Origin of the sequence: Pseudoalteromonas sp. NJ631, assembly GCF_000276645.1 — a bacterium.
GTDB classification, from domain to species: Bacteria; Pseudomonadota; Gammaproteobacteria; order Enterobacterales; family Alteromonadaceae; genus Pseudoalteromonas; species Pseudoalteromonas piscicida.
The window spans coordinates 230,686-288,356 of the sequence record NZ_AKXJ01000006.1 but is presented as its reverse complement, the minus strand read 5'-3'; the positions used below and the strand labels follow the sequence as shown (position 1 = coordinate 288,356).

Sequence of the window (57,671 nt, the reverse complement as noted above, 5' to 3'; positions counted from 1 at the left end):
GATATAGCCAATCGCACTCGCAAGGCCAAGGCTGGTAATAAAGGCTACAGGAATATGCCAGTTGATCACTTTGGCTTTTAGCAGATAAAGACCACCTAGCAAAAAGGCGAGGTTAACATATTGCCAACCAAGTCCCGCAAGCGCTCCAAAACCTTGCTTACTCATCGCCTCATTAACGGTTAAGCCTTGTGAGACAGCGGTTTTTACCGAGTCTAATGGCGTTGCACCAGTCGAGCCGTCAATCACGCCTGCACGCCAAACGTCAAGTGTGACGCCTTGGCTGGTGGACTCGGTAAAGATCATCGCGAGTTGGTCGACAAAGTTTAGCGACTCTAGCGTGAGCGCTTGAATGGGTGACCATGAAGTCATTTGTACAGGGAAGGAGATCAGCAATAATACATAGGCCGCCATGGCCGGGTTGAAAAGGTTAAAGCCTAGGCCACCGTATAGTTGTTTTACAATTGCGATGGCAAAAAATGCACCAATGACGGTTATCCACCAAGGGGCTAGCGGCGGAATACTGATGGCCAGCAGCACAGCGGTGAGCCAAGCACTGCCGTCGCTGAGGCTGGGCCATATCGCTCGACCTCTTAGCTTTAGCACTAGCGCTTCAGCAAGGCTTGCGGTAATCAGCGCTAAAGCCAACTGGATCAGAACACCAAAACCAAAATAGTAGGTTTGGACTAAGATCCCGGGAATACAGGCTGCCATGACGGTCATCATGATTTTGTTGACCGACTTATGGCTATGATTGTGCGGGGATGAGGCCATGGTTAGTTTCATGACGGTTCATTTCCTTCTTGTTCTTTCGCTTGCTTCTTCGCTTTTGCTCTCGCAATTGCGGCTTTAACGGCGGCTTTTTTACGTGCTTCAGGGCTAAGTGCTTGCTGCTGCTCAGATATGCCCTCAGCAGCTTGCTCTGTAAGGCTTGAGCCTGCTTTTGACTCAGCCGTTGGTTCATTTGCTTCTTTGCTTTGCTCACTCAGGCTTTGGCCAGCTTTTTGTGCCTGTTTAGCGGCTTTCTTGGCCTTAGCTCTGGCAATTGCGGCGGCAACAGCGGCTTTACGTGGATCTTCCTCTGCGCTTTGTGTTGGAGCGGCTTCTGCTTGTTCGCTCACGCTTTCACCTGCTTCTTGTGCCTCTTTAGCGGCTTTCTTGGCCTTAGCTCTGGCAATTGCGGCGGCAACGGCGGCTTTACGTTGATCTTCCTCAGCGCTTTGTGTTGGAGCGGCTTCTGCTTGTTCGCTCACGCTTGCGCCTGCTTCTTGTGCCTCTTTAGCGGCTTTCTTGGCCTTAGCTCTGGCAATTGCGGCGGCAACGGCGGCTTTACGTGGATCTTCCTCAGCGTTATCGGTTTGAGCGCTTTGAACAGTCTCTGCTTGCTCGCCTGTGCTCTCGCCAGCTTCTTGTGCCTCTTTAGCCGCTTTTTTGGCTTTAGCTCTGGCGATTGCCGCAGCAACAGCGGCTTTCCGTGGATCTTCCTCAGCGCTTTCAGTTGGAGCGGCTTCCGCTTGATTACTTATGCTTTCACCTGCTTCTTGTGCCTCTTTAGCTGCTTTCTTGGCCTTAGCCCTGGCAATTGCGGCTGCAACCGCTGCCTTTTTATCGCTTGGCGCTGCATTGGCTTCAGGTTCTGCTGTTTCTTCTGCGGCTGCTTTTTTGGCTTTGGCCCGGGCGATTGCAGCAGCTACGGCTGCCTTTTTATCATCTGCTGCGGCTGGTTCAGATTCAGGCGCAGTTTGGGCCGCGGCTTTTTTCGCCTTAGCGCGAGCAATGGCGGCGGCTACTGCATCTTTTTTATCTGTGCTTTCGGGCTGGTCAGTTTTTTCTTCTTTATATTTACGCGCCTGCGCTTTGCGTTTTGCACGCTCTTCAGCAATGGCGCTGTTATCCGGCTCTAATTCGCCGTTCTCACCTCGTTTGGCTTTGGCACGTGCAATCGCAGCTTGGACAGCGGATTTATCTGACTGCTTATCTTTAACGCGTGAGAGTGCTTCTTGCACTTTTTCTTTATCTGCGGCTTTTGGTGCAGCGCCCGCCGAACGGCGTTTATGTTTATTTTGGCGTTCTTCTTGTTCGCGCTCTAAGCGCTCTTTTCTTGCCTCAAAACGCTCTTTAGCACGCTCTGCTTTGACTTGTTCAAGCTTTTGTTCGCGAATGTCGGCTTTGGCTACACGATAGTATTGCACCAAGGGGATTTCGCTCGGGCAAACATAAGAGCACGCACCACATTCGATACAGTCAAAGAGGTTGTATTCCTCTAACTTTTGGTACTCTTTGCCTTTAGCAAACCATTGTAACTGCTGTGGTAATAAGCTTTGAGGGCAGGCATCTGCACAGGCACTACAGCGAATGCATGCCTTTTCATCACCCGGGATCGCAAGTTCTTGGTTGTCTGGCGCGAGTATACAGTTGGTGGTTTTGATCACAGGGATCCTAACCGATGGCAAGGTAAAGCCCATCATTGGACCACCCATGACGACACGCTGCGCCTCTACTGGCGAAAAGCCTTGTGAGTCTAGCAGGTGCTTTATTTCAGTGCCGAGTAAAGCCCACACGTTGCTTGGCTGAGTAATGGTATTACCGGTCACGGTAACTACACGCTCAATAAGGGGTTTACCCTCAAAAATAGCTTGCCAAATTGCGAACAGTGTTCCAACGTTCTGCACCAGAACGCCGATATCCGCTGGTATTCCAGCACTTGGTACTTCTTTAGAGGTTAATAGCTTGACCAGTTGCTTTTCACCACCAGAGGGGTATTTGGTTGGCACACTACGGACTAGGATATCCTGATTATGTTGAGCCGCAGCGGTGATCGCCGCAATGGCTTCGGGTTTATTATCTTCAATGCCAAATAATACTTTTTGTGGCTTCAATATACCTTGTAACACTTCGACGCCTGCGATGATTTCTTTGGCGTGCTCACGCATCAAACGATCATCGGCTGTAATATATGGTTCGCACTCAATACCATTGACGACTAAAAACTCAATGGGCTTTGGGCTGTCTGCTTTGACATAGGTTGGGAATCCCGCACCGCCCATACCGGCAATACCAGCTTGGTGGATAATATCGATAAGCTGTTTGTTATCAAGCTTGCTAATGTCGCTAATTGGGTTCAGTGGTGTCCACTTATCTTCACCATCTGGGTGCAAAATAATACTGAGCTCAGGTAGCGCGGATGGATGCGCCGACGGCATCGGCTTTATCGCTTCAATGGTGCCAGATGTGGGGGCGTGAATAGGCAGCGACCAGTTCGTGCCGGGAGCCGTCAATGCTTGCCCTTTAAGCACGTGATCGCCAGAGTTAACTAACAGGCTACCATTGGCACCAATGTGCTGCTTTAGTGGCAGGATTAGTTTATCAGGCAAAGGTAAACGAGCAATCGGTTGTTGGTTGGATAATGTCTTTTGCTCTGGTGGATGGATGCCACCTGGGAACTGCCACAGTTTTCCGCTTTCTATTTGTTCAAGTAATGTTTCCACTTAAACCTCTTAATCAATCTGTGTCACAGGAATGGCGTCTAGCTGCCACTTCCACGTTTGCTTGGTCTGTGCAACCGGGATCATATCAATACAATCGACCGGGCAGGGCTCGACACACAGATCGCAGCCTGTGCACTCGTCGATGAGCACGGTGTGCATTTGTCTGGTTGCACCAACGATAGCATCCACGGGGCAAGCTTGAATGCATTTGGTACAGCCAATACATTCGTCTTCACGAATGTAAGCCACTTTCTTGACCGGCTCTGCGTCTTCTCCGCCAGCCAGTGGCTTTGCTTCTACGCCCATTAAGTCCGCCAGTTTTTTCACTGTAGCTTCACCGCCGGGAGGGCATTTATTTACGTCATCGCCATTCGCAATCGCTTCAGCGTAAGGTCGACAGCCGGGATAGCCACACTGGCCGCATTGAGTTTGTGGCAGAATAGCGTCTATTTGTTCAACAATTGGGTTGCTTTCAACTCGGTATTTCACTGCTGCATAGCCAAGCACAATACCAAAAATAAGCGCCAGCGCACCCAGTGCAAGTAATGCGTAAAGTAATGTCATATCTAAAACTTAACCAATCCAGAAAAGCCCATAAACGCAAGCGACATAAGTCCTGCGGTGATCATCGCTATCGATGCGCCTTTAAAGGGTGTCGGCACGTCAGCGACAGCCAAACGCTCACGCAAAGCGGCGAATAGCACCAAAACCATAGAAAAGCCAACCGCAGCGCCAAAACCATAGACTGCAGACTCTAAAAAGGTGTGGTCTTTTTTGATATTAAGTAGTGCGACGCCTAGTACAGCGCAGTTGGTGGTGATCAAAGGTAAGAAAATTCCCAGTAACCGATACAAGGTTGGACTGGTTTTACGTACCACCATCTCTGTAAATTGCACAACCACAGCGATAACCAAAATAAAGCTCATTGTTCTTAAAAAAGTGAGGTCGAGAGGCAATAAAATATACTGATTGACCAAATAGCTGGTAACTGAGGCTAGCGTGAGAACAAAGGTGGTCGCTAACGACATTCCCACTGCGGTATCCAATTTTCCAGATACCCCCATAAATGGACATAAGCCCAAAAATTGGACTAAAACGAAGTTATTCACCAGCACTGTGCCAATGAGCAACAAAATGTATTCGGTCATTCCTGCCTCTATAACTTATTCACTTTATGCGGGCTTTCCCGTCAAATCGAGGTGATAGTTAACTGTATTAAAGAACTTACTAGGTGCAAGTTTTGAATGGATTTAATTTTGCTAAAAATACTTTTTAGTAGAATTAAACCGATAGCACCGTTCCGCTTTGAATTTTTTAGGTGAAAATATTTGCCTGCTATCATTTTAGCTAGCGTCTCACATTTTATGAGGCTGTAGCTTGTCATGTAATGCTGACAGTTTTCATTCTGTTATTAGCAAGTAATCCTAATTCAGAGTTTGCTTATAAGACTAAATATATGAGCTTTTAGCAATAAAATCATGGTGATAGAGTGATGTTTATTGCTAGATCTTGGATTACCGCTAGTGCCGAAATAATCTTCAAGCTTATCTTTGTGAACTTCTTAATACACATGGATAAATTTGAATGATAATTCCTGCCAATAGTAACACAGATTGTAACTAGTGTGGCAAATGATAGTGTGCGAAAGTCAGCCCACTGGCAATGGGGAAAGGGAAGGGCACACAAGTTGCCCTTGGAACTTTCGTTAAACTTGGATAAGAGGTAAGTTATCCAAGCTCCGGCTTCCTAAATTTCCTTCGGCTTTTCGATGTAATAGCCTTGTACACCGTCCAAACAAAGCGTTTCGACTATATGTTTTTCTTCTTGGCTCTCGATACCTTCGGCAAATACGTTGACACCGATACGGTGTGCAAGGTCAACCATTAATCGCATAAAGTATTGATTATTCTTGTCTTCTTCAAGACCCCGAGTATAGCTTGCATCCATTTTGATATAGTCAGGTTTTAAGTCTCTAAAGAACTTAAACGACGTTAACCCCACACCAAAACGCTCAACGGTGATACGAGCGCCGGCACGATGAACCATATCAATAAAGCGCTTACTGGCTTTAATATTTTGCTGTAAGCCAAACTCGCTAACTTCAAATACCAGTTTAGAGGCTAGATTGGTTTCTTTTAACAAACGACGCTCTAACCAGATCACAAATTGATCGTTATGAGCGCTCGATGCGGTAACGTTGATCCCAAAATACTTTTCATTAAAGTTACGCGTTTTGATAAGTTCTAGCGAGGTGTCGATGATCAGCTGATCAATCTCGATGGCCATTTCTAGCTTTTCCGCCATGGCAAGGAAAGAGGCCGTTGGCAGCATCTGTCCTTCTTCAGTTTTGAAGCGAGACTGGATCTCAGCGTAGGCCTTAGAGTTTTTACCAATTGGCATGATATTTTGCATCATCAAGCTAACACGCTTGCTGTTGATCACATCGCGGATCACGCGACGCCAGTTTTGATTGCCAAATCCAGCACTGACATTATTCACTAAGTCAGACTCACGTTGAATATGCCAAGCATTGGCTTGCTTGCTTTGCGCCATACTCATCGCATTATCGACAACCGAGAGCAGTTCTCCAAGTGGTTTACCGTTCTCGTAAGGCACGATCCCAGTGTTTGCAACCGATGATAGCTCTTGGTTTTGCTGGAACTGAGTAAAGCGCGCTTGCAGTGTTTCACCAAACTCTTCCGCTTCTTTACTTGGCACATTGGGTAAGATCACTGCAAAATCCGAGCTATTTAAACGGAACACTTGGCTGCCGGCATAAGTACCTGTAACGTGCTTGATGATATCCGATACTGACTTAATGTATTCATCGCCTTTTTGATAGCCACGGGTTTGGTTAATGACCTGCAATTCAGAACAGCGGATCATCGCCAGTGAGCCAAATGCCTTTTTGGCAGACGACTCGATATATTGCTCGTAGTACTCAACAAACATATTACGGTTGCCAAGATCGGTGACCACATCTTTATACGCTTCTTGCTTGATAGAGTGGGCGGCATTTTTGATGTCTTCTTGCTTTGACTTTAAAAAGCTGGCTAAGCGTTTAAAAGAGGGGATTAAATCTTGGCCGAGTTCTGCAACTTTGCCATCGTTAAAGTCAAATTCAATATTGTCGGTAACTTGATTTTGCGTGATATATGAATCTACCGCATTGGCCACTGTCATACTAACGTTGCGATTGAGCTTTTTATAGACGCCTTGCATAAAGAAAACAGGAATAAAAGCCACTAACGCTGAAATAATGATAAGTAGCAGTAGGGCTTGTTGTAGTAATTGCGCCTGACTTTGTGCATTGATCAAGAATTCGATTTTGATGTCTTTGCTATCGTTAACAGCAAATTGGGGGCGAATAGCATTGATGTTTGATTCAATAATCTCAGCGATAAAGGGGAGATTGCTTGGCGTATTGACTTGTAAAACGGTTTGACCGTCAAAGTCTCGTACAATAAATGTCGAAAAAACATCTCCGCTATTTAACGCTTGGCGAATATGTTCAGGAGTCACTTCAGTGAGTTTCTTATCCTTTATATACTCTGTCACCATGGTATGGGCACTTTGTTGTGCTTTGTTGATTGCAGAGTCAAAACTTGTTGCGAAAAAAAAGCTACCAATCAAGGAGAATAATAGCCAAGAGGTGACTTGGAGTACGATAAGTTTTTTAAAACCAGCCATAGTACGCTTCTTAAAGAGGGTTATTCCATAGTATCGGGTGCATTGCCAATTTCTTTATCAAATTCATCGGTTTGATTTTGTCTGGTCGATAAATTACAGAGATGGTTGTTATTTGAGCAAATGCAGTGAGAATATTGCTTGTAGAGTAGTGTAAATGCTGGAAAAAGTCTAATGCTTTCGTGGAATTGGCTCCCCCTCCCCGACTCGAACGGGGGACCTGCGGATTAACAGTCCGTCGCTCTAACCAACTGAGCTAAGGGGGAACAATTTGGAACTCTGGGAATGCTCTTTTGAGCAATATCTTATTGATTGGCTCCCCCTCCCCGACTCGAACGGGGGACCTGCGGATTAACAGTCCGTCGCTCTAACCAACTGAGCTAAGGGGGAACTACAATAAGATGCTGACTTTCCGATAAAGGAGTGGCTCCCCCTCCCCGACTCGAACGGGGGACCTGCGGATTAACAGTCCGTCGCTCTAACCAACTGAGCTAAGGGGGAATAGTCAAGTGTGAGAATTTGGCTCCCCCTCCCCGACTCGAACGGGGGACCTGCGGATTAACAGTCCGTCGCTCTAACCAACTGAGCTAAGGGGGAAGCGTATCTCTCAACGGGGCGAAATATTAATGACGACATTGCAAGGTGTCAACCACTAAAATCACAGAAACGTAAAAAACTCTACTAAGCGATGAATTAATGCGCTATTTGTTGGCTTTTTAGCTAGTTTTGAATTCTGGATATAGGGCCTGTTGACCTTTGCTGTTTGATTTTGGTTCCCCTGAGTGGGTTTTGATCGCGGCGCTCGACTTGCCGCCTAGTAATCTAAGCAAAAGTTGAGCAATACGTAATTTATCCATCGTTCATATAATGACTCTTAGTGAGTTTTGATTTCAATATGCCTACATGATGAAGATCTGCAAAATATGAAAGATAGGGCTGTTGTATAAAATACCTAAATCATCGTGTAGGGATGTCGAATAAAATTAACATATACAGTATTTACTGTTTATCTATACAGTGCTATATTCTGCTTAATGTATTTTTTGAACGTTTTGTTTGAATTATATCCCTAACTGCTCATTTTATGATGTTTTCTTGAGATCTTTAAATCATTGCAATTATCACGTGAATGAGATCAATGAGCATAAATAGTGTGGTATTGATAATCTCTATTTAAACGCGGCGTGACAAACAGTAAGTAGTTACTATCATTAAAGCGATAATCAATGATTTAATAAAAAGTTGAATTAAAACAGTTGGATATGTGTTCCTTGTTATTTTTAGTCGTTAGATGCTTTTTACTTCCAGAAGCAAGGTTAGTCTAGAGATCTAAATTGATCCAGTTGTTGTTTTAAGAATGATCACACTAAACACGCTATTGATCAAAATTACTCCAAGCTGAAAACCTTTATTCTATTGGCTTGGAGCGACTTATCCACGGAATCTGTGGATAACATTGTTTATTATTATTTGAGAAGTATTGCAAGACTATGAAATTAGGGCGCTGCAGCCGTTTCAAGTAAAATTCGATAAATATTTAATTTCAATAATATCAATGGTTTATATTTGGTTGGTTATTTTTGTTTATTTGTTGTTCAGTGTGAAGCTTTTATGAACTTTTTACCATTTGGGCTGTGCAAAAAACATGCTACTTTGCAAGCTGGATTGTAACTTTTTTGTCAAAACTTACTGAATCGTTATTTTCAACACTAAACCTCAATCCTGCAGCGTAATACAAGCTTTTTATAGGTAACTGTTGCTAATTTAGACTTTATAACGACTCTTAACGTTTACCGCATAGCGTCAACATCTTGAATAGCATACAATGAGCCGCTTAAAGTATCAGAAATAGGTTGTTATGACTCAAGCTAAGTCAAATTCCAATGGCAACGATATCCTTTTTGGTGATATTGGGGCGACTTTAAAGCGAATGACGATCCCCATGATATTCGGGATGATCACGCTGATGATGTTTAATCTCGTTGATACTTTCTTTATTAGTATGCTTGGCACCGAGCCGCTCGCAGCAATCAGCTTCACCTTTCCTGTTACCTTTACTGTAATTAGCTTAGCCATCGGGTTAGGTATTGGCACATCCGCCGTTATCGCGAAGGCTTTAGGTAGCAATTTGCTCGATGAAGCCAAATTTGATGCCGCAGTAGCTATTATTATCTCTGCGATATTCGTTTCATTACTTTCTATTCTCGGTTTCATTTTTGTCGATGAGATCTTTATTCTCCTCGGTGCTGGTGAAGCGGTTATGCCATTTATCCACGACTACATGTCGGTGTGGTTCATTGGTTCGATTTTATTGATAACGCCGATGATTGGTAATTCAGTGCTGCGCGCCAGTGGTGATACCAAAACGCCAAGTTTAGTTATGGGGCTCGGGGGATTAGTAAATGCGGTGCTGGACCCGATATTAATCTTCGGGTTTGGGCCTATTGATGCAATGGGTGTAAAAGGCGCTGCGGTGGCCAGTGTGTTGTCTTGGAGTCTTGGGGTAACTATCATTTTATATTTGCTGATAGTTAAAAAGCGTCTTATCTCACTGTCTGCAAAATACACCAGCTTCACAAATGCGGCGAAAAAAATTCTCACCATAGGCCTGCCTGCAGCTGGCGCAAATATGCTGACGCCTTTAGCAATGGCGGTAATGACCGCACTTATTGCTAGTTATGGACCTGAAGCTGTGGCCGCATTTGGTGTTGGAAGTCGTATTGAGTCTATCGCAAGTCTGGTGGTTTTAGCGCTTTCTATGACCTTGCCTCCCTTTGTAAGTCAGAACTTTGGTGCAAAGCACTATCAGCGTGTGGCTGATGCTTATACCCAAACACTTAAATTTGTGCTTGGTTTTCAATTTGCGGTCTACTTATTACTGGTATTGAGTGCTTACTACATCAGTCATACTTTTGGTAATGAGCCAGCTGTCGTTGAGACCATACAGCTATTTATTTATATCATGCCGCTAGGATACGGACTTCAAGGTGTGATCATATTAACCAATTCGTCATTTAATGCGTTGCATAAACCGATGAATGCGCTCATTCTAAGTGTGATCCGGTTGTTTATATTTTATGTACCTATCGCTTATATAGGCTCACAGTTGGCTGGGTTGCCAGGGTTATTTACAGGCGCTGCTTTGGGGAATTTATTTACCGCAGCTATTGCCTACAATTGGTTTAAGAAAGTGATCAATGAAATTGCAGCAAGCGAGGTTCAAAAGGAGGCGTAATGGAAGATAAGTTTCAGCTAGTTTCTGAGTTTCAGCCAAACGGAGATCAACCAACAGCGATTGCTCAACTGTGCGATGGTTTAGAATCAGGCCTTGCACATCAAACCTTGCTGGGGGCTACGGGAACGGGTAAAACCTTTACCATGGCCAACATCATTAATAACCTTAACCGCCCGACAATTATTATGGCGCATAACAAAACGTTGGCGGCGCAATTGTATGGCGAAATGAAAGAATTCTTTCCTCATAATGCGGTTGAGTATTTCGTCTCTTATTATGACTATTATCAACCCGAGGCTTATGTCGTTGCCAGCGACACATTTATCGAGAAAGACGCGTCTATCAACGATCACATAGAACAAATGCGTTTATCCGCGACCAAAGCCTTGCTTGAGCGCAGAGATACGATCATCGTCGCCTCTGTTTCAGCGATTTATGGCCTTGGCGATCCCGACTCTTACATGAAAATGATGCTATTACTGAAAGTCGGTGAAACTATCGATCAGCGTGACATGTTAAGGCGCTTGGCAGAACTACAATACACGCGTAATGATATGGACTTTAGTCGTGGTACCTACCGAGTTCGCGGTGAAGTGATTGATATTTTTCCTGCAGAATCGGAAACCATTGCGGTACGGGTTGAGATGTTTGACGATGAAATAGAGCGGATCAGTTTATTTGATCCCTTGACTGGCGCCGTTGAAAAACACCTAGTACGCGCGACTATTTATCCAAAAACTCACTATGTAACGCCAAGAGAAAAGATCCTTGATGCCATTGAGCGCATTAAGGTGGAACTCAAAGAGCGTCGTAATCAATTATTGGATAAAAATCGCTTAGTCGAAGAGCAGCGCATCGCTCAACGTACACAGTACGACATTGAAATGATGACCGAGCTTGGCTATTGCTCTGGTATTGAAAATTACAGTCGATATTTATCGGGACGCGCACCAGGCGAGCCACCACCAACTTTGTTAGATTACTTGCCGGATGATGCGCTTATGATCATCGACGAGTCTCACGTTACCGTTTCGCAGGTTGGTGCAATGTACAAAGGCGATCGCAGTCGTAAAGAAAACTTAGTTGAATATGGTTTCAGATTACCGTCTGCGCTAGATAATAGACCACTAAAGTTTGAAGAGTTCGAAGCGATTTCGCCGCAGACCATTTATGTTTCGGCGACACCCGGTGATTATGAATTGAATAAATCAGCGGGTGATGTTGCCGAGCAAGTGATCCGCCCAACAGGTCTATTAGATCCAGAAGTAGAAGTGCGCCCAGTTGCGACTCAAGTTGACGATTTGCTCTCTGAGATCTACAAACGGGTGGAAGTGAATGAGCGTGTACTAGTTACTACGCTAACAAAACGCATGTCAGAAGATCTGACCGATTATCTTAACGACCATAATGTTAAGGTGCGTTACTTACACTCTGATATCGATACTGTTGAGCGTATGGAAATCATTCGAGACCTACGCAAAGGTGTTTTTGATGTACTAGTCGGCATCAACTTGTTACGAGAGGGCTTGGATATGCCTGAGGTTTCATTGGTTGCCATACTTGATGCAGATAAAGAAGGCTTCTTACGCTCGACGCGCTCTCTTATTCAGACAATTGGCCGCGCGGCACGTCACTTACATGGTAAAGCTATTTTATATGGTGATAGGGTGACCAACTCGATGCGCCAAGCTATAGATGAAACGCAAAGACGTAGAGAAAAGCAAGAGGCGTATAATGAGGCTAATGGCATTACACCAACGGCGCTCAATAAGAAGATCACGGATGTAATGGATCTCGGTGAGGAAGTGACTGATGACAAAGTGGTTGATATCGATGCCAAATTTAAACCAGGTATGCCTGCAATGGATGCGAAAGAGATCGCCAAAGAAATAGACCGACTTGAAGCACAAATGATGAAGTTTGCCAAAGAGCTTGAGTTTGAAAAAGCAGCTCAAGCGCGCGATCAAGTTCAGATCTTACAAAAGCGTTTGATTAAAGCCTAGGGCTCAAACGTCGGCTTTAAAGAATAAAAAAGCATGTGGAGACCACATGCTTTTTTACTGGTTGGGTAGGTTGCTTTAGAAACGGTAGCTGACACCTAGAGATAGGCTCGATGTATCCAAATCACCCATATCAAGGTACTTGTAGCCAAGGTTAACTGCCATACCGTTATCCCAGTCATATTGCCAACCGGCTTCAGCGACAAAGCCGATACCATCGTCGGTAATTAATTTAGTGCGGCCACGAGTGATTTCGTAATCGTAATAGTTCGCCCCTAATTTGCCGTAAAAGTAGCTATTGTCGGAAATTTGATAGTAGCCTTTTGCTGCAACGACAAAGTTATCAAATTCTAAATTGTTAGCACCAAGGCCAAACAAGGTTTTGTTGTTTTGCGTACAGGTAAACTTGCGATCATTTTCGTCTTTACACTTCCAATCATCTAAGTCTTCACCGCTGTTATAACCTAATTCAAGTGCCAAAATTGGTGTAAAGTGATAGTTGTAATACAGGTATGCTTGGCCTACACCATCGCCATCTTTACTTGAGCTTTTATAAGAAGCGCCACCGCCAGAAATGTCTAAACCAACGCGATGTGTCTCGTTATTTTGTTCTGCAAAAGACGATAAACTTGTTGTGAGTAATGCAAGAGATAAAAGCGCTTTAATTTTCATAATCAATGTCCGTTGTGGTTAACTTGAGGACAGTATAAATAGAGGGGGTGTCAAGGTCTGTTGGGGGGCTGTCATAAAGTGTAAGAAGGCGTCGAATTCAGTTTGCTTTATTTTACAAATATAAATAGTTGTATTTGCTAAGTGCTCTTAGCTGTCTTAGGTTTTGCAATGAACGTTTGGTATTTTAGTATGGTCGTCAATGTCAAAATTGCAGCAATAAGCCCACTCCATATGTGATGCATGATCAAATGGCTTGCAATGAACATAGGCACGTCTTGCCAGCCATCAATTAACAAAAGTTTACTCACTAACAGCAAATATCCGAGTAGGTGTGCAAATAGCACAAGTTTAAATGATTTAACGAACTGGTTTTTTGCGTTGGCTGAGAGAGCGGGTATGTTGAGGTGTAGCGCGAGAATAAAGACAGTTGATAGCACAATACTGACTACTCCTAACCCGAGTAATGAGGTTTTTATCAACACCATGGAGTAGATAAAAGCAAGTAACATGAGCCTGCCTAACAATTACGGAAAACGCAGTTTATATACGCTTAGGTTTTGAGTCTATTCGAATTATTCTAAGGATTAGGTAGTGATTTTCTGAGTGATCGCTCTATACTAAAAGCCGATTTTATCAATAGTTTGTAAACCGATGTAACATTGCCCTATATTTTCGCGGCATGTTTCGCTATAAATGCAATGTTATGTCGTAGTAAATTCGAATAAAACAATAATTATTATAGTAATTAAGACCAAGTTGGGAACTAGGGAAATGAAATTCGCTTTTAAGGATTTTTTGTTTGATAGCAAAGAGCTAAAGCTTTATAAAGACGACAGAAAGCTAAATTTAAAACAAAAACCTGCTCAGATATTGGAGTTATTTTTATCCGCTCCTCAAACTATCCACAGTAAAGAAGACATCTTAGAGAAAGTATGGCCAGATAGGAAAGTCACAGATCAGGTCGTATTTCAAAATATTGGCCATTTACGAGCTTTGTTCGGTGATGATGCTATCAAAACCTTTTCACGAAAAGGGTATCAATGGCAGATCCCTTGTACGGCTTTTGAAGGGACTGCGGAAGCTCAGGCTTCATCGCAGGCTTCACCTCAAACAGCGACCAATGAGTCGACTAAAGTGGATGTACAACCGGTGGAAGAAGAAACGGTAGTGACTGAATCACCTTCTGAAGTGCTCGAAAGGCCTGGATCTAGTGGTAGCAAGCTGCCTATGTTTGGGCTTGCGGGTGTACTTGTGTTGCTAGCCTTGGGTATCTACTTTACGTTATCGTGAGTCAAATTTACTTGAGTTGAGGTTGTGTCATGTTGCAAACGTTGTATATCACAGGTGCTGGGGTGAGTGCCGAAAGTGGTATCCCAACCTTTCGAGGAGAGGATGGCTTTTGGACGATAGGTTCGGCTAATTACACTCCTCAAGAAATGGCTACGCGCGCAATGTATAAATCGCAACCGGCAGAATTCTTAAAATGGTATTACCATCGTTTTGTGACTTACCGTAATCACGGTCCCAATCAAGTTCATCAATGGCTTAGTGATAAAAATGTGATCACGCAAAATATTGACGGTTTAGATGGTAAAGCGGGTAATAACCACTTTATTGCGATCCATGGACGTGTTGATCAGGTGACACCCTTTCATACCCAAGGTGAGCCCACGGAGTGCTTTACTGCCCCTTGGGATGAGGTAGACGAAAGTCGATTGGCCGAGTCGTTGTTAGCACTTTTCAAGATTGCTCAACGAGGGCCTGAAAAAGGCGTGTCACTTAAGCCATATGTATTGTTATTCGACGAATACTACACCGATCTGTATCGTATTAGCGAAGCACAGTCACGAATGTATGCCGCGGATCGAATGATTTTTATGGGCACTTCCTTTAGTGTCAATATCACTCAAATGGCCTTGGAAATAGCAAGGCACAAAGCAATTCCGATAGAAGTGGTTGATCCAAACCCTGCGCACTTACTTTACGAACAAGTCACCTATCACCGCATGACGGCAAGTGAATACATCGCCAGTTTGCCAACCTCTTAATTTAAAGCCTGAGGAAAGTTAGCCTGCATTACTTTGATAGTAAGTGGCTAGCAGAAATTGTTTATATTCACTGAGCCGATGTTGTTGTAGGAGGTGTGATTCAATTACTTTGGCGTTGTGGTTTTCCACTGCGCTTGTATGTCGCCTTTCGATTTCCATCAAGCCAAGTAAAGCGCTTAATTCTTGAATACTCAGTGGCGCAGTATGGCTATTAAAAGCTAAGTAGCATTCTAGAGGTGTTAACTTTTTTGCGTTTCTTTGACTCAGTGCATTTTGAAGTAGCTCTTTGCTTTCAAAGTGCAATAAGGTTCTAAGGTAATTTAGACCGTTATCTTTCGCGGGCATTTGCGATAAAAGAATATGTAGGATGTTATTCCCTTGCGGGTTAAGGTTATTGATTTGCTCAGCTTGGATCAAAGGTGTTGAGAAAAAGGCAAACTTCTCCAAGGAGTTAATCGCAGCTATCATCGCTTCTGGAAAGCATGCTGCTTGTAAGCAAATACTCGCTATATCTTGATAGTGGCCATAGAGTGCAGTGTTACCCTGCGCACTTTGAAAAAGAAACTTGAGGACTTCACTCTGCTCGTCTTTGGGAGCGTGTGCGTACACGGCTTTGATTTTTTCTATATCCGCGCTTTTTAACGCTAGCAAAAACTGAGTTAGACTATTATTCGACATACATAGAACCACAATTTATTATTTAATGCTCACGCAATATGATAGCCTATTTGCCTGCTGTTTTGCTCAATTTATAACGATAATAACAAAGAGACGATTACGTGTTGCACTTTAAGATAATACTGCTTACTTGTTGCCTACTATTAAGCCAGCTAGTTCATGCCAATGAGCGTTTATATGATGCTTTTATTAAAGAAATTCAGCAACAAGAAACACGTGATAGCGCACTTCAAAAAGTCGACCAAGTATTAGAGTCGGGCTTAACGCCGGAAGAAGTTGCCGATGTTCACCATAAGACCACTGTTGCATTAAAAAACGGTTTCCAGCTCGAAGAGGCACATAAATGGGCGGAGCGTTTTAAACAGGTATTACTCTTGCATAATTTACCCGAATATGAAGCTAAATACTCTTTAACGTATGGTGACCTCATGCTCAATGAGGGAAGGTTTAGCGATGCCATTAGTCATTTACAGGTCGCGGTTACTCAGCTTTCTGAGCTAAAAAAGTATCGCTTGCTTAGCCATGCACATCGCTTTCTAGGCGCTGCATATACTCAAAACGGTGATTATAAAAACGGTGTAAAGAGCTTTGAGATGTCGATTGAAATTGCAAGGAGTCATGAGCTCCCTGAGTTGCAAATATTGGCGATTACTCAGCTTGCAGATACCTATTCAGAGTTATCTTTACCTGACAAAGCCCTTGAGCTATTACAACAATCAATCGCGGTGCTAAAAAGCCAAAAACAGGAAAATATCGTTTTACTTGGACAGCTTTACTATAACTTGGGGGGCGCGCACCAAGTGATTGGCGACCATGAAAAGTCATTAGCAGCCTATCAAACTGCTTATGACTATGACATCAAAGGGGGCAGTGTCGTTTACTCAGCCTATACTTTGATCCGCATTGGCCGTGAACAAATGAAACTCAACCAATATAAAAATGCACAAGCGTCATTTGAAAAAGCATTTACGATTTTCGAGGAGAATGACCACACCAGAAATCAGGGCTGGGCGCTGAGCAATTTGGCTGAAGTTAAATTAAAAGCAAATGAAAAAGCTAAGGCTAAAGAGTATGTTGAACAAGCGCTAGAGTTAATTGATCCGGTACAAAGTAAAGTGCTTTATCAAGAGACGATGACTACCTATGCGCAAATTGTTTTACCTGAACGAGCCGATTTCTTTATAAAAAATATGGAGCAAATTATAGCGCAAAATGAAGTTCAGCCAGGCCTTAAAGTTACCGCTTTGCTGGTGTTGAAAGATGCCTACAGCACGAAAGGTGACTTTGAATCTGCGCTTAACTACCACCTGCAATATGCGGAGTCTAAAGTTTCTCAGCTTAAAAAAGAAGCCAGTCAAAAAGCCTTGGCCTATCAGATGGATACCGAGTACCAGAAGAATCAATATGAGCTACAAAGTCTAAAAACACAGCGTGATGTAGAGCTGGCCGAACAGCGCGTAGAACAAATAGTAACGGCAGCAGTGGTGGGAGTTTTGGTCGTTCTACTGAGCGCGTTCTTATTACTTGCGAGAAACAAACGTCGGGCACTTGAACTCGAGAAGCAGCTTCTCAACAAAACTTTGGATTTAAAGCAGCAACTACTTGCAGATATTTCTCATGAATTAAGAACACCGCTTACCGTACTTAAGCTGCATATTGAATCTTTGGAACATAATTTGGTGGAAAATCCAAAGCAGAGCTACAAAGTGCTTAACCGCCGTCTCGATACTCTTAACACATTAATTAAAGATATCTATGAACTCGCGCAGGCAGATACTGGCAGCCTTAACTTGGCGTTAGAGCGTGTCAATGCCAAACAAGCGTTTATTGGTCTTGTTGAAGATATTGATGACTTTGTGACGGATGAAGGGCTTGAGTTTAATGCCAATATAGAATTACCAGATGAACTGGAAATCGATATTGATGTAACTAGATTTGCTCAGGTATTCAATAACTTGGCTCGTAATAGTGTGAATTATACCGACAAGCCGGGAGAAGTCTGTGTGGATATTAGCTATCAAAGCCAGCAAATCCAATGTGTTATTGAAGATTCAAGCCCAGGTGTGGGCGATGAAGCTTTAGGGAGATTGTTTGAACGTTTGTTCCGCTGTGATAAATCACGTAGCCGAGATCTTGGTGGCTCCGGCTTAGGTTTATCTATTTGTCAAAAACTGGTTGAATTGCACGGCGGCAGCATTGCCGTTGCGCATAGCGAATTAGGTGGGTTGAAAGTGAGTGTTATCATACCTTGTGAGTAATAACACAAACCTGCTTTTACCTGAGGTTATTTATTGTGTGTAGGAGCGATTTTACATCGCGAAATGGCACAAAAGCTCGCCGCGTAAAGCGGCTCCCACCAGAGGTTATATATCGCGATATAGTAAAAGCTCGCCGTGTAAAACGGCTCCCACCAGAGTTTATATATCGTGTGTAGGAGCGATTTCACATCGCGAAATGGCACAAAAGATCACCGCGTAAAGCGGCTCCCACCAGAGTTTATATATCGTGTGTAGGAGCTATTTCACATCGCGAAATGGCACAAAAGCTCGCCGCATAAAGCGGCTCCAACCATAGGTTATATATCGAATGTAGGAGCGATTTTACATCGCGATATGGCACAAAGGCTCGCCGCATAAAGCGGCTCCGACCATAGGTTATGTATCGCGTGTAGGTGCGACTTTACATCGCGAAATGGCACAAAAGCTCGCCGCGTAAAGCAGCTCCCACCATAGGTTATATATCGAGTGTAGGAGCGATTTTACATCGCGATATGGCACAAAGGCTCGCCGCATAAAGCGGCTCCGACCATAGGTTATGTATCGCGTGTAGGTGCGACTTTACATCGCGAAATGGCACAAAAGCTCGCCGCGTAAAGCGGCTCCCACCATAGGTTATATATCGCGTGTAGGAGCGATTTTACATCGCGAAATGGCACAAAAGCTCGCCGCGTAAAGCGGCTCCCACCAGAGGTTATATATTACGTGTAGGAGCGATTTTATATCGCGATATGGCACAAAGGCTCGCCACATAAAGCGGCTCCGACCATAGGTTATGTATCGCGTGTAGGTGCGACTTTACATCGCGATTTAGTAAAAGAACACCGCATAAAGCGGCTCCCACCAGAGGTTATGTATCGCGTGTAGGAGCGATTTTACATCGCGATAGGTACAACACCGCAACTACAAAAAGTTGCGTTCAAACCGCTTCAGCACTAAAGGCTTTACCTTTGCAGCGGTGAGTATCAGCATAATAAAAGCGACAATAAACCAGATGGGGCGATTACCATGCTCTGCATACCAGCTCACTCCTCTAATTAGCTTTACATCACTTTTCAGTATATTGGCTTCGAATTGTGGAATGGCATGCTGAACTTTGCTAAGCGGATCGTAAACACCAGTGATACCATTATTCGTTACTCGAATTAATGGGCGCTGTAATTCTAAGGCACGCATGCGAGCGATCTGCATATGCTGATGCGGGCCGTGGGAATCTCCAAACCAAGCGTCGTTGCTCACAGTAAAAAGAATATCTGACTCAGAGGTAAAGTTACCTCTGACAAGCTCGCTAAACGCGATTTCGTAGCAAATAGCGGGTAACACATGCAAACCGTTCGCAAGTAGGTTTGGTTGTACCGCATCACCTCGAGTAAATGACGACATCGCTAAGTTAAAAAGAGGGGCTATAGGACGCAATAGGTCTTCGAACGGTACAAACTCACCAATAGGCAACAATTGGTGCTTCTGGTAGCGGTTTTTGTGCAGATAGTGATATTGCCCTTCGCTATCTTCTTTTTCTTTTTTACCAAGCGTGATCAGCGTGTTGTACGCGGTTCTAGTATCAAATTGATAATCGGGAATGCCCGTTATTAGTGCAGTGCCATTAAACGCGGCGGCTTTGTCCAGCCCTTCTAAAAATGGGTAGGCGATATCTTCAAATTCAGGAATAGCTGCTTCTGGCCACACCACTAAATCAACGCCTTGCCAGTTAGGTCTAGTCATATCTCGATATTTAGACATGGTAGGCCAAAACTGCTCAGGCTCCCAGCGCAGACTCTGCTTGATATTACCTTGTACAAGCAAGGTAGTAATTTCATCACCCGAGTATTTTAGTGGGCCTTGAATGATTGGCACACTGTATAGACCGGCAATGCCAGCAAAGCTGACTATGGTGAGATAAATCGCACGTTGTTTAAGTAGATAGTAAAGGCTTGTTGTCGCTAAAATAACTAGCAATGTTAAGCCAAATTCACCGATCCAAGGGGCTAAACTGCTCAGAGGCGAGTCAGTTAATGTGTAACCAAAGCTAAGCCAAGGGAAGCCTGTGAGCATGTGGCCTCGCAGCCACTCGGTAATGGCAAACCCCGCAACAAGTGCCAGCACCCGTTGCCAAGGTGTGCGAGTAAAGTAGCTGGCAAAAACAAATGCCAATGTCGGGTAGATGGCAAGATAAGCACATAGCAACGCCATCAACAGCACCGAGACAGGTAAGGGTAAACCACCAAATTCAGCGATAGAGACATGCACCCAGCTTATGCCAAGGGCAAACCAGCCAAAGCCAAATAAAAAGCCATATTTAGCCGCGAGCTTTGGACTGGGTTTATCGGTAAGCCAAGTCGCTATAATCAAGCTGACAAACGCGATGGGCCAAAAACAAAAAGGGGAATAAGCAAAAGTAAGCGCACAGCCAGAAATGAGTGCCAGCCATGCAAACTTATCTTTTGCGAGGTTACTCAGGTTAGATACTAGAGTCTTCAACATGTTCAGATTTAGGTACACTTACTTGAATTTGTAAGATCCTCCGGTTATCGGAGTTAGTTACCTTAAACTGAAGGGGATCTATGTCTATAGTTTCACCACGGCTTGGCATATGGCCAAATGCATGAAGAATAATACCGCCAATGGTATCGGCTTCTTGAGTGTCGTAGTTGGTTTTGAAAAATTCGTTGAATTCATCCAAGGGGGTGAGTGCTTGTACGGTATAAACATGCTTAGACAGCTGACGAATATCTTGTTGTTCTTCGTCGTCGTCATGTTCATCTTCTATTTCACCAACAATGGTTTCGAGAATATCTTCGATAGTAACCAGTCCAGATACACCGCCGTATTCATCAATCACGATAGCCATATGGTAACGTTTTTGACGGAATTCGTTGAGCAGGGTATCGACACGCTTACTTTCAGGCACGACCACAGCGGGACGAAGATATTCGCGGATACTTGGCAAATCGCTCTCTTCGCGCAAAATCAAAGGTAAGAGATCTTTGGCAAGTAAGATGCCTTCTACGTGGTCTTTGTCTTCACAAATCACAGGAAAACGTGAGTGTGAAGATTCTACCATCATAGGGAGTTGAGCACTGAGCGGCTCATCTACATCAAGTGTAATCATTTGCGAACGTGGGATCATGATGTCACGTACTTTCAGCTCTGAAACGCTGAGTACACCTTCCATCATATCTTTGGTTTCTGGGTCAATCAGCTGGCGCTCTTGCGCATCAGCGATGACTTCAGCCAGTTCTTCTTTATTTTGGGGTTCCCCTTGCAGCATCTGTGTGATGCGTCCCAGCCAGGTCTTGCTAGAAGAACCCTGACTACTTTGCGAGTTATCGTCGCTCATTAGTTGTGTCTGCTCCGTTAATTTAACAATCGTCTCTGTAAGGATCTGCGATATTCAAAGAAGCGAGAATTTGCTTCTCTATTGTTTCCATTTCTACCGCGTCTTGTTCATTTATATGGTCAAATCCAAGTAAATGCAAGCAACCATGGATAACCATATGGGCGAAGTGGTCATGAAAGGTCTTTTCTTGCTCTATGGATTCTTGGTATACCACTTGGGGACAAATAATTAAATCACCAATAAGTGGTAACTCAATTCCCGGTGGCGCATCAAATGGGAAAGACAACACGTTGGTTGGCTTGTCTTTACCTCTGTACTGGCTATTAAGCTCTTGGCTTTCGTGCTCCTCAGCGATGCGAATCGTTAATTCCGCTTCTTCGCGAAATTGCGTTAATGCATGTTCTGCCCATAATTGAAATTGTGCTTCGGATGGCAAGTTTTCAAACTCACAAGCCAATTGCAAATCTAGCATTAAGTCCATGGTTTATTCCTCAGAAGGTTGCTGTTTCGCTTGATGCTTTTCAGCTTTAGCGAGACGCTCTTGTTCTTCTTTCTTCTCGTATGCTTCGACGATACGAGCAACCACAGGGTGTCTAACTACATCGTGAGATTTAAAGAAGTTAAATGAAATCTCTTCTACATCATTGAGCACTTCTATCGCATGACGAAGTCCAGAGCGCGCACCGCGAGGCAAATCGATTTGCGTGATATCACCGGTGATCACCGCTTTTGAATTAAAGCCAATCCGCGTTAGGAACATCTTCATTTGTTCAGTCGTGGTATTTTGGCTCTCGTCCAAGATAATAAACGCGTCATTGAGTGTTCGACCACGCATATACGCCAAAGGTGCAACTTCGATGACATTTTTTTCGATTAGGCGCTCAACTTTTTCAAAACCAAGCATCTCGAATAGGGCGTCATAAAGTGGACGAAGGTAAGGGTCGATTTTTTGTGTTAAATCACCCGGTAAGAAGCCCAGCTTTTCACCAGCTTCAACCGCTGGACGAGTGAGGAGGATGCGACGTATTTCTTGACGTTCTAGCGCATCAACCGCTGCTGCAACAGCAAGGTAGGTTTTACCAGTACCCGCGGGGCCAACACCAAAGGTAATATCGTGAGTTAAGATATTAGCGACATATTGGCTCTGATTTGGGTTACGAGGCTTAACCACACCGCGACGAGTTTTAATATAAACTTCTTTGTCCCACACGGTAGGGGCGTCTTGTTCAAGTACGTTCGCTTCTGTGATGGCCAGATGAACCTGATCCGGTTCGATTTCTGTCATTTTTCCTTTCACAGGCTGAGTATCAACATATAGAGATTTTAGAATATCCACAGCTGCTTTTGCCGTTACCGCTTGTCCGGTCACTTTAAACCAATTGTCACGGTGCGCGATTTCAACTCCAAGGCGACGTTCTATTTGTTTTAGATTTTCGTCGAACGGACCACAAAGTGAAGAAAGGCGGTGGTTATCTGCGGGTTCTAAGTAAATTTCTATATTCTTTATCTGATTACTCAAAATGTCTTCCTATAAAAATGACGCTAACCGAAGCTAGCGCACAATTTAAAAATGCTAGGGGGTAAAAGTACCAACACCTAATTCATTAATTTCAGGTTCTTGTGGTGCTTTATTTAAGATATCCGACGGTTTTACGTCACGACGTAAATCCATTTCTGCTTCAGTACGGATAAGCTCACCACGTAACGAGTTTGGTAACGCCTCAGTAATACGTACATCGACGAATTGGCCGATCACTGAGTGTGGACCTTCAAAGTTTACAACGCGGTTATTTTCGGTTCTACCACGCAGTTCCATTGGGTTTTTCTTCGATGGGCCTTCAACCAAAATACGCTGCTCGGTATCGTGCATCTTGCGGCTGATATCCTGCGCCATTTGGTTGATACGGTTCTGTAGAAGATACAGGCGTTCTTTCTTTTCTGATTCTGCCACATCGTCAGGTAAGTCTGCTGCTGGTGTGCCAGGTCGTGCCGAGTAGATGAAACTAAAGCTCATATCAAAGCCGATATCATTAATCAGGTTCATCGTTGCTTCAAAGTCTGCGTTTGATTCACCTGGGAAACCAATGATGAAATCTGAAGACATGCTTAGGTTAGGACGGATCTTACGTAGCTTGCGGATCGTTGACTTGTACTCAAGCGCAGTATGACCGCGTTTCATAAGGTTTAGAATACGGTCTGAACCACTTTGCACTGGTAGGTGTAAATGGTCAACAAGCTCAGGCACATCCGCATAGGCTTCAATGATATCTGGTGTAAATTCAACCGGGTGAGATGTTGTATAACGAATACGGTCAATACCGTCAATTGCTGCAACGTAGCGAATTAAATCAGAGAAGTAACAAATTTCACCATCGTGCATTTCACCACGGTAAGCATTTACGTTTTGACCGAGTAAGTTCACTTCACGTACACCTTGCTCCGCAAGCTGAGCAACTTCAAGGATCACATCATCTAAAGGACGGCTTACTTCTTCGCCACGCGTGTACGGTACAACACAGAAAGTACAGTACTTAGAGCAACCTTCCATAATTGAAACAAATGCACTCGGGCCTTCAGCCTTTGGCTCTGGGAGACGGTCAAATTTTTCAATTTCAGGGAATGAAATATCAACGACAGCACCTTCTTTACTTTGCACCTGCTTGATCATCTCTGGTAGGCGGTGCAATGTTTGTGGGCCAAACACGATATCAACAAATGGAGCGCGCTGGCGAATGGTGTCGCCTTCTTGTGACGCTACGCAGCCACCAACACCAATAACAAGATCTGGTTTTGTGTCTTTTAGTAGTTTCCAACGACCAAGTTGGTGGAATACTTTTTCCTGTGCCTTCTCACGAATCGAGCAAGTATTGAGTAGGATCACATCAGCTTGCTCAGCTTCTTCTGTAAGCTGATAGCCATTTGTTGAATCCAAAAGATCCGCCATTTTCTGGGAGTCATACTCGTTCATCTGACAACCCCAGGTTTTAATATGCAGTTTTTTACTCATTTAAATATTGCCTCGTTTACAACTCGGTGTTTAGCACTACGCGTTTCTCGTGCAGGCGATGCTGAATTGATATCATTATGCCTAAAGGACGCGTATTTTATATGACCTATCTTGTCTAGCCAAGTATAGATTTTAACTTTCAAAATGTGGATCAATACAGGGTGTTTTAAGCAAACATCTGTTTTTATATGCGTTACAATGCGCAAAGACTCAATTAAGTGGAATATGGCATGAAAAACAAGGCTCTGATAGTCGGTGGTGGCATGGTTGGTGCGGCGTGTGCTGTTAAGCTAGCGAAGCAAGGTGTTGACGTAACCATTATTGAACATTCTCCCATCTCACCTGATGCAATACTCGCAAGTGATAAGGTAGATATTCGCGTTTCTGCTATCAATCGCTTTTCCGAGCAGTTATTGGATGAACTCGGTGCTATGCCTGTGTTAAGAAGCGCCAGAGCTGCGGTTTACAAGCAGCTAGAAGCCTATGAGGATAAGCCTGGACAGTTGATATTTGATTGTGAAGCGCTAAACGCCTCGCACTTAGGCCACTTAATTGAGAATAACCTCATTCAAGCTGCTTTGTGGCAACAGTTTAAGGAATTTGATATCAAAGTGGCTTCACCAGAGGGGATTCCAAAGCGCATTGTTCATAATGATGATTCCGTGACGATTGAGTATCAAGCAGCATCCTTTACCGCCGATTTGTTAATTGCAGCTGACGGTGGCCGTTCTATCGTCAGACAAATGAGTGGCATAGGCGTGACGGGGTGGCAATATGAGCAACATTGTATGGGGCTGCTGATTAAACTCGACGCGCCGCAACAAGAAAAAACATGGCAGCAATTTAAGCCGTCAGGTCCCATTGCCTTTTTACCTATGCAGTATCCGTATGCCAATCTGATTTGGTATGACAACGGCAATAAACTCAATTTACTTAAGCAATTAGATAAGCAGGCGCTAAAACAAGAAGTAAAAGCAGCATTTTTTGAGCTACCCGGTGACTTTGAGATTGAAGAAGTGGCGGTTTTTCCTTTAGCAAGGCAACATGCTAACCAGTACGTGAGCGAACGAGTGGTATTAGTAGGAGATGCAGCTCATACCATTAATCCGTTAGCAGGGCAGGGAGTAAACCTTGGCTTTAAAGACGTAGCGGCGCTTGCTAAAGCGATTGAGTCAAAAGAAGATATTGGTGACAGTAGCGCATTGCATCATTATGAGAAAAAGCGTAGGAAAGACAACCTATTGATGATGAGTATGATGGATGCATGTTATTTTGGTTTTTCGAATCAAGTAACACCGTTAAAGCATTTGAGAAATCTGGCGCTGAATGTGGCGAATAAAGCTGGGCCGTTAAAAAAAGAAGTGCTTAAGCATGCTATGGGAGGAGTTGGTTTTTAATCTTTGTTCTCTGCACTGAGCGTGTTACACCAATTTACTTAATTAAGTGATCTTTTTGAAGGAGCAAGTATTAAGATAAATCGGTATTACTGCACGCTTCATTATTTAGTGCGAGATCATCTCATCAGTGTTAGCTTATCGACGACATACATCAAAGTATTAATATCAAATTTGCCATCTAGCCTTAATAACCAATCACTGTTGGGCTGCAAAATGTAAGCAGTTTGAACTCCTGAAGGTCTGATAGAAGAAAAAATATGTTTTGCTCCGTGAGTAGCGGTAAATACATTTGCTTCGTTTATAACGCCAAGCTCAGCACTGACTTTCTGCATATCTTCACTCTGTATATCAAACGTGCCATTGAAAGCTCGTGTCATAAACTCAAGAGGTGTTAAATCATACTTGTTAGGTAGACCTGCAAGTGCGGTGGCGCCAGTTATCCAGCTTAACGTTAGTTCAGAAGAGTTGTCGCTAATCACAACTGAGTAGGTGTTGTTAGTAAAGGTTTGAAATGAAACTTTATTTGCCTGCTCTGAGGGCTGACAGTAGCTAAAATGTTTGAGTGCTATTTCTATGTGTGATGGAGAGCAAATTGAACTAGCCTTTGCTTCTACAAAGCCGGGTATACTTAAAATGATTAATGAGAATAAAAGAAATAAAAACTTTAGCACTTTCTTTCCTAATATGAAGAAAGTTTGAAAGTAGCATTAGTAAAATGAGCTAGGAATGAATAAAGAGGAAAGAAATTGTTACTAAATGGTGCGGAAAGAGAGACTTGAACTCTCACATCCGAAGATACTGGAACCTAAATCCAGCGCGTCTACCAATTCCGCCACTTCCGCATATCATTTTGCATTAGTTATTGGAACCTAAATCCAGCGTCTATATCAAGACATCTGCCAATTCCAAAACTTCCGCATTTATAAATGGTGGCTATGCCCTGATTTGAACAGGGGACCCCATCATTATGAGTGATGTGCTCTAACCAGCTGAGCTACATAGCCATTGGCTGGAGTACCAGGATTTGAACCTGGGAATGGCGGGATCAAAACCCGCTGCCTTACCGCTTGGCGATACTCCAGCAATAGAGGTAAGTTCAAACCTTATTTAGCCTAGATTTGAGTTAGGCTATCTTACCGCTTCCACTTCGTGTCGAGACGATACCCAGCAATAGAGGTAAGTTCAAGAGTTTTAGTTCTGCTTGAAAGAACATGGTGCGGAAAGAGAGACTTGAACTCTCACATCCGAAGATACTGGAACCTAAATCCAGCGCGTCTACCAATTCCGCCACTTCCGCATATCATTTTGCATTAGTTATTGGAACCTAAATCCAGCGTCTATATCAAGACATCTGCCAATTCCAAAACTTCCGCATTTATAAATGGTGGCTATGCCCTGATTTGAACAGGGGACCCCATCATTATGAGTGATGTGCTCTAACCAGCTGAGCTACATAGCCATCAATTCCAAAACTTTAGAAATGTGGCTGGAGTACCAGGATTTGAACCTGGGAATGGCGGGATCAAAACCCGCTGCCTTACCGCTTGGCGATACTCCAACGAAAATTTGATTGTTTTAGTTCCAATCGAGAACATGGTGCGGAAAGAGAGACTTGAACTCTCACATCCGAAGATACTGGAACCTAAATCCAGCGCGTCTACCAATTCCGCCACTTCCGCACATCTTTTAGCATTAGTTATTGGAACCTAAATCCAGCGTCTATATCAAGACAACTGCCAATTCCGCCACTTCCGCATTTATTATCTAGAGTATATTGGAACCTAAATCCAGCGTCTATTTCAAGACATCTGCCAATTCCAAAACTTTAGAAATGTGGCTGGAGTACCAGGATTTGAACCTGGGAATGGCGGGATCAAAACCCGCTGCCTTACCGCTTGGCGATACTCCAACGAAAATTTGATTGTTTTAGTTCCAATCGAGAACATGGTGCGGAAAGAGAGACTTGAACTCTCACATCCGAAGATACTGGAACCTAAATCCAGCGCGTCTACCAATTCCGCCACTTCCGCACAGTAGATATTTTATTTGTAGCTAACATCTCAAAAAGAGATGGCTGGAGTACCAGGATTTGAACCTGGGAATGGCGGGATCAAAACCCGCTGCCTTACCGCTTGGCGATACTCCAACGAAATAAAATCTTTTTGAGTTCTGATTTAAAAGAACATGGTGCGGAAAGAGAGACTTGAACTCTCACATCCGAAGATACTGGAACCTAAATCCAGCGCGTCTACCAATTCCGCCACTTCCGCACATCTTTTCGCATTAGTTATTGGAACCTAAATCCAGCGCCTGATTAAGACAACTGCCAATTCCATTACTTCCGCATATTTTTTGCAACAAAAAATCGATGAGTTTTGGTAGTAGTTAAAGCATGGTGGCTATGCCCTGATTTGAACAGGGGACCCCATCATTATGAGTGATGTGCTCTAACCAGCTGAGCTACATAGCCATCTCTTTAACTTCTCATCATCGCTGATGCGGGGCGTATTATGCGTATATGCCCCCAAGCCGTCAACACCTTTTTTGCAAAAAATCTGCTAACACAGTTTGTTTGCAGATAAATTAAGCGAAACGGCTTGTTTTTATATCAAATCATGCGGGGCAATTGCAAATTTTTAACAAAACCTGTGAATTTTTATTCCTTTGAAGTCTATAACTTACTCTGAAGAGCAAGGTACTTATTTGATTAAAAAGCAGAGTTGATAAAACTAAAAAGGAGCCGAAGCTCCTTTTATTGAAATAGCGTGTAGTAACTATGGTTACACGTTAAATAAGAAGTTCATCACATCGCCATCTTTCACGATGTATTCTTTACCTTCTTGACGCATTTTACCTGCGTCTTTCGCACCAGATTCACCACGGAACTCGATATAATCATCAAAGCCGATAGTCTGTGCACGAATAAAACCACGTTCAAAGTCTGTGTGGATTTTACCAGCAGCTTGAGGTGCTGTCGCGCCAACAGGGATAGTCCATGCACGCACTTCTTTTACGCCAGCTGTAAAGTAAGTTTGCAGTTTCAACAACTCATAACCACCACGGATCACGCGGTTTAGGCCTGGCTCTTCTAAGCCTAAGTCATCCATAAACTCTTTCTTATCTTCTTCTTCAAGTTCAGAAAGCTCAGCCTCAATTGCTGCACATACAGGGATCACAACCGCGTCTTCTGCTGCTGCAATTTCACGTACTTTGTCTAGGAATGGGTTGTTTTCAAAGCCATCTTCGTTAACATTGGCGATGTACATAGTTGGCTTGATCGTTAAAAAGTTTAGGTAGCTTATTGCTGCCGCTTCTTCTTTATTTAGCTCAAGTGAGCGAAGCGTTAAGCCTTCGTCCAAGTGCGCTTTTACTTTTTCAAGTACAACAAGTTCAAATTTCGCGTCTTTATCGCCGCCTTTCGCTTTCTTCGCGTTACGTAAAACCGCGCGATCAGCAGTATCCATGTCTGCAAGTACCAGCTCAGTGTTGATAACATCAATGTCTTCAGCAGGGTCGATTTGACCAGCAACGTGAACGATATTTTCATTTTCAAAACAGCGAACTACGTGACCGATAGCATCCGTTTCACGGATGTTTGCCAAAAATTGGTTACCTAAACCTTCGCCTTTTGAAGCGCCTTTTACCAAACCGGCAATATCCACAAACTCCATTGAAGTTGGGATAGTACGCTGAGGATTTACAATTTCAGCTAGCTGGTCAAGACGAGCATCTGGTACTGGTACTACACCGGTATTCGGTTCGATAGTACAGAAAGGAAAGTTTGCGGCCTCAATGCCCGCTTTAGTCAACGCATTAAATAAAGTAGATTTACCTACGTTAGGTAAACCAACAATGCCACATTTAAAACCCATAGTGTTTATTCCTAAATTTCTACCGTATTATCTCAAGCACGCATCATGGCGAACGAGAAGCTTAGGTATTACTCAATCAATCGCAGCAGTGAACTGTTACGGTTTAAATGAATGTAGTCGATTTTGCGCTTTTAACACACCGTCTTTTGCGAGTATTTCCATACATCGGACTGCTTCATCCACAGCGGCATCAATTTTCTCTCGATCAGCTTGTGGTGCTTTGCCTAAAACCCAGCCCGTGACTTTGTCTCTGTGTCCTGGGTGACCAATACCAACGCGCAATCGCATAAATTCTTTGTTATTTGCCATTTTAGCGATTATGTCTTTTAAGCCATTGTGACCGCCGTGACCACCACCTTTTTTGAGTTTGGCGATACCGGGTTCTAAATCCATTTCATCGTGAGCAACAAGAATACTCTCGACGGGGATTTTATAAAAATTGGCAAGACTCGCGACCGCTTTACCACTTAAGTTCATATAAGTCGTAGGGATCAGCAATTTAAACTCTTGATTATTGATGAGCACTTTGCCAGTGAGGCCGTGATGTTTAGCGTCTGGTTTTAGGAGGCAGTTGTATCTTCTGGCTAGTTCTTCGATAAACCAAGCGCCAGCGTTATGACGGGTGTTTGCGTATTCGGGGCCTGGATTCGCCAGGCCCACAAGCATTTGAATATTATTCAAGGTGTTAACACCTGAACAATTACTCAGCTGCGTCTTCAGCAGACTCTTCAGCAGGAGCTGCTTTAGGAGCGTTTACTGAAACAACCGCTTGGTCGTGATCTGCACCTTTAGCAAGTTCAACTGAAACAACGCCAGCTGGAAGCTTGATATCAGATAGGTGTAGAGTTGCGCCAACAGCTAGAGTCGCTACGTCAACTTCGATGAACTCAGGAAGTCTTGCAGGAAGACAAGTGATTTCAATTTCAGTTAGTTGGTGAACGATAGTGTTGCCACCTTTAGTTGCTTTCTCTTCGTTGATGAAGTGAACAGGAACTTTAGTGTGAAGCTTTTGAGAAGCATCAACGCGTTGGAAGTCTAAGTGAGTGATCTTAGGCTTGTACGGGTGACGTTGCATATCTTTAAGAATTGCTTCAACAGACTCACCGCCAATGTTTAGCGTTAGGATGTGAGTGTAGAAACCTTCGTCTTCTTGCGCTTTCAATACTTTGTTGTGATCAAGAGTTAGTGAAACTGCATCTTTACCAGCACCGTATAGGATTGCAGGAACTTTGTCAGCGCGACGTAGGCGGCGGCTCGCACCAGTACCTAGGTCAGAACGTACTTCAGCGTCTAATTTGTATACAGACATGGATGTCTCCAAAATAATTTAAGTTAATGTGTCAGAGAGCTCGCGACCAAGCTCCCTGCCTAAAAAAGGCGCGCCAATATACCACTAACGCACTTGCAATGAAACCTATAAAACAAAAAAAGCACCAGAGGTGCTTTTTGGCTAATCAGTTTTGGTGCCGATTAGTGTTGAAACATCGCAGAGATTGACTCTTCGTTGCTGATACGGCGGATAGTTTCGGCCATCATATCTGCAAGTGTTAGTACTTTGATGTTATCAAGCGCTTTCAATTCATCAGAAAGTGGAATTGAGTCAGTCACGATAACTTCATCGATAACTGAGTTGCGTAGGTTTTCCGCAGCATTGCCCGAAAGTACTGGGTGGGTTGCGTAAGCGAATACGCGTTTTGCACCGTGCTCTTTAAGTGCTGCTGCTGCTTTACATAAAGTACCGCCTGTATCTATCATGTCATCGACAATGATACAGTCACGACCAGCAACATCACCAATGATGTGCATAACTTGAGAAACGTTAGCCTGTGGACGACGCTTATCAATGATCGCTAGGTCTTTATCATCTAACAGTTTTGCAATCGCACGAGCACGAACCACACCACCGATATCAGGTGAAACTACTACTACATCTTCGAACTTACGCTCTTTCATGTCTTCGATTAGCACTGGGCTACCGAATACATTGTCAACAGGTACGTCGAAGAAGCCTTGGATTTGTTCTGCGTGTAGGTCAACGGTAAGAACACGGTCAACACCTACGCTTGAAAGGAAGTCTGCAACAACTTTAGCAGTAATTGGAACACGAGCAGAGCGCACGCGGCGGTCTTGACGTGCGTAACCGAAATAAGGAATAACGGCTGTGATACGACCAGCAGATGCACGACGTAGCGCATCAACCATGACGATTAACTCCATTAAATTATCATTTGTAGGAGCACATGTTGATTGGATGATGAATACATCTGAACCACGAACGTTTTCGTTGATTTGAACGCTAATTTCACCGTCGCTAAAACGGCCAACAACGGCATCACCTAACTCAATAAACAAACGTTTTGCAACTTTTTGAGCTAGCTCAGGTGTTGCGTTACCAGCGAAGAGCTTCATGTCGGGCACGGTAGGGTTCCTCAGGCACTGAATTTTTTGGACTAACATGCAATGACCATGAAATAAAAAAGTCAAAACAAGCTAACTTAAACAATTTACTTCTAGTTTTGCCAAGCGCGCAATTGTCGATGACAAATTGACTCACTTGTATTTTGGGCAATAAAGCCCTGCCAAGATGAAGGTAGAGTTTCGAGCACACGCAGCGCTGCCTCACGATTTTCGAATTCCGCGAAACAACAAGCTCCAGTACCAGTCATTTTGGTTGGTGCATATTTTAGCAACCACGCGAGGGTCTTTTCAACCTCGGGGTAAAGCTTTTTGACAAGAGTTTGACAGTCGTTGCCCGTATCCGAGAGTTTCCAACCGTTTTTTAGCTTAGGCGTATTGCGTGGTAAATCTGGGTGAGTAAAGACTAACGCGGTGCTGACGTGAACGGGTGGGGCAACCACCAAATACCATTTTTGCGCGATGTCAATTGGCTCAAGTTGCTCGCCAACGCCGTGGGCTACAGCTGTTTTACCTTCAACAAAAACAGGCACATCGGCGCCTAGCTGGAGACCAAGTTTTGCAAGTTCTGGGATAGTAAGCTGACATTGCCACAGCGTATTGAGTGCCAATAAAGTCGTGGCAGCATCGGATGAACCACCACCAACACCTCCACCCATGGGAAGCTGTTTATTTAAGTGAATGTCGACACCAGTCGCAATTTTTTTACAGGGCTCAAGAATTTTGGCGGCTTTATAAATGAGGTTATCTTCGAGTGGAATACCTGCGGTGTCACCACAAATGACGATTTCTTGCTGGTTACTGGTTAGCGTAAATGCTAATTCATCACCAAAATCTAAGAAAGTAAATAAAGTTTCTAATTCATGGTAGCCGTCTTCTCGACGGCCATTGATATGCAAAAAAAGATTTAATTTTGCCGGTGCGCTTAGCGTCAATGTCTTCATTTAAACTGCCATGAAGTGATTAATACTTTGACCTCAATATTGGTCGATGAGAGTTTCATGCGGCTAGGCAGCCACATTCCGTCTTGCATTTTATATTGTTGATAGGTGATTTGCCAGACTCGGCCTGATGGGCTTTGCCACTGTGCATTGCTTATTCTGCCAAGGTCATCAAGTTCGCTGGCTGGTGCTTCAACTAAGCCCGTTAGCCATTGAGGGGCTTGATTGACCGGAAGAGAGAGACCACTTAAACGCTTAACCAGATCGCTACTGTCCATACCTTTATGGACATTGTCTTCAAAGGTTAGCTCCGAATGTGTGTCTAATTCTTCTAGTTCGAATATGCGGGTGCCAACAAAGCTGGTTAAAATCAGATTTTGTTTATCTTCTTTTAAATACCAATTAAAGTTAGCTGATTGACGATTGTCAGGGGCAATAAATGCAAGTTTACCTCTCGCTTGCCAATTTTTTTGTTGTTTTAGCCTAGATTGCCAGTCTTGTGCTACGTTTTGCTGAGGTAATTGTTGCGCACAACCCGTTAAAATTAATAAAAATATGAGTAAAATCAAATGAAGTTGTCTCAAAGGCCTTTCCTTACTTTCCATATTCGATTGATTTTTGGTAAAATTGCCGGCTTTAAAGCAGGGCTCGAGCAATACTGGCATCTATGACCATCATCGCACTTGGTATCAATCACAAAACCGCGTCTGTAGAATTACGTGAAAAAGTGGCGTTTTCTCCAGAACAGCTTACAGAAGCATTGCACCAACTCCAACATTCTTCGCAGTTTAAAGAATCTGTGATTGTGTCGACCTGCAATCGAACCGAGATCTATTGTAGCCTTGAGTCTGCTGATCCCCAAGCACTACTCGGTTGGTTGTCAGATTTTCATAACATAGAGCAACGAGACTTAACAGAAAATGTCTATGTGCATATGAATCAGGATGCGGTGAACCATTTAATGCGAGTTGCCTGCGGTCTTGACTCATTGGTTTTAGGTGAGCCACAAATTCTTGGGCAAATTAAACAAGCTTTTAGTACAGCCAAACAGCACCATGCAATTCAGCCAACATTTGAGCGCTTATTCCAAAAGACTTTTTCGGTGGCGAAGCAAGTACGCACTGAGACCGATATTGGTGCAAGTGCAGTCTCAGTGGCATATGCTGCTGTTAATTTGGCAAAGCATATTTACGGTCAATTGGATAAAACTCAGGTCTTGTTAATTGGTGCCGGTGAAACAATTGAATTAGTTGCTAAACACTTATCGCAGCATAATCCAAAGTCAATCACAGTCGCGAACCGCACAATTGAGCGCGCACAAAACCTAGCAAAAGAAGTTGGCGGCAGTGTTATTTCACTGGCACAGTTGCCAGATGCGCTACCAAGTGCAGACATTGTTATTAGTTCAACTGCGAGCACCTTACCAATTATCGGTAAAGGAGTAGTCGAGCAAGCGCTTAAAAAACGTCGCCATAAACCAATGTTATTTATCGATATTGCGGTACCTCGCGATATCGAAAGCCAAGTGTCAGAGTTGGATGCTGCTTATCTTTATTCAGTTGATGACCTGCAGGCGATAGTCAATGAAAACTTGGCCAGTCGTGAACAAGCGGCCATTGAAGCGCAGCAGATCATCGATGTACGCACGCAAGAGTTTTCCGAGTGGCAACGTTCGCTGCATTCAGTGGATGTGATTAGGCAGTATCGCCAAAGCGCGCAAGAAATTAAAAATGAGCTCGTGGACAAAGCACTAAATCAGCTACAATCGGGCAAAGAAGCGGATAAAATTATTATTGAATTAGCAAATAAGCTGAGTAATCGACTAACACACGCACCAACACGCGCCATTCAAGAGGCTGCGAAAGAAGGCGATATAGATAAGTTAGCGCAACTCAAGCAAACATTAGGTATTGAGCAGGAATAACGTGTAAATGAAAGAGTCTGTATATCGTAAGTTAGAAACCTTAGTAGAGCGCTATGAAGAAGTTCAAGCGATGCTAAGCTCGCCTGAGGTGATTAGCGATCAGAACCGCTTTCGCGCCTTGTCAAAAGAGTTTTCAGAATTGGAAGACGTAGTTAAAGCGTTTACAGCCTACCAACAGGCTCAGGAAGACGTCGCAACTGCTGAAGAAATGCTAAAAGACTCAGATCCAGACATGCGTGAAATGGCACAGGAAGAGTATAAAGAAGCAAAAGCTGCCATTGCTGCGCTTGAAGATGACCTTCAAGTATTGATGTTACCAAAAGATCCAAAAGACAATAACAACGTATTCTTGGAAGTGCGTGCGGGAACCGGTGGTGATGAAGCCGCGATTTTCGCTGGTGATTTATTCCGTATGTATAGTCGCTATGCAGAAACGCAAAAGTGGCGCGTTGAAATCGTGAGCGCGAACGAAGGCGAGCACGGTGGCTATAAAGAAGTTATCGCTAACATTAGTGGCGACGGTGTTTATGGCAAACTTAAGTTTGAATCCGGCGCTCACCGTGTACAGCGTGTGCCTGAAACCGAATCTCAAGGCCGTGTTCACACCTCTGCGTGTACGGTCGCTGTGATGGCAGAGATCCCAGAGGCAGAAGCAATCGAAATTAATCCATCTGATCTAAAAGTGGATACTTTCCGTGCATCAGGTGCCGGTGGTCAGCACGTAAACAAAACTGATTCCGCTATTCGTATCACTCACTTGCCGACAGGCGTTGTGGTTGAATGTCAGGACGAACGTTCACAACATAAAAACAGAGCGAAAGCGTTGTCTGTACTAAGTGCGCGTTTACAGCAAGCAGAAGATGAAAAACGTGCAGCGGCAGAAGCCTCTGAACGTCGTAATCTAGTAGGTAGCGGTGACCGCTCTGAGCGTATTCGTACTTACAACTTCCCGCAGGGCCGTATTACCGATCACCGTATCAACCTGACACTTTATCGCCTTAATGAAGTGATCTCCGGTGAGCTGGGTGCTGTTATCGATCCACTGGTTATTGAATACCAGGCTGATCTACTAGCAGCAATGAGCGAAAGCGATTAATGCCAACACTTAACATTGCCCAAGCCGTTGCTTGGGCAACCTCTGAGCTGCTACCACACTCCGAGTCAGCAAAGCTCGATAGCGAAGTGTTATTACTCCATGTTATCGATAAAAACCGCACTTATCTCTTTACTTGGCCCGAAGCTGAGCTTTCTACATTAGAGCAGCAGCGATTCGAAGAATGTATCGCACGCCGTGTTACGGGAGAACCCGTGGCACACATCACAGGTCAAAGAGAATTCTGGAGCCTGCCTTTAAAAGTCAACAACAGCACGCTTATTCCAAGGCCTGATACTGAGACTTTGATTGAGCATGTTTTAACTCTTAGCATGCCAAATGACGCTCAGGTGCTAGACTTAGGCACAGGTACTGGCGCGATAGCACTGGCGTTGGCGAGTGAATATCCAGCTTGGCAAATCACCGCAGTAGATGCTTCAGCAGACGCCGTGGCGCTTGCAAAGTCTAATCAATCTCAGTTGGGCTTTAAAAACGTGTCGATTTTGCAAAGTGATTGGTTTAGCGCGGTTTCAGAACAACAGTTTGATTTGATTGTAAGTAATCCACCTTATATTGATGAAGCCGATCACCACTTATCGCAAGGGGATGTGAGATTTGAACCGCTCAGCGCGCTGGTCGCGGATGACCATGGCTATGCGGATATTTTTCATATCATCAGGACGGCTAAGCTACATCTGAACTCGGGGGGATATTTGCTACTTGAACATGGTTTTGAGCAAGCAGATAAGATCCAACAGTTTTTTGCAGAAATGGCGTATATTAATATACTTACAATAAAAGATATGGCAGGGTGTGATAGAGTGACGTTGGCAATGTTGCCGTAAAGTCATGAACTCACACGAAAGTTAGGCGCTTCAATAGGATCCGCAATATGGATGATTTTTTGTTTTCAGACGAACCCGCTGACGTAGTTGAACCTGAAAAAGTAGGCACTTGGAAGGTAATTATTGTCGATGATGAGCCCGAAGTGCATGCAGTGACAAAATTAGCACTCAGTGACTTTGAGTTTCAAAAAAAGCGTCTGGAATTTATTAGCGCTTATTCGGGTGAAGAAGCAAAGAAAATCGTTGATGCTAATCCCGATGCTGCGGTGGTATTGCTGGATGTTGTCATGGAAACCGACGATGCTGGTTTGCAGGTCGCAAAATACATTCGTGAAACCGCCAAAAACAACCATATCCGTATCATTTTAAGAACTGGTCAGCCAGGCCAAGCGCCTGAACGCCAAGTTATCGTGAACTACGATATCAACGACTATAAGTCAAAAACAGAACTCACCGCGCAAAAACTCTTTACTGTAGTCATGTCGAGTTTACGTTCATATCGTGACATTCTCGCCATCGATCAATCAAGACAGGGGCTTGAGAAAATCATTAAAGCCTCCCGTGATATTTTTGCTACTCACTCAATAGAGAGTTTTATCGAGGGCGTGTTACAGCAACTTACTTCGCTGATAGGCACGGTCGACCAAGCCATGTATGCAACGTCACTTGCGGCGGGTAAAGAGCCTGGTCAAACGAACGATCAACTGGTTGTATTTGCAGGGCGTGGAGAGTTTGAAAGTAGCGAAGGTAAGCCGATTTCTGAAGTGCTTAGCAGCGATCAAATGGACGCCTGCTTAAAAGCACTACAAGATAAAGACATTGTATATAAAGACAATTACCTATTTGCCTATTGCTCCAGTGACTATAATCACGCCTCAATGCTATTTGTGTCTGGTATTCCTGAGTTCTTAACCGAAACTCAGCGCCATTTAATTGATATTTTTGCTCAGAATATGCAATTGGCGTACGAAAATGTACAACTACAAGCCGAGATTGAAGATACCCAGCAAGAACTGGTGATCCGTTTAAGTGAAGCGCTTGAGCTTCATTCAACCAATACCGGCAATCATGTTAAGCGCGTTGCATATCTTTGTCATACGCTTGCCAAAGAAATGGGCCTTTCTGATAAAGAAGCTGAGCTGGTGAAAATGGCGTCGCCACTGCACGACGTGGGTAAAGTTGGTATTCCTGACGCGATTTTAAATAAGCCTAGCAAGCTGGATGACGAAGAGTGGAAGGTCATGCAAACCCATACAGACAAAGGCTTTGAGTTGTTAAAAGACTCTCGCCGTGAGATTGTCAGTGCGGGCGCACTAATCGCTCGAGACCACCATGAAAAATGGGATGGCAGCGGTTATCCGAAAGGCAAAAAAGGCGATGAAATACACCTTTATGGTCGCATCGTAGCGCTAGCTGATGTGTATGATGCATTACGCCATAAACGTTGCTACAAAGAGGCATGGAGCCAAGAAGAAGCGCAAAAAGAGATTACTGCGCAAAAGGGAAAACACTTTGACCCCAAACTCGTAGATGTATTCAACCGTTGTATTAATGAGTTAGAATTGATCCTACAACGTTTCCCTGATTAGAGAATAATATGGATTACATGGCGTTAAAACATACGCACTTACTATTTGTGGTATTGAGCATCGTGCTTTTTTACACTCGCGCGTTTTCGCGTTTGGGCTCTGGTAAATTAGCAGCAAACAAAGGCGTGTTTATTACCAGCCACAGCGTAGACACTTTGTTGTTAGTTACAGCGGTCATTTTGGCGGTAACGGCGGGGCTCAATCCTGCACAACAACCTTGGCTACTACAAAAAATCGTATTGGTGTTTGGTTATATCGCATTGGGCTTTGTAATTGCAAAAGCAAGTGTTAAAAAGACCAAATATTTGGCGCTAGGCGCTGCAACGTTGGTACTAATGGCCATCGCGCATCTCGCTGTAAGCAAACAAGGCTTCTTTGCTTAACCATTTCAATTGGCGCTTGGCTTATCACCGGGCGCTTCTATATCTCCATAATAAGTAAACATTTTTACTATTTCAGCGAACGATAGATTGGTATTACTAAATTTCCCCCCTTGGGAATATGACAAAAAGTGGTAAACTAGTCGTTCTAAATGAAAGCAATTCAAGAGAAACCGAATTCTATGAAGAATGATATCTGGTTAGATGAGAATGACTTATCTCTCGATGACAATTCAGATGCATTTTCCTATCCGCCGTTGATCCGTTGTATCAAGGCTGAGCAAAGTTGGGATGCACAAGCTGACACCAATGAAACTTTGTGTCAGTTAGCGGAGCTTGAATTTGCCGTGGATGAAATTCGCCATAAGCATACAAACAATCATAAATGTTTGGATGAAATCTTAGACGCTTTTTATACCTTGTGGCTATTCAGTGGTAGCAGTCAAAAGGTGCCTGAATATAAGCTCAATAGCGTTTGTTACGCACTTTCTATGCGCAGTGGTACCAATACCGCACTGGGTCTTGTCTTAGTGCATCTGCTTGAACGAGCGAAATTAGAGGCCAGTCTCGCCCTAAGCCAAGGGGAGATTGTCGTACACGTCGCTTTTAGCGAAGAAGAAGGTTATGTCATTGAGCCAAGTTCAGGCCACCAAAGCTGGTACATAATTCCAGAAAATGAAAACAATCAAGACAAAGAGCAAGAAAAAGACCAAGAGCCGATGGAGCTTATTTTTAACGAAGAGTCGTTAAAGCTTTATTTGTCTCAGCAAAAGTGGGCGTTTATTGCGGCAGAAAAGTTTGGTCACGCGTTAAGTTGCGTCGAGCAATTGATGGATATCTTAGGCGATGATCCTTATGAACGTCGTGATAGAGGTTATCTACTCAACCAATTAAATTGTCCGAAGATGGCAAAAGACGACTTACAATTTTTTGTTGATGAATGTCCGGACGACCCAACCATTGAAGTGATCCAGCATCAGATCAAAGAGTTGGCCGATCATAATAATATTTTGCATTAAAAATAGTGATATAAAAAATAATAACAGCGAGGATTTATGGAGCAAAGCGCTGCGCTCGTTACCAATAACGCGGTAATTATGGGCCTATTGGCCGTTATTCTGGGATTTGTTTTTTACACATCGAGTCAAAAAAGCGGAGTTTGGGCAAAATTTTACAAGTATGTGCCAGCGCTGTTGATGTGTTATTTCTTACCATCGCTGTTAAATACCTTTGGTATCGTAGATGGCAACAATAACGATGTTTACACGGTAGCAAAGTATTATCTGTTACCCGCTTGCTTGGTGCTATTGACACTGAGCATTGACCTAAAATCGATAGCGGCTTTGGGTAAAAAGGCGATTATCATGTTCCTGACGGGAACGGTGGGTGTGGTGATTGGTGGCCCAATTGCGCTTTTACTTACTGCTACCTTTATGCCTGAGCTACTTGGCGTAACTGGTCCAGAAGCCGTATGGCGTGGCATGGCCGCACTTGCTGGAAGCTGGATTGGTGGTGGTGCCAATATGGTGGCGATGAAAGAGATTTACGGCGCAGGCGGAGAGATCTTCACCATCATGGTAACGGTTGATATTGTTGTCGCAAACTTGTGGATGGCGTGCTTGCTCTATATGGCGGCGCGTAATAAAGAAATTGATGCGCGAACAGGGGCGGATACTTCTTCAATCAATCGCCTAATTGACAAAGTACAAGCATTTGAAGCAGAGCACGCAAGAAAACCCGAGCTCAAAGATTTGATGATCTTGGTTGGTTTTGCTTTTGGTGCAACGGGGCTTGCGCATTTTGCTGCGGACTTACTGGTGCCATTTTTTAGTAGTAACTACCCTGAGCTGAAGAAGTTCTCTCTTCACAGCAAACTGTTTTGGATCATTGTCCTCGTTACGACCATAGGTCTGGCACTTTCGTTTACCAAAGCACGTCAATATGAAGCGGTTGGCGCGTCAAAAATTGGCTCGAGCTTTTTATATATTTTAGTAGCAACCATTGGTCTACACATGGATATCACCAAAATTGTTGAGGCGCCTAAATACGTCGTTATTGGTGTTATTTGGATGGCCGTGCATGTTGGTTTGTTATTTATCGTTGCTAAATTAATTAAAGCACCTGTGTTTTATGTTGCCGTTGGCAGTAAAGCAAACATTGGTGGTGCGGCATCTGCGCCGGTGGTGGCCTCGGCGTTTCACCCAGCGCTTGCTCCGGTAGGTGTATTACTGGCGGTGCTTGGTTATGCCCTTGGTACTTATATGGCTTGGTTATGCGGACAATTGCTTCGTGTAATAGGCAGCTAAAGGATAAAAAATGAATACAGATATTATTAACGTTGCGGGGCGAGAAGTTGCAAACGATAAGCCGTTTGTACTGTTCGGTGGAATGAATGTGCTTGAGTCTCGTGACTTAGCAATGCAAATCGCAGAGCATTACGTTGAGGTCACAAGTAAACTTGGGATCCCATACGTATTTAAAGCGTCATTTGATAAAGCCAATCGCTCGTCAATTAACTCTTACCGTGGCCCAGGCATGGAAGAAGGCTTAAAGATTTTTGAAGAAATCAAAAAGACCTTTAATGTACCGGTGATCACCGATGTACATGAGCCATTCCAAGCAAAACCCGTAGCAGAAGTTGCTGATGTGATCCAGTTACCGGCGTTTCTTGCTCGTCAAACTGACTTAGTTGTCGCAATGGCAGAAACTGGTGCGGTGATCAACGTGAAAAAACCACAGTTTTTAGCGCCACATGAAATGCGTCATATCATTAAGAAGATCAATGAAGCGGGTAATGACAAAGTTATCCTCTGTGAACGCGGTAGTAGCTTTGGTTATAACAACCTGATCGTAGATATGCTCGGCATGGATGACATGAAGCGTATGGCTCCTGTTATTTTTGATGCGACACATGCGCTGCAGCGTCCTGGTGGTCGTAGCGACTCTGCCGATGGCCGCCGTGCTCAGGCTGCTGAGCTTGCTCGTAGCGGTATGGCGCTTGGGTTAGCTGGACTCTTTATTGAAGCGCATCCGAACCCAAATGAAGCGAAGTGTGATGGTCCTTGTGCATTGCCATTGGCTAAACTTGAAGGCTACCTACAACAGATGAAAGCAGTAGATGAGCTAGTTAAGAGTTTTGCGCCACTGGACACCAGCGCAGCTGATTTATAATCTATACCCAAGCGACCTCATAATTAGATGTTGTTTGGGGATTTTACTTGCCCGCGGTTAGCGGGTTTTTTATAGGCATGAATGAATGTCACGACGAGTTCCACCATTAAATGCATTAAAAGCCTTTGAGGCGGCGGCACGACACCTGAGCTTTACCAAAGCGGCGGAGGAGTTGTACGTCACTCAAGCTGCGGTTAGTCATCAAATTAAAATCTTAGAAGAACATCTAGGTTTAAAACTGTTTTTGCGAAAAAATCGCTCCTTACTGTTAACTGAGGAAGGGCAGGGTTATTACCTCGATATTAAAGATATTTTTTCACAATTAATCGATGCGACTGAAAAGCTCCTAGCGCGAGGCGCAAAAGGGTCGTTAACGGTGAGTTTGACGCCGAGCTTTGCAATTCAATGGTTGGTACCAAGGCTGAGTAACTTTAATGAGTTGCACCCTGAAATCGACGTACGGATCAAAGCCCAAGATCACGACGACAACTCGTTAACGGATGATGTTGATGTCGCGATTTACTACGGTCGTGGTAACTGGAATGGGGTGCAAACCCATAAGCTACATACCGAGTACTTTGTGCCATTATGTAGTCCATTTTTGTTAACTGGCCCCAAACCGCTAAATCAGCCAAGCGATTTGGCCCAGCATACTTTACTCCATGACACCACGCGTCGCGCTTGGAAGGCATGGATGAAAACCGCTGGGGTCAGAAATGTGGCGGTAAATACTGGACCTATCTTCAGTCACTCTTCCATGGTGTTACAGGCAGCAATTCACGGCCAAGGTGTGGCGCTGGGCAATAGCGTACTGGCAAGACCGGATATAGATGCAGGGCGACTGGTTATTCCGTTTAGTCACCACCTCGAAAGTAAAAATGCCTATTATTTGGTATTTAGAGAGTCGCAGTCAGAGCTGGGTAAAATAGTTTCATTCAAAGAATGGATGCTCGGTATGGTAGAACACGAACAAGAGTTAAATAGTTTATGAGCGCAGTAAATATTGAATGGCACTATGCTGAAAACCCAGTTGCACAGTTTATTTTTGCCCATGGTGCAGGCGCAGGAAGCGATAGCGATTTTATGCAAGAAATGGCTAAATTGCTTGCTTCTAAGGGCGTTCAAGTTGGACTCTTTGACTTTGAATATATGCAGCAAGCCAAACAAGAAGGGAAAAAACGCCCACCAGAGCGTGCCCCTAAGCTACTCGCGTATTTTCAGCAAGTATTGGCCGCAGTAGAACCAAGTCTACCGCTCTTTATTGGTGGTAAATCAATGGGCGGGCGTATGGCATCTATGCTGGCCTGTGAAACCAACGTAAAAGTAGAAGGGGTACTTGCGTTTGGCTATCCATTCCACCCGCCTGGTAAGCCGGAAAAGATCAGAGTGGACCATTTTCCTGAGTTGAAATGCCCGCTGCTCATTTTACAAGGCGAACGTGATACCTTTGGCAATCGTACAGAGGTTGATGCCATGTGCTTTCCAGAGCAAGTCATGGTGAAATGGCTCAAAGATGGCGACCATTCACTCAAGCCACGTAAGGTGAGTGGTGTAAGCGAGTCAGAGAGCCGCGCGAATGCTGCCGTGATTGCGGCGAATTTTATTAAGGAGCGCTGTCATGGCTAAGCTCTACTTGATTATTGGCAGCGTGTTTTGTTTATTGTCTGTGGCTCTAGGCGCGTTTGCCGCTCACGGTCTCAAAGGACGTTTGAGCGACTATGCCATTGGTATTTTTAATACGGCGGCGCAATACCAAATGACTCATGGTCTTGCCATTATTGCCACCGCGTTTTTAATCAAATGGGGCCTCAAGGTACAAGTTGCTGGTGGCTTTTTTATTGCGGGTGTATTGCTATTTAGTGGTAGTCTGTACTTACTAGCCTTAACGGGCATGAAATGGCTAGGGCCAATCACCCCAATCGGTGGTACCTGTTTTTTAATTGCTTGGATTTTATTGATAGTTCAAGCTGCTAAATCTTCCTTTTAATCTAGAGAATCTAATGTCGAGTATCGTTATCTATTGTCGCGGTGGTTTTGAAAGTGACGCCGCAGCCGAAATTAATCATTATGCTGCAAAGCATGGAATTGCAGGCTACGTAAAAGCTAAGCCGAGTACTGCTTTTGTAACATTTGAGTGTTTTTCGCCAAATGATGCTGAGACCTTAGCGAAGAAAATCGACTTTAAGAAACTGGTGTTTGCAAGGCAGTGGTTTGTTGGCACTTTACATACTCATATGCCGATTGAAGACAGAGTGAGCGTGATAAAAGCGGCGGTGGAAGGTTTTCCTTTGTGTGGTGAGCTGCGCGTTGAAACGCCAGATACTAATGAAGGAAAAGAACTTTCTAAATTCTGTAAAAAGTTTTCAACCCCTTTGTCTAAGGCGCTCGAGAAGCAAAACAAGCTGACTCGTGAGGTAAAACCTGCCAAGCCTGTGTTACATGTATTGTTCCTTGCCAATAACACCGCTTATGTTGGTTATTCGTTTAGTGATAACAATTCGCCATTTTTTATGGGCATTCCACGTCTGAGAATGCCATCGGACGCTCCAAGCCGCTCGACGCTAAAATTAGACGAGGCATTCCATGTCTTTGTGCCTAAAGACCAGCAAGAGACACGTGTGCGTGCGGGGATGCGAGCCGTTGATTTAGGTGCTTGCCCTGGCGGTTGGACATACCAACTTGTGCGCCGTGGCATGTTCGTAGCCTCAATTGATAATGGCCCGATGAATGATGACCTGATGGAAACGGGACAAGTGAAGCACTATCGTGAAGATGGATTCAAATATCGCCCTGAAAAGCGCAATATTGATTGGTTAGTGTGTGATATGGTCGAAAAGCCAACGCGTGTTGCTGATCTGATGGTGGACTGGGTGGTGAATGCGTTTGCTCGAGAGCTGATCTTTAACTTAAAGCTACCGATGAAAAAACGCTTCGACAGTGTGTATGAATGTCTTACGCTTATCCATGAAGAGCTGCAAAAGTACAATGTGGATTATGAGATCCAAGCAAAGCACCTATATCATGACCGTGAGGAAGTCACGGTACATATTAATGTGCTTAAAGTACCGCAAAATTTGTATAGCTGATTTGTAGGCGCGATTTCACATCGCGATATTTTTCATCAAGTTCGCCGCATAAAGCGGCTCCCACACGGGTGTTACCTTATTGGTGGCGCGATTTCACATCGCGATTTATTCCATCAGGCTCGCCGCGTAAAGGGAGCCCACACCGATGTTACCTTATTTGTAGGAGTGATTTCACATCGCGATCTTTTTTATCAATCTCGCCGCGTAAAGCGGCTCCCACACGGGTGTTAGCTTAGTTGTAGGAGCGATTTTACATCGCGATATTTTACATCAGGCTCGCCGCGTAAAGGGATCCCACACCGATGTTACCTTATTGGTGGCGCGATTTCACATCGCGATTTATTCCATCAGGCTCGCCGCGTAAAGGGATCCCACACCGATGTTACCTTATTTGTAGGAGTGATTTCACATCGAGATATTTTTCATCAAGATCGCCGCATAAAGCGGCTCCCACAAGGGTGTTATCTTAGTTGTAGGAGCGATTTTACATCGCGATATTTTACATCAAGCTCGCCGCGTAAAGCGGCTCTTACACCGATGTTAGCCTATTTGTGGGAGCGATTTCACATCGCGATCTTTTTTATCAATCTCGCCGCGTAAAGCGGCTCCCACACGGGTGTTAGCTTAGTTGTAGGAGCGATTTTACATCGCGATATTTTACATCAAGCTCGCCGCGTAAAGCGGCTCCTACACCGAGGTTAGCTTATTTGTGGGAGCGATTTCACATCGCGAGCTTTTTGTCTTAATCAATCAGTCTTAATAACTTGTTACGCGGTTGATTTCTGTAAGTGATGTCACCCCAGCGGCGGCTTTTTTCAAGCCAGACTTACGTAAGTTATCAAAACCTAACTGCTCTGCTTTTTCGGCAATTTCAAGAGAATTGCCCCCTTCCATGATCAGGTGTGAAAGCTCTGGCGTGATTTTTACCACTTCATAAATACCCACACGGCCTTTGTAACCATCGGTGCAGTGTTCACAGCCTTTAGGCGCGAAAAGGGTAATCTCTTTAATTTGCTCGGCAGTAAAGCCTTGCCCTAGCAAGGCTTCTTCTGGCAGCGTTTCAGGTGTTTTACACTTAGGACAAAGGCGTCTTGCGAGACGCTGGGCAATAATCAGACTCACCGAGCTTGCTACGTTGTACGCCGGCACGCCCATGTTTAATAGACGGGTGAGTGTTTCTGGCGCAGAGTTGGTGTGCAGCGTACTCAATACTAAGTGACCGGTTTGGGCGGCTTTTATTGATATTTCAGCGGTTTCAAGGTCACGGATCTCACCAACCATCACCACATCCGGATCCTGACGTAAGAATGCTCTCAAGGCATTGGCGAAAGTCATATCCGCTTTGGTATTGATTTGTACTTGGTTAATACCCTCAAGGTTTATTTCGACAGGGTCTTCCGCTGTGCTGATATTGCGCTCTGGCTGATTAAGAATATTCAAGCCAGTGTAAAGTGACACGGTTTTACCAGACCCCGTTGGGCCGGTTACCAAAATCATGCCCTGAGGCTGCTCTAGTGCGTCGAGGTAAAGTTTTTTCTGCTCTGGTTCATAACCTAGCACATCGATGCCGAGCATGGCGCTAGACGAGTCTAAAATACGCATTACGATTTTCTCGCCCCACATAGTAGGCAGCGTACTCACACGAAAGTCGATACTTTTGCGCTCGGAGATCTTTAATTTAATGCGGCCATCTTGCGGTTTACGTTTTTCTGCTATGTCTAAATGCGCCATCACTTTGATACGGGCGGCGAGGCGAGTTGCTAGTGTGTTTGGTGGACTTGCCATCTCATGTAGCAGGCCATCGATACGAAAACGCACGCGATATTTCTTCTCGTAGGGCTCAAAGTGTAGATCCGACGCGCCTTTTTTTATCGCGTCCATTAAGATTTTATTGATATAAACGATAATTGGCGCATCGTCTTTGTCTTCGTTGGTGTTTTGCTGTTTAGGCTCGTCATCAACTTCTAAGTCGGCAAATTCTTTAAATTCTTCTTCAGAAATCGAGAGGCCGCCCGTTGCATCAAACAGCTGATCAATCTTTGCTTCGAGTTTTTTGTAGTCGGCGACTAAGACTTCACACTGTAATCCAGTACTAAACTCAAAGTTCTCAAATGCGCCGAAATCAGTAGGGTCGGAGGCCGCTACATAGAGTTTTCTACCTTTTTGTACCAGCGGTAAAATATGGTGCTTACGGATCAGCTTTTCTTTGACTAGCGCCGGTGGAATTTCACTAACGTTAAAGTGATCAAGATTAAAAAAGGGCACCTTGAATAAGTCTAGGCATTCTTCAGCTAGCTCTTTGGAGCTCATTCCTGAACTTAGGCAAATTAACTCGGCGGTGGTGTTTGCTTCTGACTGACGAGACTTTATTTGCTCAGCAGTGACTCGCCCTAAGGTAATAAATTTACGCAGTAGCGGGGAATGATGTTCCATAGTACCTCTTTGCCTTCACATTGAATGCATATTCAATATTTATCATTAAGTTGGAAAAATGCCAAGTTATCACGTTGAGTGTAGATTAAGTTTTACAGCCAAGTCTAGCCTAATTATTTAGTCTTACTTTCTCTTGCGCCAGTGTAAGAAACGCATTGTGTAATCTATCTGTCTCTCGCAGGCTTTCAAGTAGCGGTCGATCGTTGTCTAATATGTAGTCCGCTTTTGCTTGTTTATCTGAGCGCGGCAACTGCGACTCGATAATACGGTTTACTTGCGCTGCATCGACCGAATCACGGCTGATTGTTCTCGCGATTTGCGTATCAACAGCGACATCAACAAGTAAAGTGGCGTCGCAATAGCACTCTAAACCATTTTCGAACAGCAGAGGCGCCGCTAAAACCACGTAATCGCTTTGCGCTGCGTTTAACTGCGTGAGTATTTCATTACGGATAAGCGGGTGAAGTAGCTCATTAAGCCACTGTTTTTTGTCGGCATCAGCAAAAATAATGGCTCTTAACTTAGCCCTGTCTAAGTTGCCGTCAGGTTGTAAAATGGCACTGCCAAACTCATCAGCAATTGCTTGCAGCCCTGTGCTGCCTAGCGCGACTACTTCTCGTGCAACGATATCGGCGTCAACAACCACTATCCCTTTTTGCTGCAAGTGGTTAGTGATGGCCGTTTTACCTGCACCAATACCGCCCGTCACCCCTAAAATCCAATTATTCGTTTTTAGCATTGTGTTACTTTACATTATTAAGTTTACGTACCACAGCTGCAGCTGCTCGCCGTACATTAAGGTGATCCAGCCTGCAATGGCTAAGTAAGGGCCAAACGGAATAGGCGTGGCTTTATCTCGGCCTTGAACACTTAATTGGATACTACCAATGATTGCGCCGACTAGGCTTGAAAGTAGCACTATAGTTAAGATTGCTTGCCAACCCATCAATGCACCAAAGATGGCTAGCAGTTTAAAGTCGCCATAGCCCATACCTTCTTTACCTGTGAGTAATTTAAAGAGCCAATACACGCTCCATAAACTCAAATAACCTATGGCTGCGCCGATAATGGCATCATTGGGCTCAATGCCAACACCAAAACAACTGGCAACCAGTACTAACCATAAGGTTGGTAGTGTTAATTGATCGGGCAGCAACATTTCGTCGATATCGATAACCGTAAGTGCGACTAATACCCAAGTAATCAAAATATACAGAGTGGCTTCTAAAGTGGCACCAAAATGCCACGCAACCCATGTGGAGAGTAGGGCGGTTGTTAGCTCTACCAAAGGATAGCGTACAGAGATTGACGCGTCGCAGTGGTTGCATTTGCCTTTTAATAATAGCCAGCTGATCAGTGGAATGTTTTGCCACGCTTTAATCGGCGTTTTGCAGCTGGGACATTGAGAATTTGGTTTAATTAAATTAAATACGGGGGCTTCATCGGTTTGTGTTGGTAGCTCATCAGCGAGCAGCACGCGACATTCTGATTGCCAGCTCTGCTTCATCATTTTAGGTAAGCGAAGAATTACCACATTGAGAAAGCTACCGATGCAAAGGCTAACGAGTCCTACAGTGAGTAACCAATACCATAACTGGGTTTGCATCAAGTTGATAATATCTTGCATAAGTTGAGCGCTTGCTTATATTTTTTGTTTAAATTACCGAGGCATGCTCGGTATGGATTTTTTGCAGTTTACCACATAGCACTATTAAGAGGCACAGCACTGCACCCCTTAATAGTGTAATTTTGTGAACAAAATTAAATAACTGAACCTAGTTGGAATATCGGTAAGTACATGGCAATAATAAGGCCACCTATCAGTACGCCGAGTACCACCATAATGAGTGGTTCTAATAGGCTAGAAAGGCCATCTACCGCATCATCGACTTCTTGCTCGTAGATGTTAGCGACCTTTGCCAGCATACCATCTAGAGAACCCGACTCTTCACCAATAGACACCATTTGCACCACCATATCTGGGAAGACTTTGGTGTTATGCATTGCCCAGTGCATTTGGTTACCCGAGTTAACCTCTGCTTTAATCTCTTTAATTGCTTTTTTATAGATAATGTTACCCGATGCTCCTGCGGCAGAGTCGAGTGCATCACCAAGGGGAACACCTGCGGCAAAGGTGGTAGAAAGCGTGCGAGCATAACGCGCCACGGCTGCCTTTTTAAGGATCTCGCCAATCACTGGAATACGTAAAATCATACGATCGTTAAAATGCTTTACCGCAGGACTGCGAATAAGCATTTCTTTATAGGTATAACCAAAAAGGCCAATACCAAGTACAAATACCCACCAATATTCCTGCATAAATTCGGAAAGTGCTATAACCATTAGCGTAAAAGCGGGAAGCTCAGCGCCAAAACCAGCAAAAATATCTTGGAATTGCGGTACAACAAATATCAATAATATTGCGGTAACAATAAGTGCAACAGTTACAACTGCAATCGGATAGAAAAGCGCCTTTTTGATTTTGGACTTTAGCGCTTCAGTCTTTTCTTTATAAAGCGCTATACGGTCAAATATGGTATCAAGTGCACCAGACTGCTCTCCCGAATGGACAAGGTCGCAATAAAGTTCATCAAAATATCTAGGATAAGCTCTTAGGGATTTAGCAAGAGGTTGGCCTGCTTTTACCTCATCACATATATGGCCGACTAACTTTGATAAGCTCTTATTCTTTATCCCGCGAGTCAGCATTTCTAACGTTTGAACAAGCGAAACGCCAGCCATTAGCATAGTGGCTATTTGACGAGTTGTTGTTGCTATATCAACAGGTTTTATTTTCTGAGTGCCAGTAAAGCCAAAAAGGGGTTTAGGTTTGCGCTTAACTTTAGATGGGGTAATGCCTTGCTTTCTGAGCTGGGCTTTAACCAAGGCAATGCTCTGTCCGGTCATTTCACCTTCAAGCTTTTTGCCACGATTATTAACACCGACCCATTGGAATGTTTCGAGCTGGTTGCTGGAATCTTTCAACTATAAGTACCTGTATCTAGCGAGAGCTTAGGCCAGCGTTTGCCGGCCTAAAGTATTAATTACCGCTACATGAAATTGAACGGCCAACAGTTGAGCAACCTGTACCAGTTAAAGCCCAGTTTAAGGTCCCGCTCTGTGTTGTTGGAGTGAATACCAAGGTAAGCTTTTTATCTGCTGTATCAGTTGCTGTAGTAGTTAAAGTGATTACACCATCTTTTACGGTTAAACCATCTACATAGGCGATAGTTTTACCTGCGTCACCTGTTGCAATATCAGCAGGAATTCCTTCTGCTCCTGCTGAACAACCGGTGAGAGAGCCTTTGACCTGTGAACAGAGGGCTACAGAAGTTTTGTACGACGCAATACCTGCCGCAGCACTAGCAACTTTAGTTCGTTGAGTGTAATCCTGATACTGAGGCAAAGCTACTGCAGCTAGAATACCGATAATTGCTACTACAATCATTAGTTCGATTAGGGTAAAACCACCCTGTTGTTTTTGAGTCATGATGTGTCTCCTAAATTTTAAGTGACTTAACCATAATAGGTTTAAGTTAAGCGTTTATTAAAACCTTTGCAATAATTACCAATCCATCGAATCAACAAACTGGTGTGCTCAAATTTACTTAACGGTGACCCAGAGGGTGAAACCAGTAGATGGCTCCAAGTCCCTACAAGCTAGGCCCGTTAAATTTGTGACCGGTCCCTAATCAACTAAGAGTGTAGCACCGATTTAGTTTCAGCGATCACAATTAACATTTACTTTAATAGTAAACACTGATGCCTACAATCAAATTTTAATAATAAATTATTGATTCTCTTGCGATAGCGCAAGCTTTCCTAATATCGGTTCAAAAAACGAACGGAATTAATCGTTACTGAACATTAAGATCTTGTTACACTCTAGTTCTTTTGTCGTATTTAACGGGTTTTAAGTAAGTTTGTCAACGAAATAGAAAACTTTATCTATTACGGAGGATTACGGGAAGGCGTAGAATACTCCGTTTATGGTAGCGATTTTGTTATTGAATCAGGCTACAGAAAGTTGAGCCATTACTGGCAGTGTCGCATTGGTAGCTTGAATGCCACATTAAGTAAGACAGAAAAACAAAAGGGCTCAATCAAGGCCCTTTTGTATGTATAAAGGAGGGGGAGTTGTCAAAAGCTTTACATTATTCAAAGCGCATCGACAGGTCGATGCTTTGTACATGTTTGGTCAGTGCGCCGCTTGAAATAAAATCAACACCGGCTTGTGCGTAAGTCGTCAAAATTTCAATGGTCATATTACCAGAGACTTCCAGCTTAGCTTTACCTTGCGTGATTTCAACCGCTTGTTGAATTTCACTTACGCTGAAGTTGTCCAGCATAATAATATCGCTGCCCGCATCTAAGGCTTGTTGTAATTCGCCTAGGTTTTCTACTTCAACTTCCACCGGTTTGTCTGGGTGGTTATTACGTGCAGTCGCAACGGCTTTGGCGATACTGCCACAGGCGGCAATGTGGTTTTCTTTAATAAGATACGCGTCAAATAGACCGATTCTATGATTTTTACCACCGCCACATTTAACGGCGTATTTTTGTAGCGCTCTTAATCCGGGGATAGTTTTACGTGTATCTAGCAGTTTAGTTTGCGTACCGCTCAGTACTTCAACATACTTTGCTGTTGTGGTTGCCGTGCCCGATAGCGTTTGTACAAAGTTAAGCGCTGTGCGTTCTGCGGTCAGAATCGCTCTTGCTGAGCCGCTTGCGGTAAACAAGCGGGTGTTGGCGGCAACAAAATCGCCGTCGTTCACAAGTACGTTGACGCTAACACTTGGGTCGACCTGCTGAAAAACTTCCTCGATTAACGCCTTGCCAACGAACACACAATCTTCCCTTGTGATCACATAGGCATTTGCTTGCTGCGTTTCTGGGATAAGGGCTGCGGTAATATCACCTTCGCTTGGTGTTTGATAATTAAGGTCTTCGTCTAGCGCCTGCTTTACCAATTGGCTGATAAGGTTTTGGTCGATCATAGGTTGTCTTTTCTTTTTTCTGCAATGGCCGAATTTTACGCGCGTTTGCCTAGGAGTACAATTGATGGAGAAGAATTCACGAAATTTGGCAGGGTGGCTTTGATTTCGCGGGGTAAACCCGCTGCTACGATTATGTGTTGCTTGCTGTGAATTTATGTTGAACCCTTGTGTGTTTTGTAGCAGCGACTTTATGTCGCGAAAGTGTGTTTGAAATGCAAAGCCTTGTTTGTAAAGAATGAGTTGATGGCTAAAACTGAGGTCGCGGGGTAAACCCGCTGCTACGTGTATGCGTTGTTTGCTGTGATTTGATGCTGAACCCTTGCGTGTTTTGTAGCAGCGACTTTATGTCGCGACTGTGTTTGAAGTGCAAAGGCTTGTTTGTAGCGAGTGAGTTGATGGCTAAAGCGGAGATCGCGGGGTAAACCTGCTGCTACGTGTATGTGTTGCTGCTGTGGTTTGCTGTGCGAACTGTTATGTCTTTTATGTCGCGGTACTATCGTCACATTACACATAAACCCATCCCTACCTTTTGTCTTATTTTGTCTTTATAATCGAATGCAAACCAAGGCTTGGAACTAATACTTTGAATTGGCTACCTTTTGCTAAACATAAGCAATCCCCGCATTACGATGAAAGACCACAAGCGTGCGAGATAGATTTACTGGTGATCCATAATATCTCGTTGCCCGCAGGGTGTTTTGGCACGCCGTACGTGGAAGACTTATTTATGGGCATGCTGGACTGCGGCGCACATCCAACTTTTTCTGACTTGGAGGGAGTAAGGGTGTCGGCTCACTGCGTTATACGTCGTGACGGTAGCATCACCCAATACGTTCCCTTTATTGAACGGGCTTGGCATGCAGGAGTGTCGCAGTGGCAAGGTCGAACGCGCTGTAATGACTTTGCAATTGGTATTGAAATGGAGGGCACAGACACCACGCCATATACCGAAGCGCAATATGCGAGTTTAGTAAAAACAACGTGTTGGCTGCAGCAGCACTATCCAAAGCTGACGAATGATCGTATTGTAGGGCACAATGATATTGCTCCAGGACGAAAGACAGATCCAGGGGCAGCATTTGATTGGCAGCATTATTTTACCTTGTTAAATAACCAAGAGAGCTAGGCAAGCATGATCTTAATTTCTATCATCATCGCGCTTATTATTGAACGACTTGGCGCGCGGGCGAACTACTGGCAAGTCGACCATTACCTGCAAAGTTACTACTCGAAAACCAAATCTTGGACTCAGCCAAATGCCATGTTGGGTTCGCATTTCGGTGTGATGCTTTGGTTAGTTATTCCTGCATTGGTTGTTGCTTTTATTTACAGCCTAAGTGACTTTGTGTTTTGGCAGTTTGCAATCAATATCTGTGTGCTCTTAGTCTGTTTTGGCTGTGCAAAATATCGCAAGCTTTATAAAGGCTATTTGAATGCGCTGACCAGAGGTGATAACGAAGCGGCTACGCTTTATGCGTTGCAAATGGGGCAAGACAAATTAGAAGATGAGCCGGGTGGCGAGACGTTTGGTCAGACGCTTTCGTGGATCAACTTTCAACATTACTGCGGAGTTATTTTTTGGTTTGTGGCGTTGGGCGCGCCGGGCGCTGTGCTATATGCGATGGTAAGACAAATTGTGCATTGGCATCATGAGCAAGAAAATCCGCCGTTACAGCATGTGTTTGAGCAGTTTTGTCGGTTATTTTATTGGCTAAATTGGCTTCCTGCTCGGATCGCAAGCTTTGGTTTTTTGATCATAGGTAACTTCAGTAAAGGTACATCAAGTTGGTTGAAGTATGTGCTAGATTTTAAAACTACTAATCGTCAAATCGTCACAAGCACAGCGCTTGCAGCTGAGCAAATTGAGCAGCAGTTTTTAGGTTGTACTTTTGAAGCAAGCTGTATGATGCGCCTTGTGAAGCGTAATATTTTGTTTTATCTCGTGATTATTGCAGTATTAACCCTATTTGGTTGGGTGGAGTAGCCCTTGCTGCAAACTACACACACCCCTATAACAATGCTCCATATACTGTAAGGGCATATGGAGCAGTTGAAATCAGTGTTTAAAATTGGCCTCTAACCAGCGCTTTTTCTGCTCTTCCATTTTAGTAACAAGCGGCGCATCAAAGCCCATGTTTCGAACTACATAATCAGTAACGTCTATCAAATCACATACCCCAGTCACTGACCAAAGCGCTTCTTCTAGGTCTTTTGCTTTGTGGATTGCATAGTGGCTTACATAGCGCAGCTCATTCGCAAGATAATCCATATCTGGGCGGCCAGTTTTTGATACATAGAGCTGATAGACAAAGAGTAGGTCATTGCGTAGCGCTTTTTTAGCGTACAAATACAGGCTATCAATAGACTCATCATGAGCGATAACTTGCGCACCAACCGCCTCATGTTGATTGGTTTGGTTTGGATTGAACTTAATAAACACCAAGTATTTAAGTGGTTTATCTTGTCGCGATTTCGTCTTTAGAATTTCTGTTAGCTTTTCTTCGACGAAGCGCTCGGGGAAAATCGCCTTGGCGTCCAAAGTGTTATCGTCATTATCACTAAACGAATGCAGTAAGTGGTGAAGGGATGTCGGGTAAAGCCCTTGTCCAATTGCTCCTACCGCATTATGTGAAGTTTCTTTGTGTAAATAAAGTGGAAACTGGCAAACGGATTTAGTCACCATGTTACGCAGTGCAAGTGATAGCCCCGGTACCTTTGGCGCTTCATCACAAGCAACCAGCTTGTCTTTATTGCTCTCAATAAGGGCTTTAAAGAACCCCATGGCAGAATGGTCGAGTTGACCTATTTTCTGCACTTTCAAGTTAATGATAGTTTTAGTTTTATTGACCATCATTACTTCATAGCGCAAATTCGTTAAGTTGTGCTGTTTTGTCAGTTTTTGCAAATCGACTAAGTCTAAGTGTATCGAGTCACCTTTATTCAGCGGCATTTCTTGGCCGCACTCTATTTGCAAACCCATGACAGAAAAATCACGGGTCACACAGTTGAACGTGCCTTGGCCATCAATATGAACGACGACATTGGTTTTATACAGGTAGCGCCTGTGTGCACGCAAGTTAACGTATTCTAACGCAACCACCTCAAGTGGAGGAGGAGTGGCTGACTTGCCGTGACCGAACTTCTTTAACTGATTAACTAAACTTTGTTCGTAACTCAGACGTTGGAATCGCTCAGTGATAGACGGGTTTCCAATATCTGTTAGCAACATGAGATATTTTACGTCTTGGATAAAGCCTTGCACCCTTGGCGTGGGGCGTTTATTTAGCTTTTCGACATTTTTACCTGCACTTGCAGGAAGCGAAAGTGGGATAAAGGCGTCTTCATGGTGACTTGGCATGAGTTGTACTTTAAACGTGCGCCAGCTGTCTTTTTGGCTGCCAAAGGCAAAGAACAGATCGTTTAGTTGCTGCATTTCTTCTAGCTCAAAGTCAAAGGCTGAGTAAAAGTACATTTTGCCTTGACTTGAGTGAGTAAACACATGGCATACCGCTTCTTTTACCGCGCCAGAAAGCGCGAGCAGTCGCTGCATTCGTTTTTGGTTGAAGACGGAATAAAGGCCAGATTGTTTTCTTTCGTCCTCAAAGTAGTAATTGATATGGGCGTTATTTTCGTTGGTAAGCACCATGCTTGGATAAAGCTGTTTTTGTTTCTCACTGATGAAAACAAACAAAGAGCAGACCCGTGGTAGATAGTATTGCTCATAGCCCTTACAAACAACGGCGTCCAGAGTGTTGTCGAGATTTATTTTATAACGGCGCTTATTACCGTGAATAAAGCTATTTAAAAAGTCATCAAACCCTTGGTTTTTCTCGATAAAGGTACGTTTTAAGCGAACTTGGTTGTATTCAATCGTGCCGGGTTCTACGGCGACGACTTCATACTGAATACCTTCTTTCAAGCCAAGCTCAAAGTCTTGCTCGAGACCCACTAAGCGGATCGAAATAATTTGTCCGGGATCTACCTGTTGATTGGTCGGTAATTTTATTTTAGCGCCACTGAGGGAAATATCGGAGGTAGTAGCGGAAACCTTAGGGCGATTTTTTGCCAGTTCCACTGTGATCTTAATGGAGTAATTCATGCGCTCTTCGGAGCGGCTTTCGTACGACGCGAAACGGACTAGTTTAGTGTAGTTATGATTGACCGCGTCTTTTTCTACTTCTTCTTCCCGTGCTTTGGCCTGCTTTTGCATGACCTTATAATTATTGTCGGTACTCATTACGGATTCGTAAACTGCAAGGGTATAACCCCCATGTTTAGCGACTTCCCGCTCGAATACTTCGATTGCTAAGTCATCCATAAAGTGCTGTTTGCCTTCATATTCATAAGGCTTAACTTGACCTGCGACTTGTCCTCTGAGGTCAATAAATCGTGCCACGGGCTGAGATAGCCGCGACATTTCCATTTTTAATAGAAATTGGTCCGGCTTGGATAGGTCCGCAGTACGTTGCTTAAATATGCGATCAAAAGCCGGATCGCCAAGATCCAGCTTTAAATCTTCAATTAAGCTTTGATATTTTTGTAATCTATCTTCAGGCATAAACAGTTTTACACGCGCTCATTTTATGTGACCAGTTGGGTCACCGCCAATATTATGTCAACATTGGCGCTTTATTAGTTTATTCTTAACCTATTATTGTGTTTAAGCAAGATATATACCTGTAATTTATGGCAAAAAAGAAAACAGCATTTGTATGTAGCGATTGTGGTGCCGAATTCGCGCGTTGGCAAGGCCAATGCTCGGAGTGTAAGGCATGGAATACCGTAACGGAGTTTCGCGTTCCGTCAGCAAAATCGGTCCCTCAAGGCGGTTCAACGTCAGGCTATGCCGGTCTTGTTGAAGCTAAAGTACAAACCTTAGATGAAGTTAACCTAGAGCAGTTACCGCGATTTTCAACTGGCTTTAAAGAGTTTGACCGTGTCCTTGGTGGTGGAGTTGTACCGGGAAGTGCAATATTAATCGGTGGTAGCCCCGGCGCTGGTAAGAGTACGGTGCTGCTGCAAACCATGTGTCGCCTTGCCGAAACCATGAACACTTTGTATGTCACCGGTGAAGAGTCGCTGCAACAAGTTGCCATGCGTGCG

The 57,671-nt window shown here is 44.0% G+C and carries 48 protein-coding genes and 16 tRNA genes (2 of these 64 only partly in view); 21 read left to right on the top strand and 43 right to left on the bottom strand.

The window, feature by feature from the left end:
- The 9 genes from rsxD to A587_RS0113025 form a co-directional block, all read right to left on the bottom strand.
- Nucleotides 1-783, bottom strand: partial view of an electron transport complex subunit RsxD gene (gene rsxD / locus A587_RS0113065; protein ID WP_017217959.1) — the 5' portion only. It extends 279 nt beyond the left edge of the window; 783 of the gene's 1,062 nt are visible here — the first part of the coding sequence; it begins with the start codon at nucleotides 781-783; its stop codon lies beyond the left edge, outside the window.
- Nucleotides 780-3,485, bottom strand: a complete 2,706-nt coding sequence (gene rsxC, locus A587_RS0113060) for an electron transport complex subunit RsxC (protein ID WP_017217958.1) — start codon at nucleotides 3,483-3,485, stop codon at nucleotides 780-782. The genes rsxD and rsxC overlap by 4 nt, the downstream gene beginning before the upstream one ends.
- 9 nt (nucleotides 3,486-3,494) lie before the next feature.
- The gene (gene rsxB / locus A587_RS0113055; RefSeq protein WP_010370380.1) at nucleotides 3,495-4,049 is read right to left on the bottom strand and encodes an electron transport complex subunit RsxB; all 555 of its coding nucleotides are present in this window, start codon (nucleotides 4,047-4,049) and stop codon (nucleotides 3,495-3,497) included.
- Nucleotides 4,050-4,051: 2 nt separating this feature from the next.
- Nucleotides 4,052-4,633, bottom strand: coding sequence for an electron transport complex subunit RsxA (rsxA, locus tag A587_RS0113050; protein ID WP_010370383.1), 582 nt, complete (start codon nucleotides 4,631-4,633; stop codon nucleotides 4,052-4,054).
- A 598-nt stretch (nucleotides 4,634-5,231) separates the two neighbouring features.
- Complete coding sequence (locus A587_RS0113045) at nucleotides 5,232-7,175, bottom strand: EAL domain-containing protein (protein ID WP_017217957.1); 1,944 nt, start codon at nucleotides 7,173-7,175, stop codon at nucleotides 5,232-5,234.
- Between the two features lie 186 nt (nucleotides 7,176-7,361).
- A tRNA-Asn gene (locus A587_RS0113040) sits at nucleotides 7,362-7,438 on the bottom strand.
- Between the two features lie 47 nt (nucleotides 7,439-7,485).
- Nucleotides 7,486-7,562, bottom strand: a tRNA-Asn gene (locus A587_RS0113035).
- A 34-nt stretch (nucleotides 7,563-7,596) separates the two neighbouring features.
- Nucleotides 7,597-7,673: transfer RNA gene (locus A587_RS0113030), tRNA-Asn, on the bottom strand.
- Nucleotides 7,674-7,692: 19 nt separating this feature from the next.
- Nucleotides 7,693-7,769: transfer RNA gene (locus A587_RS0113025), tRNA-Asn, on the bottom strand.
- A gap of 1,261 nt (nucleotides 7,770-9,030) precedes the next feature.
- On the opposite strand from A587_RS0113025, the gene A587_RS0113015 reads away from it, so the two are divergent.
- Both A587_RS0113015 and uvrB read left to right on the top strand, forming a co-directional pair.
- On the top strand, nucleotides 9,031-10,407 hold the full coding sequence (locus A587_RS0113015; protein ID WP_017217955.1) for an MATE family efflux transporter: 1,377 nt from the start codon (nucleotides 9,031-9,033) through the stop codon (nucleotides 10,405-10,407).
- A complete protein-coding gene (gene uvrB, locus A587_RS0113010; protein ID WP_017217954.1) occupies nucleotides 10,407-12,410 on the top strand; it encodes an excinuclease ABC subunit UvrB in 2,004 nt (667 codons plus the stop codon). The genes A587_RS0113015 and uvrB overlap by 1 nt, the downstream gene beginning before the upstream one ends.
- Nucleotides 12,411-12,485: 75 nt before the next feature.
- Here the strand turns inward: uvrB and A587_RS0113005 are convergent, their stop codons facing one another.
- The gene (locus A587_RS0113005) at nucleotides 12,486-13,079 is read right to left on the bottom strand and encodes a porin family protein (RefSeq protein WP_017217953.1); all 594 of its coding nucleotides are present in this window, start codon (nucleotides 13,077-13,079) and stop codon (nucleotides 12,486-12,488) included.
- 137 nt (nucleotides 13,080-13,216) lie between these two features.
- Nucleotides 13,217-13,588 (bottom strand): hypothetical protein, encoded by a 372-nt coding sequence (locus A587_RS0113000; protein ID WP_017217952.1) that lies wholly within the window; start codon nucleotides 13,586-13,588, stop codon nucleotides 13,217-13,219.
- Between the two features lie 262 nt (nucleotides 13,589-13,850).
- Between A587_RS0113000 and A587_RS0112995 the strand changes: the two genes are divergently transcribed.
- Together A587_RS0112995 and A587_RS0112990 are read left to right on the top strand one after the other, a co-directional pair.
- Nucleotides 13,851-14,369: a winged helix-turn-helix domain-containing protein gene (locus A587_RS0112995; protein WP_017217951.1), complete on the top strand. Its 519-nt coding sequence runs from the start codon at nucleotides 13,851-13,853 to the stop codon at nucleotides 14,367-14,369.
- Nucleotides 14,370-14,398: 29 nt separating this feature from the next.
- The gene (locus A587_RS0112990) at nucleotides 14,399-15,127 is read left to right on the top strand and encodes an SIR2 family NAD-dependent protein deacylase (RefSeq protein ID WP_017217950.1); all 729 of its coding nucleotides are present in this window, start codon (nucleotides 14,399-14,401) and stop codon (nucleotides 15,125-15,127) included.
- Nucleotides 15,128-15,145: 18 nt separating this feature from the next.
- Here A587_RS0112990 and A587_RS0112985 read toward each other — a convergent pair whose 3' ends face one another.
- Entirely contained in the window at nucleotides 15,146-15,805 is a 660-nt protein-coding gene (locus A587_RS0112985; RefSeq protein ID WP_017217949.1) for a hypothetical protein, read from the bottom strand.
- Nucleotides 15,806-15,906: 101 nt separating this feature from the next.
- Here A587_RS0112985 and A587_RS0112980 point away from each other — a divergent pair, with 101 nt between their 5' ends.
- The gene (locus A587_RS0112980; RefSeq protein ID WP_017217948.1) at nucleotides 15,907-18,063 is read left to right on the top strand and encodes a tetratricopeptide repeat protein; all 2,157 of its coding nucleotides are present in this window, start codon (nucleotides 15,907-15,909) and stop codon (nucleotides 18,061-18,063) included.
- A 921-nt stretch (nucleotides 18,064-18,984) separates the two neighbouring features.
- On the opposite strand, the gene lnt is transcribed toward A587_RS0112980, so the two are convergent.
- From lnt to miaB, 5 genes are read right to left on the bottom strand one after another with little or no spacing between them, the layout of a single operon-like run.
- Nucleotides 18,985-20,562 carry an apolipoprotein N-acyltransferase gene (lnt, locus tag A587_RS0112975; RefSeq protein WP_017217947.1) on the bottom strand — a complete coding sequence of 526 codons (1,578 nt, stop codon included), beginning with the start codon at nucleotides 20,560-20,562 and terminating at the stop codon, nucleotides 18,985-18,987.
- Complete coding sequence (corC, locus tag A587_RS0112970) at nucleotides 20,540-21,418, bottom strand: CNNM family magnesium/cobalt transport protein CorC (RefSeq protein ID WP_010370418.1); 879 nt, start codon at nucleotides 21,416-21,418, stop codon at nucleotides 20,540-20,542. Before corC ends, lnt begins: the two co-directional genes overlap by 23 nt.
- 22 nt (nucleotides 21,419-21,440) lie before the next feature.
- Complete coding sequence (ybeY, locus tag A587_RS0112965; RefSeq protein WP_017217946.1) at nucleotides 21,441-21,899, bottom strand: rRNA maturation RNase YbeY; 459 nt, start codon at nucleotides 21,897-21,899, stop codon at nucleotides 21,441-21,443.
- 3 nt (nucleotides 21,900-21,902) lie between these two features.
- The gene (locus A587_RS0112960; RefSeq protein WP_010370423.1) at nucleotides 21,903-22,937 is read right to left on the bottom strand and encodes a PhoH family protein; all 1,035 of its coding nucleotides are present in this window, start codon (nucleotides 22,935-22,937) and stop codon (nucleotides 21,903-21,905) included.
- 54 nt (nucleotides 22,938-22,991) lie between these two features.
- Nucleotides 22,992-24,425 carry a tRNA (N6-isopentenyl adenosine(37)-C2)-methylthiotransferase MiaB gene (gene miaB, locus A587_RS0112955; protein ID WP_017217945.1) on the bottom strand — a complete coding sequence of 478 codons (1,434 nt, stop codon included), beginning with the start codon at nucleotides 24,423-24,425 and terminating at the stop codon, nucleotides 22,992-22,994.
- A gap of 230 nt (nucleotides 24,426-24,655) precedes the next feature.
- On the opposite strand from miaB, the gene A587_RS0112950 reads away from it, so the two are divergent.
- On the top strand, nucleotides 24,656-25,822 hold the full coding sequence (locus A587_RS0112950; RefSeq protein ID WP_017217944.1) for an FAD-dependent oxidoreductase: 1,167 nt from the start codon (nucleotides 24,656-24,658) through the stop codon (nucleotides 25,820-25,822).
- 116 nt (nucleotides 25,823-25,938) lie between these two features.
- Here the strand turns inward: A587_RS0112950 and A587_RS0112945 are convergent, their stop codons facing one another.
- The 19 genes from A587_RS0112945 to lolB form a co-directional block, all read right to left on the bottom strand.
- Nucleotides 25,939-26,493 (bottom strand): hypothetical protein, encoded by a 555-nt coding sequence (locus A587_RS0112945; RefSeq protein WP_017217943.1) that lies wholly within the window; start codon nucleotides 26,491-26,493, stop codon nucleotides 25,939-25,941.
- 86 nt (nucleotides 26,494-26,579) lie between these two features.
- Nucleotides 26,580-26,664: transfer RNA gene (locus A587_RS0112940), tRNA-Leu, on the bottom strand.
- A gap of 85 nt (nucleotides 26,665-26,749) precedes the next feature.
- Nucleotides 26,750-26,826 (bottom strand) — tRNA-Met (locus A587_RS0112935).
- Between the two features lie 2 nt (nucleotides 26,827-26,828).
- A tRNA-Gln gene (locus tag A587_RS0112930) sits at nucleotides 26,829-26,903 on the bottom strand.
- Between the two features lie 131 nt (nucleotides 26,904-27,034).
- Nucleotides 27,035-27,119 (bottom strand) — tRNA-Leu (locus tag A587_RS0112925).
- Between the two features lie 85 nt (nucleotides 27,120-27,204).
- Nucleotides 27,205-27,281, bottom strand: a tRNA-Met gene (locus tag A587_RS0112920).
- A gap of 24 nt (nucleotides 27,282-27,305) precedes the next feature.
- A tRNA-Gln gene (locus tag A587_RS0112915) sits at nucleotides 27,306-27,380 on the bottom strand.
- A 36-nt stretch (nucleotides 27,381-27,416) separates the two neighbouring features.
- Nucleotides 27,417-27,501: transfer RNA gene (locus A587_RS0112910), tRNA-Leu, on the bottom strand.
- 155 nt (nucleotides 27,502-27,656) lie between these two features.
- Nucleotides 27,657-27,731: transfer RNA gene (locus A587_RS0112905), tRNA-Gln, on the bottom strand.
- A 36-nt stretch (nucleotides 27,732-27,767) separates the two neighbouring features.
- Nucleotides 27,768-27,852 (bottom strand) — tRNA-Leu (locus tag A587_RS0112900).
- A 41-nt stretch (nucleotides 27,853-27,893) separates the two neighbouring features.
- Nucleotides 27,894-27,968 (bottom strand) — tRNA-Gln (locus A587_RS0112895).
- 39 nt (nucleotides 27,969-28,007) lie between these two features.
- A tRNA-Leu gene (locus A587_RS0112890) sits at nucleotides 28,008-28,092 on the bottom strand.
- 123 nt (nucleotides 28,093-28,215) lie between these two features.
- A tRNA-Met gene (locus tag A587_RS0112885) sits at nucleotides 28,216-28,292 on the bottom strand.
- A 310-nt stretch (nucleotides 28,293-28,602) separates the two neighbouring features.
- Nucleotides 28,603-29,694: a redox-regulated ATPase YchF gene (gene ychF / locus A587_RS0112880; protein WP_010370435.1), complete on the bottom strand. Its 1,092-nt coding sequence runs from the start codon at nucleotides 29,692-29,694 to the stop codon at nucleotides 28,603-28,605.
- Nucleotides 29,695-29,790: 96 nt separating this feature from the next.
- Complete coding sequence (pth, locus tag A587_RS0112875) at nucleotides 29,791-30,375, bottom strand: aminoacyl-tRNA hydrolase (protein WP_026000988.1); 585 nt, start codon at nucleotides 30,373-30,375, stop codon at nucleotides 29,791-29,793.
- A 19-nt stretch (nucleotides 30,376-30,394) separates the two neighbouring features.
- Nucleotides 30,395-31,003, bottom strand: coding sequence for a 50S ribosomal protein L25/general stress protein Ctc (locus tag A587_RS0112870; RefSeq protein ID WP_017217941.1), 609 nt, complete (start codon nucleotides 31,001-31,003; stop codon nucleotides 30,395-30,397).
- Between the two features lie 161 nt (nucleotides 31,004-31,164).
- Entirely contained in the window at nucleotides 31,165-32,112 is a 948-nt protein-coding gene (locus A587_RS0112865; protein WP_010370444.1) for a ribose-phosphate pyrophosphokinase, read from the bottom strand.
- A gap of 92 nt (nucleotides 32,113-32,204) precedes the next feature.
- Nucleotides 32,205-33,053, bottom strand: a complete 849-nt coding sequence (gene ispE / locus A587_RS0112860; protein ID WP_017217939.1) for a 4-(cytidine 5'-diphospho)-2-C-methyl-D-erythritol kinase — start codon at nucleotides 33,051-33,053, stop codon at nucleotides 32,205-32,207.
- Entirely contained in the window at nucleotides 33,050-33,634 is a 585-nt protein-coding gene (lolB, locus tag A587_RS0112855) for a lipoprotein insertase outer membrane protein LolB (RefSeq protein WP_157234650.1), read from the bottom strand. The genes ispE and lolB overlap by 4 nt, the downstream gene beginning before the upstream one ends.
- Nucleotides 33,635-33,717: 83 nt before the next feature.
- On the opposite strand from lolB, the gene hemA reads away from it, so the two are divergent.
- The 12 genes from hemA (at nucleotide 33,718) to rlmM (ending at nucleotide 45,138) form a co-directional block, all read left to right on the top strand.
- Nucleotides 33,718-34,974: a glutamyl-tRNA reductase gene (hemA, locus tag A587_RS0112850; protein ID WP_010370453.1), complete on the top strand. Its 1,257-nt coding sequence runs from the start codon at nucleotides 33,718-33,720 to the stop codon at nucleotides 34,972-34,974.
- A 7-nt stretch (nucleotides 34,975-34,981) separates the two neighbouring features.
- Nucleotides 34,982-36,070, top strand: a complete 1,089-nt coding sequence (prfA, locus tag A587_RS0112845; RefSeq protein WP_010607352.1) for a peptide chain release factor 1 — start codon at nucleotides 34,982-34,984, stop codon at nucleotides 36,068-36,070.
- Entirely contained in the window at nucleotides 36,070-36,912 is an 843-nt protein-coding gene (gene prmC / locus A587_RS0112840) for a peptide chain release factor N(5)-glutamine methyltransferase (RefSeq protein ID WP_017217938.1), read from the top strand. Before prfA ends, prmC begins: the two co-directional genes overlap by 1 nt.
- Nucleotides 36,913-36,959: 47 nt before the next feature.
- Nucleotides 36,960-38,501 (top strand): response regulator, encoded by a 1,542-nt coding sequence (locus A587_RS0112835; protein WP_017217937.1) that lies wholly within the window; start codon nucleotides 36,960-36,962, stop codon nucleotides 38,499-38,501.
- An 8-nt stretch (nucleotides 38,502-38,509) separates the two neighbouring features.
- Nucleotides 38,510-38,884 carry a SirB2 family protein gene (locus A587_RS0112830; protein ID WP_017217936.1) on the top strand — a complete coding sequence of 125 codons (375 nt, stop codon included), beginning with the start codon at nucleotides 38,510-38,512 and terminating at the stop codon, nucleotides 38,882-38,884.
- A 179-nt stretch (nucleotides 38,885-39,063) separates the two neighbouring features.
- Nucleotides 39,064-39,900, top strand: a complete 837-nt coding sequence (locus A587_RS0112825) for a tetratricopeptide repeat protein (protein WP_010607348.1) — start codon at nucleotides 39,064-39,066, stop codon at nucleotides 39,898-39,900.
- 36 nt (nucleotides 39,901-39,936) lie between these two features.
- Nucleotides 39,937-41,187 carry a DUF819 family protein gene (locus tag A587_RS0112820; protein ID WP_010607347.1) on the top strand — a complete coding sequence of 417 codons (1,251 nt, stop codon included), beginning with the start codon at nucleotides 39,937-39,939 and terminating at the stop codon, nucleotides 41,185-41,187.
- Nucleotides 41,188-41,197: 10 nt separating this feature from the next.
- Nucleotides 41,198-42,052: a 3-deoxy-8-phosphooctulonate synthase gene (gene kdsA, locus A587_RS0112815; RefSeq protein WP_010370475.1), complete on the top strand. Its 855-nt coding sequence runs from the start codon at nucleotides 41,198-41,200 to the stop codon at nucleotides 42,050-42,052.
- 85 nt (nucleotides 42,053-42,137) lie between these two features.
- Nucleotides 42,138-43,043 carry a transcriptional regulator GcvA gene (locus tag A587_RS0112810; protein WP_010370478.1) on the top strand — a complete coding sequence of 302 codons (906 nt, stop codon included), beginning with the start codon at nucleotides 42,138-42,140 and terminating at the stop codon, nucleotides 43,041-43,043.
- A complete protein-coding gene (locus A587_RS0112805) occupies nucleotides 43,040-43,678 on the top strand; it encodes an alpha/beta family hydrolase (RefSeq protein ID WP_017217934.1) in 639 nt (212 codons plus the stop codon). The genes A587_RS0112810 and A587_RS0112805 overlap by 4 nt, the downstream gene beginning before the upstream one ends.
- On the top strand, nucleotides 43,671-44,039 hold the full coding sequence (locus tag A587_RS0112800; protein ID WP_017217933.1) for a DUF423 domain-containing protein: 369 nt from the start codon (nucleotides 43,671-43,673) through the stop codon (nucleotides 44,037-44,039). The genes A587_RS0112805 and A587_RS0112800 overlap by 8 nt, the downstream gene beginning before the upstream one ends.
- 13 nt (nucleotides 44,040-44,052) lie before the next feature.
- Nucleotides 44,053-45,138, top strand: coding sequence for a 23S rRNA (cytidine(2498)-2'-O)-methyltransferase RlmM (rlmM, locus tag A587_RS0112795; RefSeq protein ID WP_017217932.1), 1,086 nt, complete (start codon nucleotides 44,053-44,055; stop codon nucleotides 45,136-45,138).
- 756 nt (nucleotides 45,139-45,894) lie between these two features.
- On the opposite strand, the gene pilB is transcribed toward rlmM, so the two are convergent.
- The 6 genes from pilB to nadC form a co-directional block, all read right to left on the bottom strand.
- Nucleotides 45,895-47,571 carry a type IV-A pilus assembly ATPase PilB gene (pilB, locus tag A587_RS0112790; protein ID WP_017217931.1) on the bottom strand — a complete coding sequence of 559 codons (1,677 nt, stop codon included), beginning with the start codon at nucleotides 47,569-47,571 and terminating at the stop codon, nucleotides 45,895-45,897.
- 109 nt (nucleotides 47,572-47,680) lie between these two features.
- Nucleotides 47,681-48,310 (bottom strand): dephospho-CoA kinase, encoded by a 630-nt coding sequence (gene coaE / locus A587_RS0112785; protein WP_017217930.1) that lies wholly within the window; start codon nucleotides 48,308-48,310, stop codon nucleotides 47,681-47,683.
- A gap of 9 nt (nucleotides 48,311-48,319) precedes the next feature.
- Nucleotides 48,320-49,198 (bottom strand): prepilin peptidase, encoded by an 879-nt coding sequence (locus A587_RS0112780; protein WP_017217929.1) that lies wholly within the window; start codon nucleotides 49,196-49,198, stop codon nucleotides 48,320-48,322.
- A 134-nt stretch (nucleotides 49,199-49,332) separates the two neighbouring features.
- Nucleotides 49,333-50,556 carry a type II secretion system F family protein gene (locus tag A587_RS0112775; RefSeq protein WP_017217928.1) on the bottom strand — a complete coding sequence of 408 codons (1,224 nt, stop codon included), beginning with the start codon at nucleotides 50,554-50,556 and terminating at the stop codon, nucleotides 49,333-49,335.
- 55 nt (nucleotides 50,557-50,611) lie between these two features.
- A complete protein-coding gene (locus tag A587_RS25370) occupies nucleotides 50,612-51,061 on the bottom strand; it encodes a pilin (RefSeq protein ID WP_017217927.1) in 450 nt (149 codons plus the stop codon).
- A 664-nt stretch (nucleotides 51,062-51,725) separates the two neighbouring features.
- Entirely contained in the window at nucleotides 51,726-52,568 is an 843-nt protein-coding gene (gene nadC, locus A587_RS0112765) for a carboxylating nicotinate-nucleotide diphosphorylase (RefSeq protein WP_017217926.1), read from the bottom strand.
- A gap of 583 nt (nucleotides 52,569-53,151) precedes the next feature.
- Here nadC and ampD point away from each other — a divergent pair.
- Together ampD and ampE are read left to right on the top strand one after the other, a co-directional pair.
- Nucleotides 53,152-53,694 carry a 1,6-anhydro-N-acetylmuramyl-L-alanine amidase AmpD gene (gene ampD / locus A587_RS0112755; RefSeq protein ID WP_017217924.1) on the top strand — a complete coding sequence of 181 codons (543 nt, stop codon included), beginning with the start codon at nucleotides 53,152-53,154 and terminating at the stop codon, nucleotides 53,692-53,694.
- A 6-nt stretch (nucleotides 53,695-53,700) separates the two neighbouring features.
- Nucleotides 53,701-54,552, top strand: coding sequence for a beta-lactamase regulator AmpE (ampE, locus tag A587_RS0112750; RefSeq protein ID WP_017217923.1), 852 nt, complete (start codon nucleotides 53,701-53,703; stop codon nucleotides 54,550-54,552).
- A gap of 72 nt (nucleotides 54,553-54,624) precedes the next feature.
- Here the strand turns inward: ampE and A587_RS0112745 are convergent, their stop codons facing one another.
- Nucleotides 54,625-57,126 (bottom strand): PilZ domain-containing protein, encoded by a 2,502-nt coding sequence (locus A587_RS0112745; protein ID WP_017217922.1) that lies wholly within the window; start codon nucleotides 57,124-57,126, stop codon nucleotides 54,625-54,627.
- Between the two features lie 128 nt (nucleotides 57,127-57,254).
- Here A587_RS0112745 and radA point away from each other — a divergent pair, with 128 nt between their 5' ends.
- Nucleotides 57,255-57,671, top strand: the 5' portion of a protein-coding gene (gene radA / locus A587_RS0112740; RefSeq protein WP_010370516.1) for a DNA repair protein RadA. Its footprint extends 954 nt past the window's final position; only the first 417 of its 1,371 coding nucleotides appear in the window; the start codon lies at nucleotides 57,255-57,257; its stop codon lies off the right edge, out of view.

Excerpts from the sequence above, each read along its gene's own strand:
- rsxB (WP_010370380.1), bottom strand. The coding sequence starts at position 4,049 with ATGACATTACTTTACGCATTACTTGCACTGGGTGCGCTGGCGCTTATT.
- rsxA (WP_010370383.1), bottom strand. The coding sequence starts at position 4,633 with ATGACCGAATACATTTTGTTGCTCATTGGCACAGTGCTGGTGAATAAC.
- A587_RS0113045 (WP_017217957.1), bottom strand. The coding sequence starts at position 7,175 with ATGGCTGGTTTTAAAAAACTTATCGTACTCCAAGTCACCTCTTGGCTA.
- A587_RS0113015 (WP_017217955.1), top strand. The coding sequence starts at position 9,031 with ATGACTCAAGCTAAGTCAAATTCCAATGGCAACGATATCCTTTTTGGT.
- uvrB (WP_017217954.1), top strand. The coding sequence starts at position 10,407 with ATGGAAGATAAGTTTCAGCTAGTTTCTGAGTTTCAGCCAAACGGAGAT.
- A587_RS0113005 (WP_017217953.1), bottom strand. The coding sequence starts at position 13,079 with ATGAAAATTAAAGCGCTTTTATCTCTTGCATTACTCACAACAAGTTTA.
- A587_RS0113000 (WP_017217952.1), bottom strand. The coding sequence starts at position 13,588 with ATGTTACTTGCTTTTATCTACTCCATGGTGTTGATAAAAACCTCATTA.
- A587_RS0112995 (WP_017217951.1), top strand. The coding sequence starts at position 13,851 with ATGAAATTCGCTTTTAAGGATTTTTTGTTTGATAGCAAAGAGCTAAAG.
- A587_RS0112990 (WP_017217950.1), top strand. The coding sequence starts at position 14,399 with ATGTTGCAAACGTTGTATATCACAGGTGCTGGGGTGAGTGCCGAAAGT.
- A587_RS0112985 (WP_017217949.1), bottom strand. The coding sequence starts at position 15,805 with ATGTCGAATAATAGTCTAACTCAGTTTTTGCTAGCGTTAAAAAGCGCG.
- lnt (WP_017217947.1), bottom strand. The coding sequence starts at position 20,562 with ATGTTGAAGACTCTAGTATCTAACCTGAGTAACCTCGCAAAAGATAAG.
- corC (WP_010370418.1), bottom strand. The coding sequence starts at position 21,418 with ATGAGCGACGATAACTCGCAAAGTAGTCAGGGTTCTTCTAGCAAGACC.
- ybeY (WP_017217946.1), bottom strand. The coding sequence starts at position 21,899 with ATGGACTTAATGCTAGATTTGCAATTGGCTTGTGAGTTTGAAAACTTG.
- miaB (WP_017217945.1), bottom strand. The coding sequence starts at position 24,425 with ATGAGTAAAAAACTGCATATTAAAACCTGGGGTTGTCAGATGAACGAG.
- A587_RS0112950 (WP_017217944.1), top strand. The coding sequence starts at position 24,656 with ATGAAAAACAAGGCTCTGATAGTCGGTGGTGGCATGGTTGGTGCGGCG.
- ychF (WP_010370435.1), bottom strand. The coding sequence starts at position 29,694 with ATGGGTTTTAAATGTGGCATTGTTGGTTTACCTAACGTAGGTAAATCT.
- A587_RS0112870 (WP_017217941.1), bottom strand. The coding sequence starts at position 31,003 with ATGTCTGTATACAAATTAGACGCTGAAGTACGTTCTGACCTAGGTACT.
- ispE (WP_017217939.1), bottom strand. The coding sequence starts at position 33,053 with ATGAAGACATTGACGCTAAGCGCACCGGCAAAATTAAATCTTTTTTTG.
- hemA (WP_010370453.1), top strand. The coding sequence starts at position 33,718 with ATGACCATCATCGCACTTGGTATCAATCACAAAACCGCGTCTGTAGAA.
- prfA (WP_010607352.1), top strand. The coding sequence starts at position 34,982 with ATGAAAGAGTCTGTATATCGTAAGTTAGAAACCTTAGTAGAGCGCTAT.
- prmC (WP_017217938.1), top strand. The coding sequence starts at position 36,070 with ATGCCAACACTTAACATTGCCCAAGCCGTTGCTTGGGCAACCTCTGAG.
- A587_RS0112835 (WP_017217937.1), top strand. The coding sequence starts at position 36,960 with ATGGATGATTTTTTGTTTTCAGACGAACCCGCTGACGTAGTTGAACCT.
- A587_RS0112830 (WP_017217936.1), top strand. The coding sequence starts at position 38,510 with ATGGATTACATGGCGTTAAAACATACGCACTTACTATTTGTGGTATTG.
- A587_RS0112825 (WP_010607348.1), top strand. The coding sequence starts at position 39,064 with ATGAAGAATGATATCTGGTTAGATGAGAATGACTTATCTCTCGATGAC.
- A587_RS0112820 (WP_010607347.1), top strand. The coding sequence starts at position 39,937 with ATGGAGCAAAGCGCTGCGCTCGTTACCAATAACGCGGTAATTATGGGC.
- kdsA (WP_010370475.1), top strand. The coding sequence starts at position 41,198 with ATGAATACAGATATTATTAACGTTGCGGGGCGAGAAGTTGCAAACGAT.
- A587_RS0112810 (WP_010370478.1), top strand. The coding sequence starts at position 42,138 with ATGTCACGACGAGTTCCACCATTAAATGCATTAAAAGCCTTTGAGGCG.
- A587_RS0112805 (WP_017217934.1), top strand. The coding sequence starts at position 43,040 with ATGAGCGCAGTAAATATTGAATGGCACTATGCTGAAAACCCAGTTGCA.
- A587_RS0112800 (WP_017217933.1), top strand. The coding sequence starts at position 43,671 with ATGGCTAAGCTCTACTTGATTATTGGCAGCGTGTTTTGTTTATTGTCT.
- rlmM (WP_017217932.1), top strand. The coding sequence starts at position 44,053 with ATGTCGAGTATCGTTATCTATTGTCGCGGTGGTTTTGAAAGTGACGCC.
- pilB (WP_017217931.1), bottom strand. The coding sequence starts at position 47,571 with ATGGAACATCATTCCCCGCTACTGCGTAAATTTATTACCTTAGGGCGA.
- coaE (WP_017217930.1), bottom strand. The coding sequence starts at position 48,310 with ATGCTAAAAACGAATAATTGGATTTTAGGGGTGACGGGCGGTATTGGT.
- A587_RS0112780 (WP_017217929.1), bottom strand. The coding sequence starts at position 49,198 with ATGCAAGATATTATCAACTTGATGCAAACCCAGTTATGGTATTGGTTA.
- A587_RS25370 (WP_017217927.1), bottom strand. The coding sequence starts at position 51,061 with ATGACTCAAAAACAACAGGGTGGTTTTACCCTAATCGAACTAATGATT.
- nadC (WP_017217926.1), bottom strand. The coding sequence starts at position 52,568 with ATGATCGACCAAAACCTTATCAGCCAATTGGTAAAGCAGGCGCTAGAC.
- ampE (WP_017217923.1), top strand. The coding sequence starts at position 53,701 with ATGATCTTAATTTCTATCATCATCGCGCTTATTATTGAACGACTTGGC.
- A587_RS0112745 (WP_017217922.1), bottom strand. The coding sequence starts at position 57,126 with ATGCCTGAAGATAGATTACAAAAATATCAAAGCTTAATTGAAGATTTA.